Raw genomic sequence first — 57,671 nt, 5'->3', positions numbered from 1 at the left:
AGAACCTGAAAATGGAATGGACCATTTTCAGGTTCTTTTTCAAATTATTTCTCTGTGAAATAGTTTCCTGGGACTACGCTAATCGTTTTTGTTTGTGTATCCACATCTTCCACATATAATAGCGAAGTGTAGTCATCGATTGCACGACGGCCATTGAATTTTGACTCAGCAAAAACGGTAATGCCCACAAGTTCTGCTTCAAATTCTTCAATCATACTCTTCATACCATTGACGGTGCCGCCGCCTTTCATGAAGTCATCCACGACTAAAACTTTTGAGCCGCGTTTTAAGCTGCGTTTTGAAAGTTCCATTTTTTCGATACGTTCTGAAGACCCTGATACATAGTTCACGCTCACCGTTGAACCTTCAGTAATCTTAGAATCGCGACGAACAATCACAAACGGAACATTTAAGTAATAAGACACAGCTTGCGCAATTGGCACTCCTTTGGTCGCAACGGTCATTACCGCATCAATTTGTTTGCCTAAATATTTAGAAGCAATAATCCGGCCCACTTGTCTTAATAAATTCGGTTCCCCAAGTAAATCTGAAAGATAAACATAACCCCCAGGTAATAAGCGATCTTGTTCTGACAAACGATCACACAAATCCATAATCAACTGCTTCGCTTCCTCATAAGGAATTTCAGGGATAAAGCGGACACCGCCTGCAGCGCCTGGAATCGTTTCTAAAATACCTGTTCCACGTTCTTTAAATGTTTTTTTAACAATTGCTAAATCTTCACTAATGGAAGACTTGGCAGATTGGTATCGGTCAGCAAAATATGTCAAAGAAACCAATGTATGGGGATGATCTAAAAGATATTGGGTCATATCGATTAATCGTTCACTTCTCCGAATTTTCAAATTCGTCACTCCTTTTCATTCTATCGTTCCTTATTATAAGGGGTTTAACCGAAAAATTCGAGGATTTTTTTCAAATAACTGAAAATAGTTCGCCATTTCTTTTAAAAAAAAGAAATAAAGGAGAAAAACTTTCGTTTTTCTCCTTAGTTTCTTTGCATTTTTTGTTTTCGTTGGACCATAACAACCACTCGGCGATAAATATTGACTAATAAGAATAAACCAATAAAAATTAGGGTAATACTTGCACTCGGTGGTGTTTCCAAATAATACGAGCTAGTCAACCCTGTTAGCATGCCAATCAAGCCCATAAACACACTGATAATAATCACCGTGTTAAAGCCTTTACCAATTCGCATACCTATCGCAGCTGGTAAGACCATAATTGCTGAAATTAACAAGGCTCCCGCGATCGGAATCATCACAGCAATCGCCACACCAGTAATTACATTAAAAAGCATCGACATCCAATGAATAGGTAGCCCGTCAACATGAGCAGTATCTTCATCAAATGTTAAAACATACATCGGGCGTTTAAATAACATAAACAATAGAACTAAAACTACGAATAAAATTGCCAACATAACCACTTGATCCCACGTAATCGTGACGATGGAACCAAATAAATACGATTGAATACTAGCAGCTGAATTGCCTCCTGTTAAATTCATTAAAACTAACGCCAAAGCCAAACCGCCTGACATTAAAATAGCAATCGAAATTTCTGAATAGGTGCTATAAATCATTCGTAAATATTCTAGAATGATTGCAGCCACAATCACGACAATTAAGGTCATTAAATTAGGATTCCAATTAAAAAAGAAGCCTAGTGCCACACCGGCTAATGACACATGTGAAAGGGTATCTGCCATTAAAGATTGTCGGCGAATAACTAGAAAGACGCCGAGCATTGGGGCAATCACTGAGATAAACAGTGCTGCTAAAAAGGCCTTTTGCATAAATGCATAAGAAAGCATTTCTGCCATACGATTCACTCCTTACCGCTAAAATGAACACTACCATTGTAGCGACGTTTAAGCGAATTAATTTTTTAATTCCTGCTTATTTTTTAAATTTTTCCAACATTTCTTTAAGCTGTTCCTAGGCTTTCGTTATTATCGAGCCAGATAACGTTTTATTGGAAAATTTACGTATACGATTCTTCACTCATATGGAAGCAACGCCATTTCGAATCTTCTTTGCGGACAAGACGAATTTGACGATCTACATAGGTTTTGATATCTTCATGATCATGCGTAATCATCAAAATAGCTTTTCCATGTTCATGCGCACTGTGTTGCAACAATTGATAAAATTCGTTTCGCGATTGTTCATCCATACCTGTTGTTGGCTCATCTAAAATAAACAAATCTGGATCAGTCGCAAACACTCGTGCTAAACTAATTCGTTGTTTTTGCCCGCCAGAAAGCTCGCCAATTCGTTTGTGGCGCATTTCCCACATGTCCACTGATTTCAAAGCTTTTTCCACATGAAGATGATCTTTTTTCGACAACGGTTTGAACCAACGATTTCTGGGAAAACGACCTGAACGTACTAATTCAATGACGGTGCTAGGAAAGCCCGCGTTGAAAGAAGCGACTTGTTGTGGAATGTAGCCAATGCTGATTTTTTCACCAGCACTATTTTTTTTAGCGACCGTAATTTTGCCACTTGCTGGTTTTAATAACCCTAAGGTACTTTTGATCAGCGTTGACTTGGCAGCGCCATTTTCTCCTGTTAAAATAACGAATTCCCCTGGATCAACATAATAAGAAACATCTTCTAAAACAGGTTCATCATCATAATAGAAGGTTAAATTTTCGACTTCAATATAATGCATAAGTTGGCTCCTTTCTGTTGCCAGATTAATGAATGCTTTTTTGTAAAGCGGCGAGGTTTTCTTTCATGACAGACACATAGTTCTCGCCTGCTTCTTGTTCTTTTTGAGTTAAACTCTCTAAAGGATTCAATACGGCTAATTCGACGCCTGTCTCATCTGCCAATGTTTTGGCTACTTTTGTAGAAGCCGATGCTTCAAAATAGATCACAGAAACATTGTTTGTTTTAATATATTTTTTTAATTCGGCTAAACGACTTGGCGAAGGTTCTTGGTCTGGAGAAATCCCAGCAATCGGTTCTTGGGTCAAGTCATATTGTTTTGCCAAATAGCCAAATGCAGCATGTTGCGTCACAAAGGTCCGATTTTTAGCGCCTGCAAATGCAGCTTGGTATTCCTTATCTAGCGCAGTCAATTTTTCCAAATAAGCAGCGGTATTTTTTTCAAATACGGCTTTTTTCTCAGGATATTTTTTGATAAGCGCATCCCGAATCGCTATCACTTCTTTTTGCGCTAACACGGGATCTAACCAGACATGCGGATCCAGTTCGTGAGAATGGTTATGGCCTTCATGACCTTCTTCGCCAGATTCTTCCTCTTCTGTTCCTTGCATCAATTGAATGGATTGACTGGCTTCCACGATTGAAACTTTTTTCGTGTCCAAGTTTTCAATAACATTCGGAACCCAAGTTTCTAGCTCTTTACTATTATAAACAAAGACATCCGCATCAGTAATTTTCGCTAAGTCTTTTGCGCTTGGTTCATAATCGTGTGGTTCCGTTCCAGCTGGAATCAACAGCTCAACCTCTCCCTCATCACCAACGACTTGTTTTGCGAAGTCGTACATCGGATAAAAAGTAGTCATTACCGTGAGCTCTTTCTTCTCTTTTGGCGATTGTGTGGTTTGCCCACAACTAGCTAAAAGAAAAGCACTGATTGCTAAAGTAACGCCGATTATCAAACGGCGGTAGATTTTCGTCATGTTATGTCCTCTTTTCGATTTACCTATTATAAACCGTAATATTTACGATTTGCCAGGAATAATGTACCAAATGGATCACGGGACGTCAAGGAATAAATTTAAAAAAACAACAGAGCGTGGGACAAAAATCACTTTGGGTTTTTGCTCCACGCTCTGTCGTTTTTATTTATTTCAATGTCCGAACCAAATAAACTTCTTCGCAAAAGCCTTTGAGTCCATTATAAATCCGTTGTGCTCGTGTTTTCTTTTCACATAAAGCAAAGACTGTCGGTCCACTGCCGCTCATCAACGCTGCATCAGCGCCGTACTTCAGCATGCGATCCTTGATTTGTTGCACGATCGGATGTCTGGCAATCGTGACACTTTCCAACGCATTGCCGACCGTCTGGGTCATCCCAGTATAATCACCATTTTCAATAGCTATTCTTAGTCCAGCAATATCTGGATGGTGCAATTCATCTACCGCTAAATCATTAAAAACGGTACTAGTGGATACACTAATTCTTGGCTTTACTAACACAATCCAACATTGAGGCATGGTCGGTAATGTTTCAATTTTCTCCCCACGTCCGTTTGCAAAGGCTGTTCCGCCCCTTAAACAATAAGGAACATCCATACCAATTTGGCTACCAATTTCACAGAGTTCGTCCATCGTCAACCCCAGATTCCACAGTTTGTTCAAGCCTCGTAATGCTGCGGCACAGTCACTGCTCCCCCCTGCTAAACCAGCTGCCACGGGGATACGTTTTTCAATATATATTTTAATTCCTTTATGAATATTATAGGTACGCTTTAATAAGTCAACTGCTTGATAGACATGATTCCGTCGATCCACGGGTAAAAAAGAGCTGTCCGTTTCAATACGAATGATGTCTTCTTCTAGATTTTCAAAAGTTAAATGATCGGCTAAATCTACACTTGCAAAAATAGATTCAACTTCATGATAGCCATCCACACGTTTATGCAGAACATCTAACCCAAGATTAATTTTCGCAGGAGCTCGTTCGATTATTTCCATCGGTTCCCTGATTCACCTTCCTTAATCTTTTGTCTACCAACATTTTAATCTTTTAGATTCTATCATATGTCCATGAAGAAGTACACCGAAGATTGCTCTTTCTCTGACGACAGATGGCTGAAATTAAAAAGAGCTTAGGAACGAAGGGCTCTTCCTTCACTCCTAAGCGGACTTTCTAAATTATACGGCTTGACCGATGAATTCGATTTCAACGGTGCGTGTTAAAACATCTGAATAGCTATAAGATACACGTTCAAATGAGTTCTCGTCTGGATCCAAGTCAACAACAAAAACAGATGGATAAGTCTCCGTTAAGATTCCTTTACGTTCTGTTTGGCGCTTTCTTCCAGTCTGAGCAACTAACATAATTTCACTGCCGATACGGCCTTCCAAATCTTTCTTAATTGACGATAACGTTGTTGGCATTGCATTCACCTCGAGAAACATTATATCACTTTTTTTAAAAAATTTCAAGTTTATCATACTAGAAGTCTGTTTGCAACTACTTTTGCTCGACAAACCGGCTGTTTTGTCGAATTTTTATTCATTTTCTAATGTATATTTCATTTTTGCTTTGGCACGATCATAGGCACTTCGGACAGCTGAAAAAGTTCCCCCACGTACTTTAGCGATTTCTTCTAACGTGTAGCCTTTTAAGTATGCGTTTAAAATTTGTTGTTCCAACGAGGAAAGACGTGTCGGAAAAGCTGCCAATTTTTCTTGAATCATTAATTGACCTAATGGGTCGGTGGCCGTTGTCCCTAAATAGTCCACTAACTCTTCACCAGCGCTTTCTAATCGTTGTTCCAGAGAAATAGACAAGGTATCTGTTCGCCGCTTATAGGCGCATTGATGGCGAATTAAGCTATGTACGTGATTTTCAAAATTTCGTTTAAAAAACTTTCCTAATGATGCTTGTTTTCCTGAATCAAATCGTTCTAACGTCCGAAAGAAGACAATTCGCCCTTCTTGAAGCCAGTCCTCAGTATCATAATCTTTTAAATAGTATTTTTTCATGCACTTATAAATCACTGGCTGATATTGCCCATATAAGGCTTGAAATTGTTCTTGGTCTCCTGCTAATGCTTGTTGAATCTGTTCTAACATAAAAAGCCCTCCTTTTCGATAAACGTATCGAATGATTTAGGAGAGCATAGCATGTTAGAAATTTATGACTTAAGCGAACATTTGTTTAATCTTTTTTTTGAGACAATTCTTCTAGCTTCTCAGAAAGTTTTGATAACTGCTCCACGTTCCATGGAGAATTTCGACGAAATTGCTGAAAATGGATATCCGTTGCATGAATGGCAATCGTCTTTTCTGTTTTCTGGACAGCTTTGTAAAGTTCATTGGCCGAAGTCCGCAATGCACCTTGTGAAAAGACCACCCATTGTTCAGCCAAATCACTCGTTGCGACTGTTACTTGCGTTAAACGATCATTTTTTTCACCAGCTAGACGTTCAATATAACTATCTGCTGTTTCATCTTCTTTGGTGAAAACCACGGTCAAAAGGTACTTTTTGTACGTTTGCTGAATGCCTGGGACTAGTTGGGCATCAAAGACCACAATGATTTCCAACCCTTCATATTTGGCATAATTGGACAGACGACTAAGAAGCAGTTCACGCGCATCCTCTAAACGCTCTTGCTTTTTCAATTGGACCAATTCTGGCCAAGCACCAATCATGTTATAGCCATCAACGATTAACAATTGTTTTTTCATACAATCGCCTTCTTCTATAATGGGTTGCGGCCACGATAGACTTCATACATTAGCAAGCCTGCAGCCACACCAGCGTTTAAGCTTTGAACGTGTCCAGTCATCGGAATCGTTAATAATTCATCCACTTCTTTATGAAGACCTTGACTCATGCCACGACCTTCATTTCCGATGATTAAGGCAATTGCGCCTTGTGTATTCCAGCGACGATAATCCGTCCCAGACATATCTGTACCAAAAATCCAAAATTGATTCTCTTTTAGCGTTGCAATACTTTGCGCTAGATTCGTTACACGAGCCACTGGAATATGTTCCACGGCCCCTGTTGACGCTTTGGTTACGGTTGGTGTAATTCCCACTGCACGATGTTTCGGAATGATAATACCGTCCACGCCTGTCGCATCAGCTGTTCGCAAAATTGAGCCAAAGTTATGTGGGTCCTCTAGACTGTCTAAAATTAGAAAAAATGGTGTTTCTGTCTTTTCTTTTGTTTGTTCCAATAATTCTTCTAAAGTTAAATATTGATACGCTGTGATTGCTAAAACCATGCCTTGATGCACGCCGTGATCACTCATCGTATCTAATTTTGCTTTAGGCACCCATTTGACTGGAACCGCCTGTTCTTTCGCTGCTTGTTTTAATTGCTCAATTTTCTCGCCACGAGCATCTTCTTGTAAAAACAATTTATTCCCGCGTCCTTGCTGCAACGCCTCAACAGTGGCATGGAAACCAAAGACAAAGTTATCTGCTAGCTCTTCTGAGGTTCCATCAGCACCTGCTGTCGCTGGTCGTGGGTTCCGTTCTTTTGAACGCTTGTCTGAACGCTCTGGACGTTTCTTACCTTTTTTAAAAGGACGAGATTTTTCATTTTTCATTGGTTTCACCTACTTTCTTGATACACCAGTTAATTAATTCTTCTAAACGTTCTTTTTGTTGTGTTAAATGTAAATAACCCATCAAGGATTCGAAACCGGTCGCTACCCGATAGGTCGTCACATCAGCATTTTTAGCAAAGGTGTGACTTTTAGCATTCCGACCGCGTTTGTACATCACTTCTTCTTCCTCCGTTAGCATTTCTCCCGCTAACATCGCTTGCATTAAGCTTGCTTGGGCTTTTGCTGACACGTAGTGTGTCGCCATGCGATGCAAAACATTCGGTTTCGTTTGTCCCAAGGAAACTAAATAATCACGAATGTAAATTTCATAAATCGCATCGCCAACATAGGCCAAAGCTAAACCGTTTAATTGTTTGTAATCTCTCATTCACTTCTTCTCCATCTCGTTCCTTGCGGAGTATCTTCTAAAACAATGCCTTGTTCTTTTAATAAATCGCGGATTTCATCACTTCGGGCAAAATCACGGTCTTTCCGTGCTTGGTTCCGTTCTTCAATTAACGCATCGACTTGTGCATCCACTAATTCTTCGTTTTTAAAGAATAAACCAAAAATAGCTAACCAGCCACTGAAAAGCTTATCCATCGCCACTAGAACTGGTTCCGAAACTGTCGCTTGTTCACTATACTGATTCATCATCTTCGCTAATTCATAAACGACCGTAATCCCGTTAGCTGCATTGAAATCATCGTCCATTTCCGTAATAAAACGTTGTTCTAATTCGTTTAATTGAGCCAAATAGTGTTCATCCTCTGGCAAACTTGCGACCGCATCTGCTTGTCTAAAACGTAAATTTTCAAACGCATTTTTCAATTTTTGATAATTGGCTGCTGCCTCTTTTAGAGTGCTTTCGCTATAACGAATCGGGCGACGGTACTGGGTGGTGGACATAAAGAAACGTAAAATTTGCGGATCCACTTTTTGAATCATTTCATGAACAGTAATGAAGTTGCCTAGGGATTTACTCATTTTTTCATCGTCTTCACCAATTGTGACATAGCCGTTATGCATCCAGTAATTGGCAAAGGTATGGCCTGTTTTGGCTTCGCTCTGTGCAATTTCATTCTCATGATGTGGAAATTCTAAATCTTGTCCACCACCATGAATATCAATCGTCTCTCCCAAGTGTTTTGTCGCCATGACAGAGCATTCAATATGCCAGCCGGGACGTCCTTTCCCCCAAGGAGAATCCCAAGAAATTTCATCTTCTTTGGCACTTTTCCAAAGAGCAAAATCCAATGGGTCTTCTTTTAATTGTTGTTCAACGCCAGTTCGTTGACTTGCCCCCACTTCTAATTCATCAATCGATTGATGGCTTAATTTACCATAATTAGGGAATTTACGGGTGCGATAATACACATCACCTGCGACCTCATAAGCAAAACCTTTTTCAATTAAAACTTCGATGAAAGCTAAGATATCAGGCATGTGGTCCATCACCCGAGGATGTAACGTTGCTGGTTGGACATTCAATGCTTGCGTGTCTTCTTCAAAGGCTTTGATAAAACGCTCCGCCACTTCCGGCGCAGTAATTTTCAATTCTTTAGCTGCCTTGATAATTTTATCATCGACATCTGTAAAGTTCGAGACATAATTCACTTCATACCCACGATATTCAAAATAACGACGAATCGTATCAAAGGCGATCGCACTGCGCGCATTACCGATATGGATATAGTTATACACGGTTGGTCCGCAGACATACATCCGAACTTTATGCGCCTCAATTGGCGTAAATACTTCTTTTTCTCTGGTCAATGTATTATAAATTTTAATCATGCCCTTTTTCCACCTTTCTTCCATTTAGACGAACGACTTTCGCAGGCACACCCACAGCTGTAGCATCTGCTGGGATGTCTGAAATAACAACAGCACCCGCCCCAATTTTTGAACGTTCACCAATCACAACTGGCCCTAAAATTTGAGCTCGTGCCGAAATCATCGCTCCTTTTTTCACTGTTGGATGGCGTTTACCCGTATCACGACCGGTCCCACCTAACGTCACTCCGTGAAACAAAACAACATCTTCTTCTATTTCCGCGGTTTCCCCAATCACAATGCCCATGCCGTGATCGATAAAAACTCCCGCACCAATTGTGGCTCCGGGATGAATTTCTACGCCCGTTATGAAACGCCAAAATTGTGCATGAATCTTCGCCAACAAAAACAACTGATGCCTATATAAGAAATGAGACAAGCGATGCCAAAACAGGGCGTGCAAGCCAGGATACGTTAAAAGAACTTCTAGTGTGGTCCGCGCTGCAGGATCGTTTCTTTTAACAGCTGCAACGCTACGTTTCAACCAACTCATAGGGTGAACTCCTTTCTATTATACAAAAATAAAAAACGTCTTTTAAGCAACAAAAAAACGTTGCTTAAAAGACGCCCATGCGTGGTTCCACTTTTCTTCACAAGAACTAGCTCTTGCCTCGATACAGTTAACGCCTGCCGACGTCTTCGGTTACTTTTTTCACCGAAGCCACTCATAGATGCATTTCGACAAAAGATGCTCGCTGTTCTCACCACCCACAGCGTCTCTGAAATCCATCTGATTGTCTACTTCTTCTATTCTTTGTGTTTTTATAACACTTTATTTAAATGATCTAATGCTTTTTCTTTGCCTAATAATTCGATAGTTTCACCTAATTCAGGACCATGCATTTGTCCAGAAACAGCAATTCGAATTGGCATAAACAAGTTTTTTCCTTTAACGCCGGTTTCTTTTTGGACGGCTTTAATCGCTGCTTTAATACTTGGCACATCGAAAACGTCCAAGGCTTCTAATTGTTCTTTAAACGCATGTAACACAGTTGGCACTGTTTCTCCTTGCAAGAATTCTTTCGCAGCATCATCTAAAACTGGATGTTCATTAAAGAACAAGTTTGATAGTTCCACAATTTCAGCTGCATAACTCATTTGTGGTTGATACAAGCTAACTAATTGTTTTAACCATTCGATTTTTTCAGGAGATGGATTTTCTTCAACACGACCGTCAGCGACTAAATAAGGAATACACATATCTGTTAGTTCACTTAAGTCCATTTGTTTCATGTATTGATTGTTAATCCATTCTAATTTTTTCGCATCAAAGGCCGCTGGTGACTTGCTTAAGCGTTGTTCATCAAACAATTTAATCAAGTCTTCTTGTGAGAAGATTTCTTCTTCGCCAACAGGAGACCATCCTAGTAAAGCAATAAAGTTGAACATGGCTTCTGGTAAGTAACCTAATTCACGGTATTGTTCAATAAATTGTAAAATTGTTTCATCACGTTTGCTCAATTTTTTGCCAGTTTCTGAATTAATGATTAAGGTCATATGGCCAAAGACAGGTGGTGTCCATTCAAACGCTTCGTAAATCATTAATTGTTTTGGTGTGTTCGCAATATGATCATCGCCACGTAAAACGTGAGAAATTTTCATTAAGTGATCATCTACTGCAACGGCAAAGTTATACGTTGGCATCCCATCGCGTTTTTGGATGACAAAATCGCCACCAATGTTATCTGACTCAAAAGTAATTTCACCTTTTACGATGTCATCAAATTTGTATTCTGTGTTACGTGGCACACGGAAACGAATCACTGGTTCTAGACCAGCCGCTTCTTTGGCTGCTTGTTCAGAAGGTGTTAAATTCGCACAAGTGCCTGCGTAGTGAGGCATTTCCCCACGAGCTTGTTGTGCTTCACGTTCTGCTTCTAATTCTTCTGGCGTACAATAACACTTATACGCACGATTGCTACTTAATAATTGATCAATCAATGGTTGGTAAATTTCTTTACGTTCTGATTGACGATATGGACCATATTCTCCCGGATGAGCAGGTGATTCATCCCATTCCATCCCTAACCATGCTAAGTTTTCCAACTGACTTTTCTCGCCGTCTTCGATGTTCCGTTTTTGGTCGGTATCCTCGATACGAATGATAAATTCTCCGTCATTATGGCGGGCAAATAAGTAGTTAAATAATGCTGTTCTTGCATTCCCAATGTGCAAGTGTCCAGTTGGACTTGGTGCGTAACGCACACGAACTTTCGTCATGTTCATTCCTCTTTCCATTTTTTAAAAACAGACGGTTTAACGTCGTTTTCAGTTATTTTTCCAATAAAGCAACGGCAATTGCGCCGATTCCTTCTTTTTTACCAACAAAGCCCATCGTTTCCATGGTCGTTGCCTTAATGTTCACTTGTGTGACCGCTAAGTGGCAACTCGCGGCTAGATTCTTTTTCATCTCTGCCAAGTATGGGCTCATCTTTGGCTCTTCCGCTAAAATTGTACAATCAATATTGCCAATAGTAAAGCCCGACCGCCCAACTTTTTCATTTACTTTTTTTAATAAGTTTACAGAATTCGCATTTTTGAACTGCGGATCGGTTTCGGGAAACAGTTGCCCAATATCACCCAGACCAGCGGCACCAAGGATTGCATCAATAATTGCATGTGTTAAAACATCGGCATCTGAGTGCCCTAACAGACCTTTTTCATAAGGAAGAGTAACCCCACCAATAATTAAAGGTCGTTGCGGAACTAATTGATGAACATCAAAACCTTGACCGATTCGAATCATACTAAGTCCTCACTTTGCTTAATTTTTATCGTTTTTAGGATGGTTATCCTTGCGATCATTAATCCCGCGACCCGCGTGCGCCGGTTTGGCAAAAATCATACGCCCAGCTGCGGTTTGTAAAGCACTTGTAACAACCACTTCGATTTGCTCATTCATGTAATGCTGGCCATCTTCTACCACAACCATTGTGCCATCATCTAAGTAAGCGACCCCTTGTTGACGCTCTGTTCCGGCTTTTACAACCATCACATTCATCGTTTCACCTGGAATCACCACTGGTTTCACAGCATTAGCTAAAGCATTAATGTTTAAAACAGGCACATTTTGAAATTCAGAGACTTTATTTAAGTTGTAGTCATTGGTCACAACCACGCCATCTAATAATTTTGCTAATTTGATTAATTTACTGTCTACTTCAGAGATATCCTCGAAATCTCCGTCATACATCTCAACGGAGATACCTTCTTCTTTTTGTAAAGCATTTAAAATATCTAAGCCACGACGACCTCTCACCCGTTTTAAACTGTCTCCAGAATCAGCAATGTATTGTAATTCATATAAAACAAAGTTAGGGATGAGCAAAACACCTTCTAAAAAGCCTGTTTTCGCGATATCGTAGATTCTGCCATCAATGATGACACTGGTGTCTAAAATTTTGTATTTATGGAAGTTGTCTTCCACTTTACGTTCCAACATTTGTCCTTCGGTGTCTTCCGTATTTGCTTTCTTTTGGCGAGGTGTAAAAACTTTTTTCCACTCCTCAATCCGTGTTGTTCCCATTCGGAAACCTAAGTAACCCAGAATAATCATAACTAGAATTGGTAGTAAACTATTCACGACAGGAATTTGTAAGTTGTACATTGGAATGGAAATAATGACACCAATTGTTAAACCAATGATGGCACCAATACTTCCAAATAATAAATAGGTTAAACTCATTTCATTTAAAGCTGCTTCGATTTTTTTGACAGCGGAAACAATATACTTTGCTAACCCTAAAGATAAAATAAAGAAAATAATTGCACCGATTAATCCGTTCGTAAAGTTATTGTTTAACCAACTGTTATTGCCTTGCTTAGCCATTTCCCAAGCCATTGGGAAAAGAGAAATTCCTAAACTTGCACCAGCAATGATCATCAGCAACGTGATGATTCGTTTTTGCATATAGCCATCCTCCTCGTTTATTTAATAAAGACGTCTAGTGTTGTGGGGCGTACAAAAATCATACGCCACCAACAACCTAAACGGATTATTTCTACTTTTTTCATTATTTAAAAACTTTTCTTAACGTTTCACCAATTGTTGAAACGCCAATAATTTCAATCCCTTCAGGCGCTTCCCAGCCACCAAGGTTATTTTTAGGGACATAGACTTTTGTAAAGCCTAGTTTTTGCGCTTCACGCACTCGTTGTTCAATACTATTCACGCGGCGAATTTCACCAGTTAAACCAATCTCACCAATGAAACATTCCGAAGATGAGGTTCCTTTTTCTTTATAGCTAGAAGCAATACTGATTGCTAACGCTAAATCAATAGCTGGTTCATTAATTTTGACTCCACCAGCCGCTTTTAGATACGCATCCTGGTTTTGTAACAAAAGGCCTGCCCGTTTTTCTAAAACCGCCATGATTAAAGAAACGCGATTAAAGTCCAACCCGGTGGTCGTTCGCTTGGCATTGCCAAACATCGTTGGGGTAACTAACGCTTGGATTTCCACCAAAATGGGGCGTGAACCTTCCATTGCTACCACAATTGAAGATCCGGTGGCTCCTTCTAAACGTTCTTCTAAAAAGACCTGAGAAGGATTCATAACTTCAACCAATCCATGTGTCTGCATTTCAAAAATACCAATCTCATTCGTTGAGCCAAACCGATTTTTGACAGCCCGTAAGATTCTAAAGGTGTGATGCTTATCTCCTTCAAAATAAAGAACCGTGTCTACCATATGTTCCAACATCCGTGGCCCTGCGATAGACCCTTCCTTCGTTACGTGTCCGACAATAAAAATGGCAATCCCATTCGTTTTTGCCAGTTTCAATAATTCGGCAGTTGTTTCTCGGACTTGACTGACACTACCAGCAACGCTGGTAACATCTGGCTGCGTCATTGTTTGAATCGAGTCAATAATGACATAGTCTGGTTCTAATTTTTCAATGGCTCGTGATATTTCGTGCATATCTGTTTCTGCGTATAAGTAAAATGTCTCGTTGACGGTGCCTAAACGCTCCGCTCGTAATTTAATTTGCTCAGCACTTTCTTCACCAGAAACATATAAAACCGTGCCACCTGTGGCTGCTAATTGTTGCGATACTTGTAAGAGCAATGTTGACTTACCTATTCCGGGATCGCCACCGATTAAAACTAATGAACCTGGAACAACGCCACCACCTAAAACCCGATTCAGCTCCACTAATTCAGTTTTTACACGAGGCTCTTTTTTAGGTACGACTTCAGATAACCGTTGTGGTTGTGTCTTTTTACCAGTCAAACTTACTCTAGCACGACGATCAGAAGTATCTTGAATAACCTCTTCCACCATCGAATTCCATTGTCCGCAATTAGGACAGCGGCCGAGATATTTTGGAGACACATACCCACAGCTTTGACATTCAAATTGAACTTTTGCTTTTTTTGCCATGTAGAATCTCCTTATCTGTTGTTTATTTTAACATTTATTAAATGGTTTGAATAACGTTGCCTACTGAAAAAATGGGCTTTATTTTTGTCCAGACGAACCAAAACCGCCCGTTCTTTCTGCATCGACTTGGTCATCATCCGCTAATAAAAACGGCTTAAAAATCCCTTGGCCAATTCGTTCACCTTTTTCAATGACAACATCTTCATATCCAAAGTTTAAAAATTGGAACATGATATGTCCTTCGTTATTCTCGTTATTATAATAATCACTGTCAATGACTCCGACACCATTCGCTAAAAGTAGGAACCGTTTTAGCGGGTTCGAAGAACGACTTACCAATTCTAAATATTCAGAATCAGGCATATACGCCTTAATTCCTGTTTTAACTAAAATTGGTTTGGGATTTTCTCCAGCTTGTTGTAACTTCCAAAGACTTGGTACAACGACCGTTTCGGCTGCTTGAAAATCATACCCCGCGGCACCTTTTGTTGCTCGTTGTGGGACACTCAAGCCCTCTTCTTGATACTTAGAAATAATCTCAAAACCACGTTGTTTCATATTCATTCTCCCCTACTGTCTAAACTACTCCTATTTTACCATAATCTCTGATACTCTGGTTGTTTTTAGTAAGTTTCTCATTTCTAAAAGCCCAGTTAATCTAGACTACGCAAAAAAGAGGAGAATTTTTGTTTATTTTCCTTCTTTTAGTCTATCATCTTCTCTTAAAATAAACAGACCAAATCCCAAAAAGTCCCAAGATTCCCTCAAAAAGTTCACACTTTCATTAAACTTTCTTTACTATTCATTATTTAGCACTTTCTAGTAGCCGCTGATTTTGTTATAATGAGTGTCAAATTTTACTGTAAAAAGAAACGAGGCACTTATGAGAAACAAACTCCAACAGGCCAAACGAATTGTGATCAAAGTCGGAACCAGTTCTCTGATTTATCCCAATGGCAATATTAACTTAAAAGCAATTGATCAATTAGCCTTTACTTTGAGTGATTTAAGCAACCAAGGCAAAGAAATTATTTTAGTTTCTTCTGGCGCAATTGGTGTCGGACTGAATAAATTAAATCTATCTGTGCGTCCAACGACAATTCCAGAACAACAGGCAGTCGCTGCAGTCGGACAAGCAGAATTAATGAACATTTATAATCAGCGGTTTTCAACCTATAGCCAACAAATGGCACAAGTTTTATTAACACGTGATGTTATTGAATATCCTGAAAGTCGCAATAATGTTACCAATACTTTTGAACAACTGTTAAAAATGAATATTATTCCTATCGTCAATGAAAATGATACTGTCGCAATTGAAGAATTGGATCACTTAACCAAGTTCGGGGATAACGATCAATTATCTGCCATTGTCTGCCAAATTGTTCAAGCTGACTTGTTAGTTATGTTATCAGATATTGATGGTTTCTTTTCAGATAACCCTACTGTCAACAAAGAAGCCACGTTATTCTCTGAAATCAATGAAATTAATGAAGACTTGTTCCAATTAGCCGGTGGTAAGGGAAGCCGCTTTGGCACTGGTGGGATGTCTAGTAAATTAAAAGCTGCTGAACGTGTGTTAGCTAATCAACAGGCGATGATTTTAGCAAACGGAAAGCAGCCAAAAATCATTTTTGAAATTTTAGAAGGAAAAGATATCGGTACGTTATTTATTAAAGGAGGGCATGAAAGTGACTGATTTAAAGCAACTAGGGCAACAAGCTAAAGAAGCCTCTTATACGCTAGGCTTGATGAATACTCGTCAAAAAAATACTTTGTTAAACAAAATGGCCGCAGCCATTGAAGCCAATGCATCCCGCATTTTACAAGCAAATGCATTAGATTTAGAGCAAGCCGCTACCCACGGAATTTCTGAAACAATGCAAGACCGCTTACGTTTAACAGAAGAACGGATCACAGCGATGGCTGAGGGCATACGCCAAGTCGCTACTTTACCCGATCCAATTGGGGAAGTAGATAAAATGTGGCGCAATGAAGCGGGACTGTTAATTGGGCAACAACGCGTGCCTTTAGGTGTTATTGGAATCATTTATGAATCGCGGCCAAACGTGACAACAGATGCCGCTAGCCTTTGTTTCAAATCGGGAAATGCTGTTATTCTTCGAGGCGGAAAAGAAGCGTTTCACTCCAATCAGATATTGGTGACAATTTTACAAGAAGCGCTAATCCAAGAAGCCGTTTCTCCCCATCTCATTCAATTTGTTGATGATACTTCTAGAGAAACAGCCCAACAACTTATGCGCTTAAATGACTACTTGGATGTCCTCATTCCGCGTGGCGGCGCCAACTTAATCAAAACTGTTTTGACAACAGCCACTGTTCCTGTTATTGAAACGGGCACGGGCAATTGTCATATTTACGTGGACAAAGACGCCCAGTTAACAATGGCAACTGAAATTATTGTCAATGCTAAATGTCAACGTCCTTCTGTCTGTAACGCCGCCGAAACGTTATTAATTCATCAAGAGGTGGCTGAAGCCTTTTTACCAACAATTGAAAAAGCCTTGAAGGAGTTTCACGTGGAACTTCGGGCAGATGAACGTGCGTTAGCAATTTTTGAAGAAGCCATTCCAGCGACTGAACAAGATTGGGAAACGGAATTTCTCGACTTTATCTTAGCAGTGAAAGTCGTTGATTCTTTGGACGAAGCCATCCAGCATATTAATCGCTACAATACAAAACATTCTGAAAGTATTATTAGTGATAATTACTTTGCCACACAACAATTTTTACAACAAGTGGATGCAGCCGCTGTTTATGCGAATGCTTCAACTCGTTTCACGGACGGTTTTGAATTTGGATTTGGCGCCGAAATCGGCATTAGTACGCAAAAATTACATGCCCGTGGACCTATGGGCTTAGCAGAGCTTACTTCGACAAAATATGTTATTTATGGAAATGGGCAAGCACGTTCTTAGAAAGAAAAACCCTTGATTTAAAGATCAAGGGTTTTTCTTTCTCTTCTCCAATGTGCATTTTTACACATGAGATTGTTCACAGTTCCACAATCTATTCTTGATATTTTTTTTGAATCCTCATTATACTTTCTACATATGCTTGTTTCACTTGGACTGGCTCTAAAATTGTCACTTCTTCACCAAAGCCCATAAAATAGTTGGCTAAAAATTGTGTTTCTGTTGGATGAATCTGTCCAACTAAAAAACACTGCGTGGGCGTTTCTTCCAACTGAATATTGTCAAAGCGATGTTTATAAAAAAATTCTTTGCCCTTTTCTGTAATGATTGCTTTAAATGGAATCGTACGTGCCGTCGTTTGTTGATGGCGATACGATTCTTTCAGTTCTTCAGTCGTAAAATCCAGTGTTTGGTTTAACTGCTGAATAGCCTCCATAAAATCACAGCGGTAAGTACGCCAAGCCTTTTTAGTCACATCATAGCCTGAACAATACCAATACCCTTCTAAAATAGCTAACCGGGTTGGTAAGATTTTTTTCGTTGTTGCTTCATATCTGGTATAGTTAAACTGAATTACTTGTTGCGCCAAAATACAATGAAACAGCTGCTCTAAATTGCCTGGTGCTTCTACTTGTTCAATTCCTTCGTAATAGACGACCTTACTCATTTGACTGATTTTAAATTGGGTTGGTTCATCTAAAGAATGCAATAATTTTTGCTTAATTTGCTGATAGGAATGACCAAACGGTGACTCTGCAACTAATTTCAGTAATTGTAACGAAAAAAAGATCGCTAACACTTCGTTTTCATTAAAATAAATCGGCGGCAACAACGGTTTGTTTAAAACTCGATAGCCACCATAACGACCATTCTCCACATATAGCGGCACGCCTAAATTTTCCAAAGCTTCAATATCCCGCAAAGCTGTGCTTTTAGAAATCCCAAAAGTTTTCATTAACTGATTTAAATTAAACTGAGGATGGGTTCTCAAGAAAAAAAGTTCCTGATTTAAACGTTCTGATTTTTTCATTTTTCCCTCCATCGGTGTCACTTTTTGACACCTTTTATTGTTATGCTTATCTTATCAATCTTAGGAGGTTCAAACAATGAAAAACACACAATTTGCCCTTTTTATGGTCTTAAATGGACGAGCAACGGAAGCCTTGACGTTTTACCAAGAAGCCTTTGCTGGTGATATTCTTTTTAAAATTACTAATCAAGAATTTAAAGAGCGCTTAAATCCTTCTTTGACCATTCCCGCTGGCGAAGAACACTGGCTTTCTCACTCGATTTTACAAATGGACACTTTTCAATTACAACTAGCTGATAATCCTTTGTTTGCAGGAATGAATACCACGCCCACAGAACAATTGACCCTCAGCTTAACCGTCAATAGCCGTCACTCTGCCAAAACAATTTTTGAAAAACTCACGCGCCATCCCGAATCCTGTATTATCCAAGAACCAATTGAAAATGAATTTGCAACATTTTATGCGATTGTGAAAGATCCTTTTGGTTTAGTCACTCAAATTACTCAAGAAAAACAAGCAGATCCTACCAAGAAAGGACGTTAGCCGAAGAATGCGAACCTATGAATCAAAAGAAGCCTTGATTGAGGCCATTCAAATAGCTTCACAAAAATATTTAGCTGAATTTGCAGAAATTCCTGAAACACTTAAAGATCACCGAATTGAAACAGTAGCTAAAACACCTTCAGAGAACTTAGCCTATCAATTAGGCTGGCTCAACTTGCTGCTTTCTTGGGAAGAACAAGAACAACGTGGTCTGACCGTTCAAACGCCAGCTGAAGGCTATAAATGGAATCAACTGGGCGCTCTCTATCAATCATTTTATCAAACTTATGGACAAATGAGTTTAGAAAGTCAGCTGATTGCGTTGCAAGACATCTTAGAAAAATTACTTCATTGGATTGACTCGCTTTCCGAAGACGAATTATTTTTACCTCAACAACGGGCTTGGGCGACCACCAAAGCACAATGGCCTCTTTGGAAATGGATTCACATTAATAGCATTGCCCCTTTTACTAGTTTCCGAACGCAAATTCGCAAATGGAAAAAAGTGTGTCTTTAAAAAGTTATCCACATTTTTTCAAAAAAAGCTTGACAAGCATTTTTAAATTCTCCACAGAAAACTTTGTGGATGAAATTTCTTATTTTTTCCAAAAAACTTTTCCACAGTGCTTATTTGTTCGACATTAAATCTTTGTAAATTCTAGAGAAAAGAAGATGAAAACGTTGTTTTAATAACGTTTTCATCTTCTTTCAACTTTAGGGGCTCCTTTACTTTTAGCAAGCAGCCCTTCTGAACTTGCGTCTATTTTTTTTAGCAACTCGAAAACTTATCCTTGTGGATAAACCGAGATAAAAAGCTTTTTTGTGGTTTTCAACAGAGTTATGCACAAAGTTATCCACAGGGTGTTTTCAGCAATTTTTCGGAGAATATTCGTTGTTTGATGTGGTGATTGGAAAATCGACTTCATATAACCGTTTGAGAGTCTTTTAATCCCTCGCTAGAAGCTAGCTTGAGTGTAGGAAAATCGTTTCCCCCCACCCTTAGGATCCTAATAAAATTTTAAAGTTTTTCTTCTATTGGTACATCAAATAAAGAGTATGATAAACTATAGGTACTTTCGAAAAATCAGGTGAGGTTATTTATGAAAAATAAAAGTAGGCAGTTTTTAAAAAACAACTGGCCTTATATGTTAGCCAGTTTCTTCATTCCATTTTTAATTATGGCAATTATCTATTTGAGTATTGGGATTTATCCAGGAAGTAGTCGCAGTGTTTTAGCCAGCGATGCCTTTTCTCAATTTTCAAATTTTCACGCAAGCTTTAACAATGTTCTTCATGGAAAACAAAGTCTTTTCTATACGTGGAATGCTTCTTTGGGACTAAACTACTTGTCCTTAATTTCCTATTATCTTGGTGGCTTATTTACGCCGCTCGTCTTTTTCTTTAACAATCAAAACATGCCTGATGCGCTCTATTTCCTAACGTTGTTGAAAATTGGGAGTGCCGGCTTGAGTTTTTGGTTCTTGGCAAAACAAACCTTTAAGATTCCTAAATGGTCCCATGTGACTTTAAGTGTGTCTTATGCGCTAATGTCCTTCATTGTGGCCCATTCGGAATTAATTATGTGGCTGGATGCCTTTATTTATCTGCCACTCGTAATTTTAGGAATTCATCGTTTAATGGACCAACGAAAACCGACATTATTGTTTGTCAGTTATTTCTTGCTTTTCATTACAAATTATTATTTTGGCTTTATGATTGGGTTGTTTTCCTTCCTGTACTATTTTGCACGAACGTTTACAGACTGGCAACGATATAAATCTCGAATCGTTGCGTATTTTACTACTTCTCTTTTAGCTGGTGGAGCATCCATGATTATGGTCTTACCTGCTGTCTTAGATTTACGAACCAATGGTGAAACTCTTTCTGAAATTACAACCTTTAAAACAGAAGCGACTGCCTTTTTAGATATTATTATGAAAAATATGATTGGCGTTTACGATACAACCAAATATGGGTCCATTCCTTTTATTTACATTGGGTTGTTGCCTTTGATTTTTTGTCTCTTCTATTTCGTTACGAAAGAAGTTCCGTTGAAAAACAAACTACTTTTTGGCAGTTTGTTTGTCCTATTGATTGCTAGCTTTTACATCACGCCCTTAAATTTATTCTGGCACGGTATGCATGCGCCGAACATGTTTCTTTTCCGCTATAGTTTCCTCTTTTCATTCCTAGTTATTTTGCTTGCTGGTTATGGTTGGGAAAAATTTGAAAAGGATGATCTCGGCGTCTTAAGCGGCTTGATTTTGATTCTTTTAGCAATTTTTGCTCTTGCAATGGGCACAAAAGGTGCTACTAGTTATACGTATGTGACTTTAACCTCTTTCGTATTAACAGCAACTTTTTTGCTATTATACTTTTTCGGAATTGCTTTTTATCAATTGAAAAAAGCGCCTATGCAATACTTAGTGATTTTGTTATTGCTGCTCGTTTCTGGTGAAGCAATCATTAACACACGGGCGATGGTCACTGGTATTTTAGATGATTGGAACTACGCATCACGTAGTTTGTATTCTGAACCTTATCCTGACTTAAAAAATCTAGTCGATCAAACAAAAAAAGAAAATGATACCTTTTACCGCTTGGAAAATTTAAATGGTGTTTCGGCCAATGACGGCATTAACTATGGCTACAGTGGCATTAGCATGTTTTCTTCCGTGCGGAACCGACATTCTTCAACATACCTAAACGCCTTAGGTTTCCGCTCACGAGGCACGAATTTAAATATTCGTTACCAAAATAATACCTTGTTAATGGATGCTTTGATGGGCATTAAATACAATATTGCTGAAAACAATCCAATGAAATTCGGCTTTGAGCGACAAGCAGCTGCTGGTAAATATCAGCTTTATCGTAACGAAAATGCTTTGCCGTTAGGATTTTTAGCAGACAAAGAGATTTACAATGTCCGGCAACCTCTCAATGATAATTTAGGTAGTCAAACAAATTTACTAAATGCTTTAGCCAATACCAATGAACGGTATTTTACCTTTTATCAACCAACGATGACGCTTCAAAATAACGTGACAATTACGCAAAATACAGCTGGCGTAACTTTTACGGAGAAACAACATAACGTAGCCAAAGAGATTTCTTATACAGTCAATGTTCCCGCCAATACGCAAGCTTATTTGAGTTTATTCCCAACGGATTTTGCTCAATTGGAAAGTTCCACTGCGACGGTCACCGTGAACGGCTCGAGTCAGCAATCACAAATTGGCATTACTGGCCAATATTATAATTTAGGCTACTATCCCAAAGATACAACTGTTAACTTCAAAGTAAGTTTTTATGGAACCAAAGCAGTAAGTTTTGTTCAGCCGCAAGTAGTTGGCTTAAATACCAATGCATTTGAAAAAGCCATTTCCGCCGTGCAAGAAAAAGGCGTTGATTTAACCACTGGCAAACGCTCTGCTTCAGGTACCTTTACCGCCGACAAAGATCAAGTACTCGTCACTACAATTCCTTATGACAAAGGTTGGCGTGTCAAAATTGATGGCAAAAAAGTTACCCCAAAAGCCTTTAAAGATGCCTTTCTAAGCGTTCCTGTCAGCGCTGGAACCCATACTATTCAGTTCTCTTATTTACCAGAAGGATTGATTCCTGGCATCGTGTTATTCGTTCTATGTACTGGTGGTTTCGTTGCCTACGTAACCTTGATTCCAGCTAGACGAAACCGTAAAAAAGAAGACAAATAAAAAATCACGCGATGGCTAAGTCATCGCGTGATTTTTTTAAATTTCAGTCATTGCTTCTTCCACAAGCGAAACACTTTGATGTCTTCCTTTCGTAATCAACAAGGAAAGTTGCACAAAAGCAAAGAGGACACTGGTCCGCTTAGGATAAGCAAAATAACGTGGTTGCCAACTAGTGACATATTGTTCTTTGCGCTTGCGTGTATCTTGAAACGCATAAATTTGATAACTATACTTGTAAAAAATATTAACAAAGCGTTCTTTTAAGAAAGAGTACTTGCTCTCCCCTACGTTAGCCAACGGCGCCATCCCAATATCAATTAATTGATAGCCCTGCTGTTGATAGGTTTCAATAAAATGAGTGAACAAATATTCTCTAGTAAAAGCAGGTGCTTCTGAACGAATACGTAACAAATCATACGAAATACTTTTGCCTTTTTCCATTTCTTTTCCCGTAATGAAACCGATGACCGTTTGTTTCTGTCTCACCAAGCCCACGCTACTGCATTTCAAGTACTCGGGATCCAACCGTCCACCAATAAAGTAGCGCTCTTTTTGATTCCGTGACCAGTCCGCAGAAACTCGTTCTAACTCTTGATATAAGGCATCACTAATCGTTTCGGGATAAAATTCAAACTGAAAATCCGCTGCTTCCGCTGCTATTTTTTCAGTCACTGTTTCCGTCCAGGCTGTTTGATTCACTGTTGACGGCTCATCAAATTGAATCAAGCCTTCTTCCCCAACTTTCATAAATTCAAAGCCGCAATCGTGAAGATTCATAACATATTCTTCCGAGATACGATAAAAAACTAATTGATAACCTAACAAATCAGCTTGATCCATAAACGCCAGTGTCGCCGCTGTCCATTTCTCTCGTTGCCCAATTGGATCCGCCAAGACAAAGCATTTATTAAACTTCATTTGAAACCCAAAAAGTACTTGATCTTCGCCTTCTTCTTGGTAATAAAAATGACCATAATCCTTTAAATACAAAAATTGACTGCCTTCGTTGCCACCAAATTTTTCCAAAAAGCGTGTCAACCGCGCTTCCTCAAACCCCTCACCTAAAGTAACAGTTGTTTCGGCTAAATATTGATACAAAAAGAATAAACCAATCAAGGAAATACTTAAACCAATCAATCCGTTAAACCAAACATCATCTGACGGAAACAACAAAAAGTGATTGATAACTTGATTGCCACCAGCTGGTCGTGCGGCGTAATAGCCAGCAACCGCATAACCGATAAACAAGCAGCCAAACAAAATACTATCTACCGTTAAAGCGCCCCATGAATAAACAAACTTTTCACGATAAAATTCTTTACGAGCCAAAATAACCGCCAATAAAATAACAGCATAAACAGTAATCAACTGCCACGAAGTCGTTCGTGCCACCGTATTTACAATACAAAATCCTAGTAAAATAATTGTAGGCCAATAAGCTTTTTTCACTTTCATAGAAATGCCTCGAGCTAAACCTAATAACAAGAATCCTACAAATAAATTCAATGTCTGATCTAAAAAATTAAAAGAAAAGGGAAGTAACACTTGGAATAAACGACTGACATTCGACAAATTCGTCACAGTCGACAATAGAACCATCATAATTCCTGCAAAATATAACGCCGCCACCAAAATAAAATGCGCCACTTTTTGTGAAAATAACCGAGGTAAATTATCAAAAAATTGATTAACTTTCATGCCTGCTTGTTGCAAGAACAAAATAACTCCTGTCATAAAAGGCGTCACATAATAAAACAAACGATAATACAACAACCAGACGACCGCTTGTGATCGATCAATCCCTAATTGTGATAAGCCCAAAATCATTAAGACATCAAACGTTCCCATACCACCAGGAACCATGGTTAACATCCCGATTAACGTAGCGATAACAAACATTGGATAAACAGAAACCATCGAAACTGGTACCTGCATCAAACGACCTATCATTAAGAAAGCAAACATCCCACCTAGCCATTGACCTAATGAAGCGCCGAATAATAGGAGCACCGCTTTTGGAAAAAATGTTTTAAACAATGTTCGCCGTTTTAAATACGTGAAAAACCAGAGCGCTGGCGCAATCAGGCTGCCCAATAATAACCAAACCCAATATTCACGAAAAACATTTTGGGTTCGAATAAAAAATAAATCAACAAACGCCACAAAAGATAAAATAGATAACCCTGAAATCAAGAACAGAGCAACTTTTGAGACCGTTGCTACAACCTTGCCCCGTGGTACATCTTTTCCGTAAAAATTAATCCGTAGCGTTGCACCAACCACGCCGCCAAAACCCGCTAAGTTATTAATGGTATTGGTGACCCAAGCCGAAGTTAACCAATCCATTCGTTTCATTGGTGGCTTACCTTCTTTTTCCAATAATTTAACGACTACATAGTCATAAAGGAGCATCGGAATAACCCCTAATAGTCCTGCCAAGACCATACCAATTAAACGCCCCGTACTTTGTTGTTCCATCGTGGAAAAAATATCCGCCCAGGTCATGCCTTGAGCGATATGTGTCACTTGGTTAGCCACGAAAACTAATACAGAACCAAGAAAAATTAGTTTCAATAATAAACTGTGTTCTTTCAACCACTGCGTTAGTTGGCTAATATTTTTTTTCATCTTATAGCCTCTTTCATATCTCTTTTCTATTCATTTAACTTTCGTTTTATCGATTTTCTTCCATGGTAGCCTATTTGCTGAAAATTTTCCAGCACGGCTAGACATTTTGGCTGAATCGTATTGTTTTATTGAAAAAAAAGAGTGAGAAAAAAATCTAAGACGATTTTTTTCTCACTCTTTTAACTGTATTTTTTACGCCACTACTTCTGCGATAATCTCAATCTCCACCAACACATCCATCGGTAATTTAGAGATTTCAATCGTTGTGCGTGCAGGATATTCCGCACTAAAATACTCAGCATAGACTTCATTGAATGCCGTGAAATCCGCCATATTTTGTAAATAGCATGTCGTTTTGACTACATGAGCAAAATCACTACCAGCTTCTGTTAAAATCCCTTGAATATTTTTCAGTACTTGATTGGTTTGTTCTTTAATCGTTGTACCAACCACCTTGCCTGTTTCAGGATCCAGTGGAATCTGACCAGAAGTAATCAATAAACCATTCACAATTTTTGCTTGTGAATATGGCCCAATTGCTTGTGGTGCTTGCTTTGTTTTAATTGTTTTCATTTCTTTTCCCCCAGTAAATGACAAGTTGTTACTTTTTGTTATTTTATTTGTTTCTATTTTTCCATTGTACTGCAACCATTTTCGGAATGCTATCTTTTCTCAATTATTCCCAAGCGCTGATGCTGTGCCATCCTTTTGTAAAACAGCTTCAAAACCTTGGCGCATCCTTTCAAGTCCTTCGTGTAGTTTTGCTTGCGAACAGCCAATATTTAACCGTAAAAATCGTTGTCCATTACCGCCATAAATCGAGCCGTCCATAATGGCGACTTTCCCCACAGAAACTAAAGCCTCTTGTAAGCGGGCCACATCTGGAACTGCCGCTGATACGTCCAACCACATTAAGTAAGTGGCTTCCAGCTCCGTCACTTTAATTTTTGGCAAATATGTCTGTAAAAAATCTTTCACGTAACGTTGGTTCTCCGCTAAATAATCATTCAACTCGTCAACCCAAGTACCACATTTTTGATAGGCCGTCATGGTTGCTAGCATTCCCAAAATACTTGTTGATGATAAACCATCGGCATTTTTTAATTTGAGCTGAAAAGCGTCACGTAATTCGTTATCTGGAATTAGGGCGTAAGCAAAAATCAGCCCTGGAAAATTAAAGGTTTTCGTGCCACTGGTAATAATGGCAGATTTTTTATAACCAAATTGCGTAATTGGTCGATGAACTTGGCCTTTATTAACGATATCCATATGAATTTCATCAGAAAGTAAAAACACATCATACTGTTGGCACAATGAAACCATTCGCTCTAATTCCCATTGCTCCCAAACACGTCCTGTTGGATTATGCGGGGAACATAAAAGCAAACAGCGATTTTCTGGTTGCGCTAGTTTTTTTTCTAAATCAATAAAATCAATGCTGTAGCGCTTCTCTTGATAAAGCAGTTCATTTGCCACTACTTGCCGCTTATTTTCCTGAATAACTTTAAAAAATGCATCATACGCAGGTGTTTGTAAAATAATGCCCTCCCCTTCATTAGTTAATAATTGGATCAACGCAGAAATCCCATAGATAACGGTCGGGGTATACATAATCCAGTGTTCTTCAATCTTCGTCTGGAATCTTGTCTGGTACCACGTTTGAATTGCTTCTTTTAATTGTGGATGGTTCCACCTCGTATAGCCAAATACGGGATGTTTCAAACGCTCCTGTAATGTTGCCAGAACTGCCTCTGGCACAGCAAAATCCGTATCGGAAATAGTGAAGGGAAGCAAGTCCGCTTCCCCAAATCGATCTTCTACAAAATCCCACTGTGTACAATACGTTCCTCGTCGATCAATTGCTTTATCAAACGACACACTCTTCACCTTCTGTCTTTTTTCTAACCTAAAATCATCTCTAATTGATTACGGACCGTTGTCACTTTGGTTCCGATAATCACTTGCACATTCTGCGCATCTAAATGCACGACGCCTAAAGCCCCTAATTGCTTTAATTTGTCATCATCTACTTTATTAGCATCTGCTAACACTAAACGTAAACGCGTAATGCAATTATCAATAGCTTGAATATTCTCTTGCCCACCCAAAGCCGCTAAAATCCCAGGCGCATCATAGCCACCCGTTTTCTTATATTGAACTTCTTGATCGGTATATTCAGTCTCATCTAAGACCTTGTCTCGTCCAGGTGTTTTTAAATCAAAGGTTACAATGACTGTTTTAAAGACGAAATAATAAACAACAAACCAGATAGCGCCGACAATGAGAACCCACCACCATTTTGTATAAGTTCCTTGTAACAAGCCAAAAATAACAAAGTCCAGTAGCCCGCCATCAGTGTTTCCAATCACAACACCCAATAAAGCCATTACCATGAAACCTAGACCAGTCATAATGACATGAAACAGCCATAATAATGGACTAATAAATAAGAATAAAAATTCAATTGGTTCTGTAATGCCAGTGATAGCCGTAGCAATTACACCCGAAAGGAGTAAGCCTTTAATCTTATGTCGATTCGCCGGAGCTGCAGTATGATACATCGCAAGTGCCGCCGCTGGTAAGCCAAAAATAAAGGTCGGCATTTTCCCTTGTGACAAGAAAGCTGTTGCGCTTGGTGAAATCGGTAAATTATTTTGCAATTCTGCATAGAAAATATTTAACGCACCAAACACTTCTTTGCCAGCCACCACCGCTGAACCCCCTGCTTCAGTAAAACGAATCATGGAAACCAAAATATGATGCAACCCAAACGGTAACAGTAGACGTTCCCCTGAACCAAACAGAAAAGGCCCAAAAATACCAGAACGTTGGATAAGTTGGCCAATCGCCATAATCATTAGCGCGAAAAGTGGCCAAACTAACGGAATTACTAAGCCCACGAATGCCATTACTAATGAAGTAATAATTGGCACAAACCGTGCGCCAGAAAAGAAGGCAAAACTATCTGGTAGTTGCACCGTATAAAATCGATTATGCAACTTATAGACAATAAGCCCAGCGATAATTCCACCAAGAACACCCATTTCAATCGTTTGAATCCCAAAAACCATTCCTTGGCCGGCTTCCCGCAACTGCTCAGGATCCACGAGGCGATTCGTCTGCACTAAATAGAAATTAATCGCTAAATTCATCACCGTATAGCCTACGAAACCTGAAAACGCAGCAATTCCTTTTTCTTTCCGAACTAACCCCAACGGAATGGCCATTGCAAACATGACAGGTAAATAGGCAAACGCAAAACCACCAATTGTCGACATAAATTGGAAAATAATTTTCACTGCGGGCTTTCCTAAAAACGGGATCGTTTCAATCATGGATTCACTGGAAAAAGAACTTCCTAATCCCAACAAAATCCCCATAAAAGCTAATAAAGCCACTGGCAACATAAACGTTTTACCTAATCCTTGGAAAAACTCCCAGAAAGTCGCTTTCTTTTTCTTTACTGCCATTTCTTAACTCCTCCATTCATTCTTTACAAAACTAAAAATGATTGCGTTTACATTCATTGCCCTCATTATAACTAGCCCAAAACAAAGAAAAAAGAGGCTACACTCTTTCTGTATCCCCTTACATCATTTAGTATGGTGTTGCATAAAATTACCGCGGTTGCTTTGCCTCTGCGTACATTAATAAAACCGTATCGAACAAACAAATGACAGCAATTCTTGAACTTAAATCCACGCGCTGATGATAACGTGTCGTCCCTTTGGCAAATAACGTCGTCGTCGACAATTTTTCCAAGGTGCTTCCTTTAGTCGAAATCAAACTAATCATCGGCACTTGCTGTTCCTGCGCTACACGTGCATACGCTAAAATCCCCTTAGTTTCTCCTGTATAACTGACAAAAATGGCTAAATCCTGTCCATCCAGATTCTTAACTGCTGCCGCTTGTTCATCCCAATCAGATCGTGCATAGGCTTTTTTTCCTAAAAATGTTAGCTTTCGTGCAAAATCAGTACAAATAGGAAAACTGCCACCAACACCGAACACTTCAATCGTATTCGCACGCTCAATCATTTTAAGCATTTCCGCGACTTTGGCTTCATCCATTTGTTGAAAACTATCTTGCACATTGGCAATCAACTGTTGCGTAATAGCTTGAAAACTACGACTATCGCTTTCTGTGCTCTCGCTCTGCACCGATTGGACGATTGCGTATTTTAATTCTTGGAAGCCTCGATAACCTAAGTGTTTTGCTGTCCGAGAAATAGTGGCTGTTGAGACAAACAACGCCTGCGCCACCTCATAAATGGTTTGTGAACTAATTTCCGTCATATGCGTCAAAATATAATCCAGTACTTGATTTTCAATTTTACTTAAATGATTTCGTTTCTTTTCTAACAAAGCGATTAATCCCTCAGTCGACATCCAATCCCTCACTTTAAATCATTTTTTATAATTATACACCAGAATATTCTGATTATTTCAATAAGAAAGTCCAAAATAACCAACAGCGGCTCCATCATTCGCCAGAGAAAAAAATCAGCCTTCCGATGGAGGTGCTTGTTGCGCGTTCTTGCTATACTCTGTATATAGAAAACAGGAAAAATTTGGAGGTAGTACGTATGAATAATCAACGACCAATGTTTATAAATATTCTTTTAGTGGTCCTTTTATTTTTAGTTGTCGGTTCACTCTTTAGTGCCGTTGTCGGTATCGTGGGAAGCTTATTGTGGCTAGCAGTAAAAATTTTAGTTCCCGTAGCGATTATCGTGTGGCTTGTTCGAACAATTTCGGGAAATAATGGCAACTGCCACCGTCGTTATTAAAAAAAAACAGGTTTTCCTTTTCGGAAAACCTGTTTTTTTACTTCTTTTATCTAAAAGCATATACAATATTACTAATACCAAACATCATAAAGTAGAAGCCAACTAAGAAGCTTAAAGTTAGTGCTGAAAACAATGGATTAAATAATAACATTACACCTAAGATAATCCCTAAAACGTCAACAATTAATGTGAACCAGAAGTAACCTGTGCTTACTCGTTTAGCAAAATCTAAAGTAAATAAGCCGAAAATTGAGTCGAATAAAAACCAAATTGCAAAAACAAATGGTAACACAGCGACACCAATATTTAAGTTAAACAATAAGTAAACACCAATGAGGATATCAATAATCCCTAAGATGATTGGTGCATAAGCTTTGTAGCCTAGCAATTCTTTCATACGATTACGTACAAAAATTTCGAAAATCCCTTTAATAATAGCAAAAATCGCAAAAACCATCACAATGGCAATTAAATTACCGGCAGGATTTTGGAAAGAAATTAATGCAGTCAGAACAAATAGAATTCCTAATACTAATGAACCCCAGTCCATTCCATGATGTTGTCGTTGTTCCATGACACTCACTCCTCTATAAAATAATTTATTACACTTATTATGTTACTACTATTTTACAAGGTGTCAAATATTTTCATCGTGCTTTCTGAAAACCATTTCAATGATAACTCCATTAAAAACAACGTATCACTTGATTGTCTCTTTTTTGGTGCAAAATTGTGCCTTTTTTGTATAAATAAGTCCCTCGTTTTCCCACAAAAAAACCGCTACTTTTTCATCTAGTTTATAAAAAAGTAACAGTTATAAATTATTTTTTCTTTTTCCCAATCGAGAGAATCCCTCTTTTTATGACATCAAAGAAACTCAAAGATTGGACCATATGATCTGGGTCAACATATTCACGAATAGCTCGTAACACTCGCTTCGGCTCTTTTGAAGCAAACGTATACGTCCCATTTTTCTTGGTTTGAATCGCATAACGAGGAATCCATTTTCCTTTGAACATTACTGAAGCCAACACGTAATCGACTTCTTCCCACGGAATTTGGATAAACTTACGTGGATCTTTGGCATGGTAAAATTCAAACCCGCGGTCACCTATCATAATTTGTCCATAATCTGTTAATCCTGTAAATGCCGTCGCATCTATAACTAAATCAACTTTTGTGTTTAATGATTGTACCATGTTATCTGCTCCATTTCATTCGACTAATTCCTCTTTATTATACGTTTCTTTCCTGATCGAAACAAACAAAATTACATCTTTGTTTAAAAAAGCGGAAGAAAAGTTTCTCGACTTCTCTTCCGCTTTTTTTGATTAGAAGTAATAAACTTACCTCGTCATTCTTATAATAAGCCGATTAAGTGGCCGACTACGCCGACTACGAATAAACCAAGAATGATAACGATTGGGCTAACTTTTTTCTTCAATAACCACATACATAAGAATGTAAGTAGTAATGGTGCTAGACCTGGAATCAATTGATCTAAGTTATCTTGTAAAGTAGTAACTTTCGTTGGTGAAAGCGCCAAGCCTTGGTTCACTTGTTCAAAGGCTTTATGCATTCCTTCACCGCCAGCAGGAAGTTTATCCCACTCGATATAAGCACCTTTGTCTAACTTAACTTGTGAGACAATTGGTAAGAACTTAATCGATACCCAACGTTGAACTAATGCGGCCAGTACGAACATCCCTAAAATAGAAGCACCTTTTGTAATATCTTGTAGTAAACCACCTGAAAGGTCATCAGTAATTTTAGAACCTGCTTTGTAACCAAACTCTTGTGTATACCACATGAATGACCAACGAATTAAGTTCCAAGCAACGAAGAATAAGATTGGGCCTAAGATGTTACCACCCATTGCTAAGGAAGCACCTAAAGCTCCTAACATTGGACGAACAGTAAACCAGAAAACTGGGTCACCGACACCGGCTAAAGGACCCATCATCCCAACTTTAACCCCTTGAATCGCTACGTCATCAACTGGTGCGCCATTGGCACGTTCTTCTTCCAAAGCTAATGTTACACCAAGAATTGGTGAGGCAATGTATGGGTGTGTATTAAAGAATTCTAAGTGACGTTTTAACGCCGCTGAACGTTCTTCTTTCGTTTTATATAATTTTTTGATTGCTGGAATCATTGAGAATGCCCAGCCGCCGTTTTGCATACGTTCATAGTTCCAAGAACCTTGGATAAATGTTGAACGCCAAGCTACAGCTAAACGATCTTTTTTAGTTAATTGAATTTTTTCTGCCATTTTCTTTGCTCCTCCTTCAGAATTAGTAGTCGTTTAAAATATCGCCTAATGGGTCGCCAGAGTTGCCTCCGCCATTTGAGTTAGAAGAACCGCCCATTTTAGATAAGTTCAAGTAAATAAGAGCTAAAGCGACACCTAAAGCACCTAATGCGATTAATGTTAATTGAGAAATCGCTGCGACTACGAAACCGATAATGAAGAATGGCCATACTTCTTTTGTTGCCATCATGTTGATTACTAATGCATAACCTACGGCAACGACCATACCACCACCGATAGCCATACCATCAGTTAACCAAGCTGGCATTGATTCTAAGAAATTACGAACAGTGTCAGCAGGAATGAATAGTAACGCACCTGCTGGAATCGCAATACGAATACCTTGTAAACATACAGCGAAAATGTGTAACATTTCAACTTGTTTAATGTTGCCTTTTTCAGCAGCCGCGTCCATCATGTGAACGATTGGCACCGCAACTGTCCGAACGATCATTGTTAAGAACAAACCTGCAACCGCTAAAGGAACTGCGATAGCAATCGCTGAAGGAACACCTTTAACACCTTGGCCACCTAAAACTAAAATAATTGCTGAGGCAACAGATGCTAAAGCGGCATCCGGCGCAACGGCAGCCCCGATGTTCGCCCAACCTAACGCGATCATTTGTAAAGTACCACCTAAAACAATTCCGGCTTCTAAATTACCAGTAACTAATCCGATTAATGTACATGCTACTAACGGTTGGTGGAATTGGAACTCATCCAAAATCCCTTCCATACCAGCTAGAAAGGCAACGAGTAAAACTAAAATAATTGATATAACAGACATGATAAGCCTCCTATTTTGATTTGTATTTGGCGAGTTACGCGTTTGCTAACTCATTTTTTGCTTTTTTCAAAATTTCGTCCATATTCGCTTTTGAATCATTTGGCACTTTACGCACATCAAATTTGATGCCTTTGGCTTTTAATTCATCAAACGTATCAACGTCTTCTTGACCCATTGATAATACTTTGCTTACAACGACTTTTCCAACAGAGTGAGCCATTGAACCAACGTTTACTTCTGGGATTTCTACGCCGCCTTCAACCACTTTTAAGACGTCTTCAGGATTTTCAAATAATAATAATGCTTTTGTATTGCCAAAACGTGGATCTTTCGCTACTTCAATCATTTTACTGATTGGAATAACATTGGCTTTTACTCCTGGAGGAGCTGCTTGTTCGATTAATTTCTTACGTAAGTCATCTTTTGCAACGGCATCAGAAACAACAATAATTCTGTTTGGTTGTGTTGCTTTTGTCCAAGCTGTTGCTACTTGACCATGTAATAAACGTGAATCAATACGTGCTAGCACAAATTTAATTTTGCCATCGCCAACAACTGTACCTGGTGGTAACGAACCTTTTGGCTGTGCATCTTCTGTCGCAGCAGCTTTTGGTGCTTCTGCTGGTTGTAACTCTTCTGGTTTAACTTTGACACCATCTTTTGCTGTTTCAAGAATGTGTGTCGCAATTTCTTGTGCTGATTCCATAGAGAAACGAGAAGCATATGCTTCAATAACCATTGGTAAATTCATACCTGCAACGATTGCCCATTTGTCTTTATGATCTTCTAACAATGAGTTCGCTTGGTTAAATGGTGTTCCTCCCCATAGGTCAACTAAAAATAGTACTTCGTCTTGATTGTCAAACGATGCAATGGCTTCTTGCATTTTTGCTTTTACATCATCGGGACCTTCGCTAGGCATTAACGTAACTGCTTTTACATTTTCTTGTTCGCCAAAGATCATTGCACCAGATTGCAAGATCCCTTCAGCAAATTCACCGTGACTTGCTAGGATAATTCCTACCATTTTTATACCTCCTGTATAATTGATGTTTTTTTTCATGGTTGTACTGCTAAACGCTTTCACTTTTTGAAAAAAATCAGATAAATCAGATTCTGACAAAAATAAATGAAAAAATTTCAATAGTTCTTGATTTTTTTCAACATCAGCACTTGCCTTTATCAATACAGTTCATGAAGCAATGATGTTGGTCCTAGGCCACCACATCCTTTCAATGTCTTTCGTCTGTAAAAATGAACGTCAGCTGGCGTTATTTTCTTTGCTACGCTCTTTTTTCAGTAAATCCATCAAATTCACTTGGCTGTCTGCTGCGACTTTTCGAATTTCCAATTCAATACCTTGTTCATTTAAAAACAGAAATGCTTTTAAATCGTTGGCATCCACTGCGACTGCATTCGTAATCATTCGCTTGCCTGTACTGAAACTCATTCCGCCAATATTCACAGAAGTTAGTTGTACACCGCCTTCGACCACTCGTTTCACGTCCAAAGGATTAGTGAATAACAACATGGCTCGAAACGAATCAAAACGAGGATCAGGGTAAACATCAATCATTTTTTGAACAGTGATGACATTTACTTTGACACCAGGTGGAGCAGCTTGAACCAACAAGGCTTTTCTCAAATTGTCATGAGCAACGGAATCACTAACCACTAAAATGCGATTAATGTTCGTCAATTTTGCCCAAACAGTTGCTACTTGGCCATGAATTAATCGATCATCAATTCGAGCTAAACGAATATCCATTACCATCGGGAATGCTCCTTTAAATTCATTTTTAAAGGTTAGGACCTTTGTCTTTTTACTTAAAAATTTTAGATAAAAAGGGACACCTTATTATAAGCAAGTTTCGTGCCAACTTTAGTGTATCGGTTTGAAACCTAGAAAATTATAGGTTTTTTTAAGAAAATCAAAAAATCGATACACTATTAAATAGTGTATCGATTTTTCTGTATTAATCTAGTGTATCAATTTCGGTGATTTTATCTTCGATACACTGGGCATTTTTGACTAACTGTGCGATAAAATAAACTTCTTCTGCTGGAACATCCATATTAAGAGCTTCTTCCATAGTCTCAATTGAGGCCACAATCACTGGATAAATTGGCTCTTGAACCAATCGACCAAGTTCCTTTTCTGAAACCGTCAGTGTATCATTCCGTAAAATACGCTCCAACATGCCTGATGTGTGCATAATCAAATTGATGTAAAATGTGTACTCTTCTGGCATCGCTAATTGGGTTTGGATATTTTTAGCGAATGACCACAACAGATCAATGATTTTTTTTCCATTAATGAAAGTGAAACTTTGCTCCATATATTTGAGACAAATTTCTTTTGCTGCCGCTTCGTCCAACGGCTTATTCATTACTTCTTCTTTCCGCTCTGCTAGTAATTGCTGAATAATTTTTTCTGCTTCACCGGAAAAGAAATTTTCCATGGAAATATAAGGAACTCCAATTTTGGGATTGGTAATCCCAGTTGTCGCAATAATTTCATAGTCTTCTTGAATTTTAGGCAAGACTTCTTTCATATTTACAATGGACAAAGGAATCACTTCTAAATGCCAGTCTATTTGTGGCAAGACAGCTTCCTCAATCAGCTCTTTCATTCGGCGCGCAGTTCCTTCTCCAGAAGCGCAGATAGCAATAATTGCTCTTGTTTTCCAATTTTCAATGATTTGTTTCGTTTCACTTTGGCGAATATCGGCATAGCCATGAAAGTTTTTTAAGGACTCGTGAAGTGTTTCCAATTGCGTATCAATTAATGCGGTTTTGCGGGCCGCTTCAAGCACAATTGGCGTAGTCACCATGTCTACTGTCCGCACATCAATGCCTGTCTGGCGTACAATTTCTTCTGAAAACGTACTTAATGAACCCATGTCCACCAATAATAGTACGCCATTTTCTTCATTCACTTCACCAACTGCTTCAACGATTTTACGCAAAGCTTCTTTCGGTGGCATATCTAAAGGCATATCCACAGCCTTCAAATTATCAACATTTAACAATTGAGAAACCACTTGTACCATACTGCTAGCGGTACTATTTCCGTGCGCAGCCACGACAATGCCAATCCGGCCAGCCTCAGGATTTTCTCTTAAAGAAATGAGCAAAACAGCTAAATAGTAACTTTCAGATTCAGGAATCTCCATCTGATAACTACTTTCAATAATATTTTTAATTTCTTTTGCTGTTTCAAACTCTGTTGGATAATCTAAAACCATATTTCGAATACTTTCATTTAAAGGATGCTTAGGATCTTTGCCTAATTGGATGCGTTTCAAGAAAGAACTAATGTGTAAACTCATTGCATAGATAAAGTTGGGTTGAAACGAATACGATAACCGCTTCGCTGCAAAATTATAAATTTTCTTAGTGACATCAATAATTCGTTGGTCAACAATTTCAGCCAATTTATTTTCTGTATCAAAGGTGAATCCATAATCTTTGTAGAAAGATTTTAAATGAACATTGATATCCGTTGTAATAAAATTATTAATTAGTTCTTGGTCCAAGCCGTCTGCTTTTAAGAGAGCCGCTTTATCTCCAATAATCTCATATAGATTGTAAGGCAATTCATAGGCATCTGACTGAATAGCTACTAAAGATTCATTTGGTGATACCACTAATTGCGGTTCCAGATATTTCGATAACTCCGACAATACTTCTCGATTACTGGCAAGTTGCATAATGCCTTCTTTAATATTGTCCGTTAATTCGTCCATCGTAATCATTAATTCCTCTTGTTCCATCTGATTAAGGAACCCTCGCGCAGTCACAAGTTGCACATTCGATTTTAGCTGACCGACATTTCCATAAGAAACACTTCCGATTAACGCTTTGACCACATCTTCTGACAAAGAGATTCGCCGTTGAATCCGCGCTGCTTCCATTGAAACCATCACTTTTAGGAGGTCAATTTTTTCTTTCGCAGGACGGTCACTAAAGTTCGGTAATTGAATGATAATCGGAATGCGTCGCACAAAAGTATTCAATAAAGAAGAAGTAGGATTTTCCGTCGTAGCACAAATAATCCGAACATCCGCATGATGTGATTTCACTGTTTCACCTAAACGCGCGTACACGCCGTGATCCATAAAATAAAAAATCATTTCTTGTCCTTCGGGTGGTAACCGATGTACTTCATCTAAAAACAGAATGCTGCCATCTGCTTCATCAATAATCCCTTCTTTCGCTTTCGTAGCGCCTGTGAAGGCCCCTTCTACATACCCAAATAAATGCGACATCAAAAGTTCTGGATTATGCGCATAGTCTGCACAGTTAAACACCACAAACTCTTTTTCTTTGGCCACAATTTGGTTCAGCTTCGCAAATTGAAACATGGCATGAGCAAAATAAGTTTTCCCAGAACCTGTTGGTCCAGTAATTAAACAATTCAAGCCTTTTGGCGGATATAAAATCGCTGCTTTGGCTTGTTCAACCGGCGTTTTCATGCTCCCAGCTGAACCGATAATTTTTTTAAAAATATCTTCAACTTCTGGGGTTTTGCTGGTCGTGACTACTGGTTCAACCAATGGTTCGATAAAAGTTTTTGTGGAGTGATCCATTGATTTTTCCCGATAACTTTTAACTGGCTTGGTTAATGGTCGATGCTGAAACGCCACCTGCGCGACATATTTTACTGGTCGACCAGATAATTTTTTCAAGCGCCCTTCACGAACGAGTTGATTCAAATCTTTACTAGCATTGGTCCTCTGAATGTTTAAACGTTCTGAAATTTCTTGTGTCGTGACTCCCGCATCACTTGTTAAGGTCATTGGTGTTAAATTCTTCGTTTGCTCTTTAACATATTGATAGATTTTTTCAATCCGCTTCATTTTTGATGGCTCCTTTAATCGATACACTAATTAATTTACATGATACAGTGTATCATTAAAAAAATACACTAAAAACCCTTTCATGAAAAAAAATTCTGTTTCACATGAAACATTTTAAAAAAGCGCCTTTTTTCTATAAAAAACCCACCTTTTTATTCGTTTCTGTAAAAAGATTGAAACTCCTTGAAAAAAGGTTCTGTAGCCGATATAATGCAGAGAGGTTCAAGAATATATTAAAAGCGAGGAAAACAATTGATTACTGTTAATGATGTAAGTTTACAATTTCCAGATCGTAAACTTTTTGAAGAAGTTAATATTAAATTTACTCCTGGCAACTGTTACGGCTTAATCGGCGCAAACGGTGCAGGAAAATCAACGTTTCTTAAAATTTTATCAGGTGAGATTCAACCGACAACTGGCGTGGTTTCAATGGGTCCTAATGAGCGACTAGCGACGCTGAAACAAAATCACTTTGACTACGAAGACTACACTGTTTTAGAAACTGTAATTATGGGACATAAACGTCTTTACGAAGTAATGAAAGAAAAAGATGCTATCTATATGAAAGAAGATTTTTCAGATGAAGATGGGATTCGTGCCGCAGAACTAGAAGGCGAATTTGCTGAACTTGACGGTTGGGAAGCAGAACCTGAAGCAGCTGTTTTACTCCAAGGGCTAAACATTCCAGAAGAATTACATGATCAAAAAATGAGCGAATTAACAGCTGGTCAAAAAGTCAAAGTATTATTAGCTCAATCTCTTTTTGGTAAACCAGATGTCTTACTATTAGACGAGCCGACAAATGGTTTAGACACCCGCTCAATCAATTGGTTAGAAGAATTTTTAATCAACTTTGAAAATACCGTTATCGTGGTTTCCCATGACCGTCATTTCCTAAACAAAGTCTGCACCCACATGGCAGATTTAGACTTTAGTAAAATCAAACTTTACGTTGGTAACTATGATTTCTGGTTGGAATCAAGCCAACTAGCGACAAAATTGCAAGCACAGTCTAATGCCAAAAAAGAAGAACAAATCAAAGAATTACAAGACTTTATCGCTCGTTTTAGCGCCAATGCCTCAAAATCAAAACAAGCAACGTCACGTAAAAAAATGTTAGATAAAATTACCTTAGATGACATTCAACCTTCCTCTCGTCGTTATCCATTCGTTGGTTTTACACCAGAACGTGAAATCGGCAATGACTTATTACAAGTTGAAAATGTCTCTGTAACGATTGATGGCAAAAAAATCTTAGATAATATCTCGTTCAACTTAACAAAAGATGATAAAGTGGCATTCATCGCTGACTCAGATATTACAACGACTACGTTATTCAAAGTGATTATGGGCGAAATTACTCCCGATACAGGTTCTGTTCGTTGGGGCGTTACAACTAGCCAAGCTTATTTACCAAAAGACAACAGCAAAGACTTTGAAGAGCCATTAACTATTTTAGATTGGTTACGTCAATTTGCTGGTAAAGAAGAAGATGACAATACGTTCTTACGTAGTTTCTTAGGTCGGATGTTATTCTCTGGTGAAGAGGTACTAAAACCAGTCAATGTTCTTTCCGGAGGCGAAAAAGTGCGTGTCATGCTTTCAAAATTAATGCTTTCCAAAGCCAATGTCTTAGTTTTAGATGATCCAACGAACCACTTAGACTTAGAATCAATCACTGCATTAAATGATGGGTTGATGGCTTTCACTGGTTCAATTCTTTTTGCTTCACATGACCACCAATTTATCCAAACATTAGCGAACCGAATTATTGCTGTTTCTGATAAAGGTGTCATTGATCGAGCAGAAACAACCTATGATGAATTCTTGGAAAACCCAGAAATTCAAAAACAAATGGACGTTTTATTCAGTTCAGATTATTAAAAAATGAGGTCGGGACAGAAGCGTTTAACTCCGAGAACCAAGTAGGTACTGTTCAACATCTATTTACTTTGCAAATAGTGTTTCTCAGCAATAAGAAGGAATTTCCGAAAATTGTCATAAAACACAACGAGGAACGAGTTGATGTTGCATGATACCTACCCGGTGTTCTATAATTTTTGGAGACCAAGTAGGTATTGTTCATCATCGAATCACTACGTTCTTCGTGATTCTCAACAATTTCGGCTTATTTCCGAAGGACCTTCAACTCTTAGAGCTTTAGCTCTTAGAAGTTGTTGAGATCGGAGCAACGCGTAGTGTTGCTTCTGTTCCCGCCGTTTATCAATTTTTAAGCCTGGGACAAAAATCCAAAGTGATTTTTGTCCCAGGCTCATTTTTTATTTTCTTTTTTCACCAAAAGAAAACACAGCAATACAACCTATTCCGGTATGACTAGTAATGGTGGGTCCTAGAGGATAAATCAGTATCTCATTAACCTCTATTTCTTTTTCAATTAATTCTTTGACTTTTTCCGCGTCATCTTTCGTTCCCGCATATGCAATCAACAGTGTTTGTTTCATTGGCTCTACAATGCCTTGAATCGTTTCTTGCGCAATCTTTTGCAAGGACTTGTTTCGTCCACGAGTTTTACCAACGGATGCTAGTTTGCCTGCCGCATCCACGCGAATAATTGGTTTAATGTTCATTAAGCCACCAAGTGCAGCCGCTGTTTTAGAAATCCGTCCGCCACGTTCTAAATGTTTTAAATCATCTACCGTTACCCACGAGTGAAGTTTCATTTTTTGCTCTTCAAGATAGGCAACAACTTCTCCTAATGAATGACCATCTGTTTGTAATCGAATGGCTTCTCGGACTAACATCCCTTGACCTAAGCTAGCTGCTTTTGTATCAATAATATGAATTTCTACATTATCGTACTCTTCTTTTAACATCTCTACTGATTGCAACGCACTTTGATAAGAGCCACTTAACCCAGATGAAAAAGCTAAATAAATCACCGGTAACCCTTGCTCCACAAAAGGACGGAAAAATTCATTGTAGCGTCCCACATTAACTTGAGAGGTAGTGGGCATACTTCCATTTTTAATAGCCGTTAAGAAGTTCTGATAATCAAACGTTTCACCTAAATCATCGCGATATTCTTTCCCGTCAATTTGAATATTCATGCTAATAAAAGGTACTTGGTTTTCTTTTAAGTATGTATACGGCAAGTCACAACAAGAATCTGTCACTAATTGATAATTCACGGACAATTGCCCCCTTCATGTTTTCTTTTATTTTACCATAGTTTTTCATTTTTATATAAAATTAAAAAAGAACGTAAAGGCTGAACTGGCATAAGCCATCCTTTACGTTCCCTTAAAAATCTGCTTAAATTTGTGCCCAAACGCTTTCTAAAACGTTCGTTTGGTTACGGTCTGGACCTACAGAGAATGTTGAAATGCGCACACCAACTAATTCTGAAATCCGATGCACGTAGTTACGAGCATTAGCTGGTAAATCAGCTAAAGTTTTGCAACCAGTGATATCTTCAGACCAACCTGGTAATTCTTCATAAACTGGTTTACAGCGGCTTAATTCTTTCAAGCTTGCTGGGTAATGATAAATTAATTCACCATCAAGTTCATAAGCTGTACAAATTTTCACCGTTTCTAAACCACTTAACACGTCAATCGAGTTTAATGACAAGTTCGTAATCCCTGATACACGTTTTGAATGACGCATAACTACTGAATCAAACCAACCGACACGACGCGGACGTCCTGTTGTTGTTCCGTATTCTTTACCGACACGACGAATGGTTTCTCCTGTTTCATCAAATAATTCTGTTGGGAATGGGCCGTCACCGACACGTGAAGTGTACGCTTTGCAGACACCAACCACTTTATTAATTTTTGATGGACCAACGCCACTACCGATAGTTACGCCACCAGCTACTGGATTAGAGGAAGTAACAAATGGATAGGTTCCTTGATCGATATCCAACATGACACCTTGTGCCCCTTCAAATAAAACCCGTTTTCCAGCATCTAATGCATCATTTAAAATAACCGAAGTATCTGTAACATATTGTTTAATTTGTTGTCCGTATTCATAGTATTCTTCAAAAATATCATCAAATTCAATGGCTTCGCTATCAAACATTTTAACGAATTGACGATTTTTTTCTTCTAAGTTAATTTTCAAACGTTCCGCAAAAATTTCTTTATCCAATAAATCAGCGATACGGATTCCCACCCGTGCTGCTTTATCCATGTAGGCTGGGCCAATTCCTTTAATCGTTGTCCCAATCTTGTTTTCACCTTTCGCATCTTCTTGCAATTGATCCAATTTAATATGATACGGCAAGATGACATGGGCACGATCTGAAATACGTAAATTATCAGTGGCAACATTATTTTCTTTTAAATAAGCTAATTCTTTTACTAAAGATTTTGGATTCACAACTACGCCGTTACCAATTACACTAATTTTTTCTTTATAGAAAATCCCTGAAGGAATTAAATGTAATTTATACGTTACGCCGTCGAATTTAATGGTATGTCCGGCGTTATCTCCGCCTTGGTAACGAGCGATCACTTCTGCGTTTTCACTTAGAAAGTCTGTAATTTTTCCTTTACCTTCGTCGCCCCATTGCGTTCCAACAACTACTACTGATGACATTCGAACACCTCGTTCATAATTTTTTTGTCCTGAATCATTGTACCAGTAAAACCAGTCCCTTTCAAGGGTAAAAATCGAATATTCTTTCACAATCAAAAGCGTTTCTGTCAAAAATACGAACATTTTTAGCTATGTTTTTGTAAAATAATAAAATATACGAATATTGTTCGTGTTTTACTCTCTGATTTTAATCCCTTAATAAGCAAAAAAACGAACTCAAAAAATGAGTTCGTTTTTTAAAATTCTGTCCTCGGCGAAAGCGAAGAAAATTTATTATATTCTTTAATGAAAAGTAATTCGACCGTTCCACGCGCACCACTACGGTTTTTCTCAATGATGACTTCTACAACATTGTCAACTTCTGGTGGCTCATGATCGCCGTCTTCTCCTTCACCACGATCATAGTAATCATCACGATAAAGAAAGGCAACGATATCGGCATCTTGCTCAATGGAACCTGACTCACGAATATCACTTAACACAGGACGTTTATCTTGACGTTGTTCCACGCCACGAGAAAGCTGTGACAAAGCGATAACCGGGACTTTTAATTCTTTCGCTAATTTTTTTAATTGACGTGAAATATCAGAAACCTCCTGTTGGCGGTTCTCTTTTCCAGTTCCTTCAATCAATTGTAGGTAGTCGATCAAAATTAGACCTAAGTTGCCCTTTTCTTGTGCTAATTTACGACATTTCGCACGAATTTCGGTAATTTTAATCCCTGGTGTGTCATCAATATAGATATTCGCACGGGACAAACTACCCATCGCAATAATTAAGTTTTGCCATTCTTCTTCAGATAATTGCCCTGTTCTTAAATGGCTGGCCTCAATGGATCCTTCTGCACAAAGCATCCGGTTCACTAATGATTCTGCCCCCATTTCTAAACTAAAAATAGCGACAGCTTTATCTGTTTTGGTGCCGACATTTTGGGCAATATTTAATGCAAAAGCGGTTTTCCCTACCGCTGGACGGGCCGCTAAAATAATTAGCTCTTCCGCTTGCAAGCCGGCAGTCATTTTATCCAATGCTTGATAGCCTGTAGGTAAACCAGTAATCTCTTCATCATTTTGGTATAATTGGTCAATATTCGCAATAGTTGTATTTAGAACATCTGAAATTGATAAAAAGCCACTACGATTCCGCTTTTCGGAGACTTCTAAAATGCTTCGTTCTGCATCATCCAAAATAGATTCAACATCTTCACCTTGCTCAAAGCCTTTAGTTACAATCTCTGTAGCGGTTTGGATTAAGTTGCGCAGCAACGATTTTTGTTCAACAATTTTTGCATAATAAATGACATTGGCAGCTGTCGGTACAGCTAAAGCTAAATCTGACAGATAACTTAGTCCACCAACATCTTCTAACAAATTCTCTTGTTCTAGGCGATCTTTGATTGTTACCACATCAATCGCTTCATTTCGGTCGCTTAAGGTCATCATCGTTTGGAAAATCAACTGATGACTACGACGATAGAAATCTTTAGGTTCCACATATTCCATCGCTTCTATTAGCACATCTGCATCTAAGAAAATAGAACCTAAAACGGCTTGTTCCGCTTCAATATTTTGTGGCGGTACCCTATCTTGCAATAATTCATTCATTTTGTTCTCTCCCACGATGTCTTACTTTCTGGTTCATTTAGTCTATCCATTTTAACACAATTTCATTAAAAAAAGTACATTTTTTCTCTGCTGATTTCTCTATTTTTAGTTCACTTTCCAATTTTAAAAAATATACAATTAATAAAAATATAATTTTTTTATTAATTTGAAATGTTGTGCATTTGATTTCTAAACTTCATAAAAATAATTACAGTAATTTATTTTGTATAAAAAAGAAGCCGGAGAAATCGGCTTCTTTTTTATCAATTGTATTATTCCGCTACGACATGAACCTTAATTTTCGCTGTAACTTCATGATGTAGTTTGACTGGTACGTTAGTGTAACCTAGAGAACGAATTGGGTTGGCTAATTCGATTTTGCGTTTATCCAATTTTACATTGTATTGTTTATTTAAGGCTTCTGCAATTTGTTTTGAAGGAATTGAGCCAAATAACCGGCTGTCTTCTCCAGCTTTTGCCTTGATCTCTACAACAGTCTTTTCATCTTCTAAAAAGGCTTGCATTTCTTTTGCTTGTGCTAAAACTTCTGCTTCATGTTTTTCTTGGGCTTTCTTTTGACCCGCTAACGCACTCATGCTCCCTTTATTGGCTTCTTTCGCATAACCATTTTTAATTAAAAAGTTTTGGGCGTAACCAGTTGGCACTTCTTTTACGTCCCCTTTTTTTCCTTTTCCTTTAACGTCTTGTAAAAAAATGACTTTCATTTCCTTCACTCCTGTTCATACATTTCATTAATATTTTGACGAATTACATCAAGTAGTTGCTCTTTTACTTCTGCTACTGTTACGTTTGATAATTGTACTGCCGCATTAGTAAAGTGACCGCCGCCACCTAAATTTTCCATAATAATTTGGACATTAATTGAACCGTTACTCCGAGCACTAATGCCAATCTGTTGATCCGTCCGCTTGGTAATGACAAATGCTGCATTAATCCCTGCCATAGAAAGTAATGTGTCCGCTGTTTTGGCAGCTGTGACACTATCATATTCTTTGTCTTCACTCCCGGCAACAACGACGGTATCTTTTGTGACATATTCGCTTTTAGAGATTAAATTGTTCATTTCCAGATAGCTTGTAAGATCAGAACTTAATAGATATTGTACTAAAGATGAGTCTGCTCCACAAGTTCGTAAATAACTAGCCACATCAAATGTTCGCGCCGTCGTTCGTGTATTGAAACTTTTCGTATCAACCACAATTCCCGCCAACATCATGGTTGCTTCAAAGGCCTGCAGTTTATTTGCGCTATTACTTTGGTATTCGATCAATTCTGTGACTAATTCTGAAGCAGAAGAGGCAGAAGATTCAATATAAGAAAGCAAGGGTTTTGCTGGAAATTCGTCTCCTCGTCGATGGTGATCAATGATTACCACTTTATCAAAACGCTCATAGAGCTCTTGTGAGATCGATAGAGACGGTTTATGGTAATCTACCATAACTAATAAGCTACTTTCTTTCTTGCGCTTCATGGCCTCTTTAGGACTAATAATGCGCTCTTCTAATTCTGGGTACTCTTTAATCGCCTCTAACACTCTTTTGACATCGGGAATGATTTCATTTTCATCTAAAACAATCCACGCTTTTCGATTATTAAACGAGGCTAAACGAGCAACACCAAATGCTGAACCTAACGCATCCATATCTGGATAACGATGGCCCATAATATAGATGTCAGCAGATTCCGCAATAATTCCCTTAATTGCCATGCTCATTGCGCGAGAACGTACTTGGGAACGTTTCGTCGTTACTGCCGTTTTTCCACCAAAAAATAACGGCTTCGCTTCATCTTTGGCTTCTTTTACAACCACTTGATCGCCGCCACGTACTAAAGCTGTATCTAGGTTTGTTTGAGCCGTGGTCCCGGTTTGATCTAAGGTTGGCCCCCCATAAGCAATCCCCATGCTTAACGTAATGGCTACTTCATGGTTAGCTGATTCCTTACGGATCGTATCCAAAATAGAAAATTTTTCGTCCATCATTTTTTGAATATCTTCCCATTGGGCAATGAAAAAATAACGTTCTGCGTTGATTCGCTTATAAAAAACTTTGTATTGGTCCATCCAATCAGAAACCATCGTCGTAATGAAACTATTCAAATAAGAAATTTCTTTCTCATCCATTGTATCGGTGACATCATCATAATTATCGACAGACACAATGCCAATAGCCGTTTGCATTTCGACTTTTTCTTGATACAAATTACTTTCTTTAGTGATATCTTCAAAAGTAATTGTATGTTGTTCTTTATTGACGCTAAAGCGATAGGTATTTTCGTCAATCGTAAAAATATCTTGGTTTCGTTCTGCTAATTCTAAATAAGACGTAACTTGGCTAGCGGTTAACGTTAGCTGATTGTCTTTATTAAAAATAGAAGCAGCATAAGGATTAAGCCATTCTACCGCGCGTGTTTCCCCGTTATACGTAATAATTCCCACAGGTACTTCATTTACAACATAATCCAACGATTGTTCAGCAATGGAACTTGCTTCTTGAATCTTTTCTACGTTTGTAATTTCTACATCTCTAATCAACAGCCGAATAACCACTAAGAGAAAGATATCTAATGCGATAATTACCGCCAATAGCAGCCATTTATTTGTTAGTAAGAAATAGAGGAGAAATTCTACTAAGAGAAGACCCACAACAATTAAGAAACCGTTTTTTTGAATTCTCTTCTTTTGCATTTTTTTGCCTCCAATCTTTCTGCAGACCTTTGAGGCGACTTGTTCCAACGAGCATATTGCTCTGGTGATTCACTAGTTATTTCATCCTTTATTTTATCACAAAACACTTCATTCTGCGAACCTTGTTATGTTTCACGTGAAACACTAGTCAAGATAAAAAAGAACCAAAGAGCAAGCTCTTTGGTTCTGGAAATTGTCATAAAATTATTGTTCGTCACTAACGAATGGTAATAATCCCATGATACGTGCGCGTTTAATAGCAATCGTTAATTTACGTTGGTTTTTAGCGCCAGTACCTGTAACACGACGTGGTAAAATTTTGCCACGTTCTGAAATGAATCGTTTTAACAATTCAGTATCTTTATAATCGATGTATTCGATGTGGTTTGCTGCGATATAGTCGACTTTCCGACGTTTACGTCCGCCTCTTCTTTGTTGTGCCATTCTTGTTCCCTCCTATCAAATTCGTTTAGAATGGTAAATCATCATCTGAAATGTCGATAGATGAACCTGAGCCACCAAATGGATCAGAATCTTTATCGAAATCAGGCATACCGTTATTGTTTTGCGACTGAGAAGATGATGGATTGAAACTATTGTTGTTGTTATTAAATCCAGAACCGGCATTGTTATTACCAAAGCTACGATTTTGTGATTGATAACCATTTTCGTTGTTATTAAAGCTACCGCCGCCAGTTCCTCTTTGTTCTGAAGCAGAACGAGATTCTAACAATTGGAAGTTTTCACAAACCACTTCAGTTACGTAGACACGTTGACCTTGTTGGTTCTCGTAGTTACGAGTTTGAATTCTTCCGACAACACCTAATAATGTACCTTTACGGGCATAATTAGCCATTGTTTCTGCGGGTTTACGCCAAATCACACAGTTGATAAAGTCTGCTTCACGGTCACCATTTTGATTCGTAAAGTTACGGTTTACAGCAAGTGTAAAGGTCGCAACAGCTGAACCACTAGCGGTGTAACGTAAGTCAGGATCTTTTGTCAATCTTCCGACTAATACAACGTTATTAATCATTCAAAACATCTCCTTTCGTCAATAAATGTTTCATGTGAAACAAATTATGCTTCTACCTTCACGATCATATGACGGATAATATCGTCATTGATTTTTGCTAAACGATCAAACTCGTTGATTGCGCCAGCTGTTGATGGAGAAGTAACGTTAACGATATGATAGATGCCTTCACGGAATCCGTTCATTTCATATGCTAAGCGGCGTTTTTCCCAATCTTTAGATTCGATAACTTCTGCTCCGTTATCTTTTAAGATTGTGTCGAAACGTTCTACTAAAGCAGTTTTTGCTTCTTCATCAATGTTCGGACGAATAATGTACATGATTTCGTACTTCGTATCTTGACTCATTGATTTTCACCTCCCTATGGACTTCAAGGCTCTTAGTTGGCTAAGAGCAAGGAGAACATACCTAAAAAGGTAGTTCACAATCTCTAATTATATGCTAATTGATGGACAAAAGCAAGAAATAGTTTTGAAAAGCCCCAATAAAAAAGTTTCGCCAACTGGCGAAACTTTTTTATGTTATTCTTCTGTTTCTGATGTTGTTTCGTTTTCTGTTGTTTCTACAACTTCAACAATTTCTTCTTCCACTTCTTCTGGTTCTACAACGGCCATTGTTACCACTTTGGCACCATCTTCCATTCTCATTAAACGAACCCCTAATGTTGCGCGTCCTGTTTGAGAAACAGAATCAACGTTAAAGCGGATAATGACGCCTTTGTTCGTAATCAATAAGATATCTTCATCCCCATTGACTGTGGTTAAACCAGCTAATGGACCATTTTTCTCAGTGATATTTGCTGTCTTAATCCCTTTACCGCCACGTCCTTTAACTGGATATTCAGAAGCTTTTGTACGCTTACCATAACCATTTTCAGTAATGACTAGGACTTCTTTATTTTCATCCAGAATCGCTGCGCCGACCACATAATCATTTTCGCGGAGACGGATTCCCCGAACGCCTGATGCTGTCCGGCCCATATCACGTACAGTATTTTCATCAAATGTGACAGAGTATCCCGCATGTGTTCCGATAATCATCTTCTGATTGCCATTAGTCGTTACTACGTTAACTAACTCATCATCTTCTTTTAAGCTAATGGCGATTAATCCATTACTACGGATATTAGAAAAGGCTGTTACGGCTGTCCGTTTGACAGTTCCTTTTAAGGTTGTGAAGAACAAGTATTTACCTGCTTCCGCTTTGCCCTCAACAGAAATAATCGCTTGAATTTTTTCTGCAGAATCAATTCCCAGTAAGTTAATCACTGGAATTCCTTTTGCTGTTCTACCGTATTCAGGGATTTCGTAACCTTTTGCTCGGTAAACTTTCCCAGTGTTCGTAAAGAATAATAATGTGTCGTGTGTTGAACAAGAAACTAGGTTTTTCACGAAATCATCATCATGAACGCCCATGCCTTGGACACCACGTCCGCCGCGGCGTTGCGCCCGGAATTCGGAGTTTGCCATCCGCTTAATGTAGCCGTTATTGGTTAATGTAATCACGACTTCTTCTTCTTCGATTAAATCTTCATCTTCAAGACTTAGGACTTCACCTACTAATAGTTCTGTGCGTCGTGCATCACCAAATTTTGTGCGAACGTCATTTAACTCTGTTTTAATGATTTCAATGACGCGTTCTGGGCGGGCTAAAATGTCCTCTAAGTCCGCAATGAATTTCAATAGCTCTTGATATTCATTTTCAATTTTGTCGCGTTCTAAGCCTGTTAAACGGCGTAAACGCATATCTAAAATCGCTTGCGCTTGACGATCTGAAAATTCAAAGCGTTCAATTAACGTTGCTTTTGCTTCGTCATCTGATTGTGATCCACGGATAATGGCAATGATTTCATCGATATGATCTAAGGCAATTCGTAGACCTTCTAAAATATGCGCCCGTGCTTCTGCTTTGTTTTTGTCAAAAATCGTCCGGCGAGTAATGACTTCTTTTTGGTGCTCGACGTAATTTTCTAAAATACGTTTCAAGCTTAAAATTTTCGGTACGCCTTTTTCAATGGCTAACATGTTAAAACCAAAAGATGTTTGTAAGGCAGTCATTTTGTACAAGTTGTTTAACACAACAGAGGCACTCACATCTCGACGAACATCGATGACGATCCGCATGCCTTCACGAGAAGATTCATCCCGCAAATCAGTAATTCCTTCAATTCGTTTATCTCTGTGTAATTCAGAAATTCGTTCGATTAATTTGGCTTTATTCACCATATAAGGCAATTCAGTTACTAAAATACGTTCTTTTCCATTCGGCATTTCAGTCAATTCAACTTTTGCACGAACAGTAATCGAACCTTTCCCTGTTTCATATGCTCGGCGAATCCCTGATTTCCCCATCACTAAACCGCCTGTTGGAAAATCTGGTCCAGGTAACACTTCCATCAATTCATTCGTCGTTACATCAGGATTGTCCATCAATAAACTTGTTGCATCAATCACTTCACTTAAATTGTGTGGTGGAATATTTGTTGCCATCCCCACCGCAATCCCCGTTGTTCCGTTAACTAGTAAGTTTGGAAAACGAGCAGGTAAAACTACTGGTTCTTGTTCTGAATCATCATAGTTTCCTTGGAAATCGACTGTATTTTTGTTAATATCTCGTAGCATTTCTAAAGCAATTTTACTCATACGTGCTTCGGTATAACGCATAGCGGCAGCGCCGTCACCATCGACAGAACCGAAGTTTCCGTGGCCGTCAACTAACATAGCCCGATAACTAAAAGGTTGTGCCATCCGCACCATTGATTCGTAAATCGCACTGTCCCCATGGGGGTGATATTTACCCATAACATCCCCAACAATCCGGGCTGATTTTTTGTGTGGTTTATCAGGGGTTACCCCTAATTCGTTCATTCCATATAAGATTCGGCGATGAACAGGTTTTAAACCGTCACGAACGTCAGGTAACGCGCGGGCTACGATAACACTCATTGCGTAGTCAATGAAAGATTCTTTCATTTCGCTGGTCAGATTGACGTCTTGAATGTTTTCTTTAATTTCTTCACTCATGAATTTTTTCCCCTCTAAATATATGTTCTAGCGTCTCTTACAACGTTGCGACACATTAAATATCCAAGTTTTTCACGTAATGGGCATTTTCTTCGATAAACGCACGACGTGGTTCCACACGATCGCCCATTAGCATTTCAAAAATTTGGTCAGCTTCAATGGCATCATCGACACTCACTCGCGCCATTAATCGTTTTTCTGGGTCCATTGTTGTTTCCCAAAGTTGGTGATCATCCATTTCACCCAACCCTTTGTAACGTTGAACACTTGGTTTTGGTGAAGCAGGTAATTCTTCTAACACTTTTGCTAGTTCCTCTTCAGCATGTTTGCCCGGTTGGACGTAGGTGATGTTTTTCCCTTGTTTCACACCATATAGTGGTGGTTGGGCAATATACACATAACCAGCTTCAACAATTGGCCGCATGAAGCGATAGAACAAGGTTAATAACAACGTTCGAATATGCGCACCATCGACATCGGCATCGGTCATAATCACTAGTTTGTGATAACGTGCTTTAGAAACATCGAAATCTTCGCCGAAGCCTGTTCCCATAGCTGTAAATAATGACCGAATTTCTTCATTGGCTAAAATTTTATCCATGCTGGCTTTCTCGACATTCAAGATTTTCCCACGAATTGGTAAAATGGCTTGGAATTCACGGCTACGGCCTTGTTTTGCTGAACCGCCGGCCGAGTCTCCTTCGACGATAAATAATTCGCATTTTTCCGGATCTTTACTTGAGCAATCAGCCAGCTTCCCTGGCAAGTTGCTAATTTCTAAAGCGCCTTTACGACGGGTGACTTCACGGGCTCTTTTAGCGGCTAAACGAGCTTTTGAGGCCAACATGCCTTTTTCGACAATTTGTTTGCCGACTGTTGGATTTTCCATCAAGAATTTTGTAAAGTATTCTGAGAATAAACGATCCGTGACGGTCCGTACTTCTGAGTTTCCTAATTTCGTTTTGGTTTGTCCTTCAAATTGAGGATCTGGGTGTTTGATGGAAACCACTGCGGTTAAGCCTTCACGAACATCTTCTCCAGTTAATTTTTCATCGTTTTCTTTCATCAATTTTTGTTTACGTGCATAGTCATTAATCACACGTGTTAAAGAAGTTTTAAAACCAGATTCATGCGTTCCGCCTTCATAAGTATGAATATTGTTGGCAAAACTTAAAATATTTGAGTGGTAGCCATCTGTATACTGCATTGACACTTCCACTGTAATATCTTGTTGCTCTCCTTCAATGAAGATTGGCTCTGGGAAAATAACGTCTTTATTGGCATTTAAATGCTCAACATAACTCTTAATCCCGCCTTCATAGTGATACTCTTTTTTATCTTCTTGTCCTTCACGACGGTCTTCAATTGAAATGTGTAAGCCTCGATTTAAAAAGGCTAATTCACGAACCCGTGTTGCTAATTTATCAAAATCATAAACGGTTGTTTCTGTAAAAATTTCAGGATCTGGAATAAAGTGAACAGTGGTTCCGTGACGATCCGTTTCTTCGATAACTTTTAGGTCATCAACAACCGCACCACGACGATATTCTTGGTAGTACACTTTGCCATCTTTATAAACACGAACATCTAAACTGGTCGATAAAGCATTAACAACAGAGGAACCAACACCGTGCAAGCCACCTGATACTTTATAGCCGCCACCGCCAAATTTCCCGCCGGCATGTAGCACTGTAAACACTGTTTCCACAGCTGGGCGACCTGTTTTGGCTTGAATCCCGACTGGAATTCCACGACCATCATCGATAACAGTAATACTATCGTCTGGTTCGATAATTACTTGAATTGATTTAGCAAATCCTGCTAAGGCTTCGTCGATAGAGTTGTCAACGATTTCCCATACTAAGTGGTGTAACCCTTCGCCACTAGTAGAACCTATGTACATACCAGGACGTTTCCGGACAGCTTCTAAGCCCTCCAAAACTTGAATCTGACTAGCGTCATATTCTTGCGCACGTTCTCTCATGTTTTTTTCTTCTTCTGTCATGTCGCTGAATTCCTTTCTATCTTGCCTTGTTGAACATAAAAAATATCTGGTTCAACTGTTAGCTTGTCTTTTATGTGATCTAAACTAGTTGTCGTTAAGAACGTTTGAACTTTGCCTTCAATCGTTTCTAACAAGTGAATTTGACGTTCATTATCTAATTCACTCATGACATCATCTAGTAATAACACAGGATATTCTCCTGTTTCTGAATGCATCAAATCAATCTCTGCCAATTTAATACTTAAAGCTGTCGTTCGCTGTTGGCCTTGTGAGCCATACGTTTGAACATTTTGACCATTGACAATAAACAGCAAATCGTCACGATGAGGGCCTAAAAAAGTATTCGCTTTAAACAATTCACGCTTACGATTGTTCATTAATTGTTGGAGCAATTGATTTTGAAGTGCTTCTAAGGAAAGATCCGTGTTGTCAATTGGGATGCTTGATGCGTAGTCAATGGTGAGCGTTTCGCGTCCATGACTAATTTTTTGATGGAGTAAGTTTGCCCAGTGTTCTAATTTTTTAAGAAAACCTAACCGAGCGTATAGAACTTTCCCGCCAAATTCAGCTAGCTGCTCTGTCAAAATATCCAGATAAACAGTATCTGTTTGTTTTTTTTCAGCTAGTTGTTTTAGGTATTGGTTCCGTTGCTTTAAAACAGACTGATATTGGACAAGATCATAAAGATAAATAGGACTCACTTGTCCGAGTTCCATGTCAATAAATTTCCGGCGGACTTGAGGTGAGCCTTTCACCAAAGATAAATCTTCTGGGGCAAATAAAATAACATTCAGTTGCCCAATGTACGCACTGAGCCTTTTTTGCTCAATGTGGTTAACCTTGGTTTTACGTCCTTTGTTGGAAATTAAAATTTCCAACGGCACGGTGCCTGTCTTTTTTTCAACCACACCGCTAATTTTAGCTGCTGCTTGTTCCCAGCCAATTAATTCTTTTTCATTGCTGGTTCGATGACTTCGTGTCATTGCTAGAACATAAATGCTTTCTAACAAGTTGGTTTTTCCTTGGGCGTTTTCGCCTAAAAAAAGATTTAACGTTTTTGGAAAATCTAAGCTGACTGTTTCATAATTACGATAATGCTGAAGTGTCAGCTCATTCAGCCGCATCGTCGGACTCGTTTCCGTTTTTCACCATAAAAAAAGTACCTTCTTCAGGTATCTCAATCATCATGCCCGCATAAAGTTTCCGTCCGCGACGATTTTCCAACTCGCCATCAACAAACACGCTATTATCTGCCAAATACCATTTGGCTTGGCCGCCACTACCAATGACGTTGATTTCTTTAAGAAACTGACCAAGCGTTATATACTCAGTTGCTAAAACAAACGTTTTTTTCAATGTGCATCCCTCTTTTTTCTAATACGTTCTCATATATATTATACCCTTTTTCATAAGAGAAAACAAATTTATCTGTCTAATTTTCATTCTAAGCAATTTTAATTCTAAATGACCGAAAATATTATTAGGATAAAAAAACTCTTAAAAAGCATTTTAAAACGGAAATTGATATTTTCTTGAGAAAAAAGGGGCCTGATTTGGCAGAAATGACGAGTAGCGTTTAACTAAAAAACAATTAGGGGTAACTCAAAGACAAACGAAGAGGGCGCGCAATGAAGAAAAGTAGCTTGTAGAGGTCTGAGCGTCGTTTTAAGCAACGTAAACTTCTTTCACTAGGAAATATTCATAAAAAAATGAACAGCCCTTAAACGAAAAATTAAAGGGCTTTTTTCTTTATCCACGAAAAAAAAGGCAGAATTTATTCGTCAAACGATAGTTCAAATATTCACAATCATATTAGCGTAAAAGCTATTCTAGTTTTAAAAAGCTTATCTAGCAGCGTTTATCGGCTTTAAACAGACGACAAAAAAGAACCTTCGGCGATCATAGTGATTTTCCGAAGGTCTTTTTTAAACATGATTAATTTGTACGAACCGGTGTAATTAGTTGAATGAAATCTAGTTCTGTTTCGGTTGGCTCCAATGTAAACGGACGAATTGGAGAAAGGAATTTCACGGTAATATTCATATCGCCAAACGCTCGCAATGCATCTTTCATATAATCTGGGTTGAAAGAAATATCCAACGCTTCACCAGAAACATTTTCATAGTTTAACGCTTCTTCGACTTTTCCAATTTCAGGTGAATTTCCATATAAAACAACAGAATCTGGTGAAATTGAAAGGCGAACAATATTGTTACGTCCTTCATGAGAAAGTAAAGAGGCACGTTCGATTGCTGAAAGCAATTCTGGTACATAAAATTCAATTTGCGTGTTATGGCTAGTTGGAATTAAACGGTTGGTATCAGGATAATTTCCTTCTAACAAACGAGAATAGAAGTACATTGTTTCTGTTTTAAATAGCACTTGATTTTCCATAATGCTGATTTCAACCATTTCTTCTTCATTGGTTAATGAACGAGAAAGTTCAGTTAAACTTTTTCCTGGAATTACAATGTTAAAGTCTTCTACTGCTTGTTCTGTCGGGATCACACGTTGACTTAAACGATGTGAATCTGTCGCAACGGCAAGTAATTTTTGATTTTCTAAAATAAAGTGAACCCCAGTTAAAATTGGACGACTTTCGTGCATCGATACAGCAAAACCTGTTTCACTAATAATTTTTGTCAATAAATGAACAGGTAATTTCATTTGGTTTTGAGTATCAATTACTGGTAAGTGCGGATAATTATCCGCATCTAATCCATTAACCGTAAAATCAGCTTTTCCTGAAGTAATTGCAACTTGATTGTTATCTAGAACTTCCATTGTGAACATATCTTCTGGTAATTTACGAATAATTTCGCCAAAGAAACGAGATTGTAAAACGATGCTACCTGTGCGTTCAATGGTCATTTGAGCTTTTTCATCGTCTTTACTTAAAAAACTTTCAATTGAAATATCCGCGTTACTCCCAGTAAGTGATAAGCCATCTTCTGATAACACAATTTTAACACCTGTTAAGATTGGAATCGTTGTTTTAGAAGAAATTGCTCGTTGAACAGTTTGTAATTCTTGTAAAAAGACACTTCGTTTGACCGTTAATTTCATAATGTAAACTCCTTTTTAAGTATTTTCAATACGTTCTAATTTTGTACGCCACTGTTTTGTATATTATATATAAATAAATAATAAAAGTAATAGGGCATGTTGATTCTGTGGAAAAGTCAAAAAGGCATTGATTTTACTAAGTTATCCACTTGTGTATAAGTTGTGGATAACTTTGTTCTTTTTTGTTTAGTTTTCCACATCCTAAGAGTTCAATAAATTTTTAATTTCACTGACTTCTTTTTGAATCGCTGGATCTTTTTCCAATAATTGCTGAATCTTTTCGTGCGCATGAATCACCGTTGTATGATCTTTGCCGCCAAATTCGGCACCAATTTTTGGCAAGGAATTGTCGGTCATTTCTCTAGCAAGATACATTGAGATTTGACGAGGAACCACAATTGTTTTCACGCGTTTTTTCCCTTTTAAATCTTTAAGAGGCACATGATAATATTTGGATACTTCTTCTTGAATTTGTAAAATGGACAATTGATTTTTACTACCAACTGATTTTAGAGATTTCAAGGCGTCCGCCGCTAAACTAGTGGTAATATCTTCTCCATTAATAGTTGCAAAGGCTTGAACGCGGACCAAAGCACCCTCTAATTCACGGATGTTGGAATCAATTTGACCAGCGATATAACTTAGTGTATCATCCGGAATTTCTAAACGCTCGGCATCTGCTTTTTTGCGCAAAATTGCAATCCGTGTTTCTAAATCAGGCGGGGTGATATCGACAGACAAACCCCAAGCAAAGCGAGAAACTAATCGTTCAGGTAATTTTGGAATATCATTCGGCGGGCGATCACTTGTTAAAACAATTTGTTTATTTTCATTGTAAAGATCGTTGAAGGTATGGAAAAATTCTTCCAATGTTGCTTCTTTTTCCGCCAAAAATTGAATATCATCGACTAATAATAAGTCAACATTGCGATATTCTTTCCGAAATTGTTCGGATGTCTTTGTTTGAATTGAGTTGATAAATTCATTCGTAAACGTTTCGCTACTAACATATTTGACTTTGGCATCTGGTTGATTCACTAACATTTGATGACCAATAGCATGCATCAAATGGGTTTTCCCTAACCCTACACCACCATAGAAGAAAAGGGGATTGTAAATCGAACCCGGATCCTCGGCAACAACAAGCGCTGCAGCGTGCGCCATTTGGTTTCCTTTACCAATAACGAAGGTGTCGAAAGTGTACTTAGGATTAAGCATCGCTTTTTTACTTTGTTCACTAAAAACAATTTCTTCTTCGGCAGGTTCTTCGAGTTCTTGTGCCAGTGCTGCGTCTTTTTCATCGGCAACAACAAAATGGGGCATCACTTCTGCACCGGTCAATTTAAATCCAGTTTCGACAATTTTTGCCGAAAGATTTTTTTCCCAGTAATCACGATGAACTGCAGAAGGGACTTCTAGCCACAATTGATTGTTGTCTAATTTCAAAGGGCGTGTGGTTTTAATCCAAGCATCAAAACTTGGCGCCGACAAAATCGCTTGATAGGCTTCTTCAAGGCTATGCCAAAAACTTTCCACGTCGGGCAT

Annotated in this window: 51 protein-coding genes and 1 other annotated feature; of the genes, 7 read left to right on the top strand and 44 right to left on the bottom strand. The window is 38.5% G+C overall.

The features are described 5' to 3' along the window. Nucleotides 1–44: 44 nt before the first annotated feature. The 17 genes from purR to IGK70_RS00175 form a co-directional block, all read right to left on the bottom strand. Complete coding sequence (purR, locus tag IGK70_RS00255; protein ID WP_010816234.1) at nt 45–866, bottom strand: pur operon repressor; 822 nt, start codon at nt 864–866, stop codon at nt 45–47. 143 nt (nt 867–1,009) lie between these two features. Next, nucleotides 1,010–1,849, bottom strand: coding sequence for a metal ABC transporter permease (locus IGK70_RS00250; protein WP_002383493.1), 840 nt, complete (start codon nt 1,847–1,849; stop codon nt 1,010–1,012). Between the two features lie 161 nt (nt 1,850–2,010). Then, nucleotides 2,011–2,703, bottom strand: a complete 693-nt coding sequence (locus IGK70_RS00245) for a metal ABC transporter ATP-binding protein (RefSeq protein WP_104855840.1) — start codon at nt 2,701–2,703, stop codon at nt 2,011–2,013. A gap of 25 nt (nt 2,704–2,728) precedes the next feature. Continuing rightward, entirely contained in the window at nt 2,729–3,682 is a 954-nt protein-coding gene (locus IGK70_RS00240; protein WP_002383496.1) for a metal ABC transporter substrate-binding protein, read from the bottom strand. A 166-nt stretch (nt 3,683–3,848) separates the two neighbouring features. Then, complete coding sequence (gene ispE, locus IGK70_RS00235; RefSeq protein ID WP_002379846.1) at nt 3,849–4,700, bottom strand: 4-(cytidine 5'-diphospho)-2-C-methyl-D-erythritol kinase; 852 nt, start codon at nt 4,698–4,700, stop codon at nt 3,849–3,851. Nucleotides 4,701–4,880: 180 nt separating this feature from the next. After that, nucleotides 4,881–5,183 carry a Veg family protein gene (locus IGK70_RS00230; protein WP_002383497.1) on the bottom strand — a complete coding sequence of 101 codons (303 nt, stop codon included), beginning with the start codon at nt 5,181–5,183 and terminating at the stop codon, nt 4,881–4,883. 57 nt (nt 5,184–5,240) lie between these two features. Next, nucleotides 5,241–5,807: a sigma-70 family RNA polymerase sigma factor gene (locus IGK70_RS00225; RefSeq protein WP_104855841.1), complete on the bottom strand. Its 567-nt coding sequence runs from the start codon at nt 5,805–5,807 to the stop codon at nt 5,241–5,243. 85 nt (nt 5,808–5,892) lie between these two features. After that, nucleotides 5,893–6,423 (bottom strand): NYN domain-containing protein, encoded by a 531-nt coding sequence (locus IGK70_RS00220; protein WP_002356058.1) that lies wholly within the window; start codon nt 6,421–6,423, stop codon nt 5,893–5,895. Between the two features lie 14 nt (nt 6,424–6,437). Then, a complete protein-coding gene (gene rlmB / locus IGK70_RS00215) occupies nt 6,438–7,295 on the bottom strand; it encodes a 23S rRNA (guanosine(2251)-2'-O)-methyltransferase RlmB (RefSeq protein ID WP_002356057.1) in 858 nt (285 codons plus the stop codon). Then, nucleotides 7,285–7,683: a Mini-ribonuclease 3 gene (locus IGK70_RS00210; RefSeq protein WP_002356056.1), complete on the bottom strand. Its 399-nt coding sequence runs from the start codon at nt 7,681–7,683 to the stop codon at nt 7,285–7,287. The genes rlmB and IGK70_RS00210 overlap by 11 nt, the downstream gene beginning before the upstream one ends. Beyond that, complete coding sequence (gene cysS, locus IGK70_RS00205) at nt 7,680–9,092, bottom strand: cysteine--tRNA ligase (RefSeq protein ID WP_002359235.1); 1,413 nt, start codon at nt 9,090–9,092, stop codon at nt 7,680–7,682. The genes IGK70_RS00210 and cysS overlap by 4 nt, the downstream gene beginning before the upstream one ends. Continuing rightward, nucleotides 9,085–9,624: a serine O-acetyltransferase EpsC gene (gene epsC, locus IGK70_RS00200; protein ID WP_002356054.1), complete on the bottom strand. Its 540-nt coding sequence runs from the start codon at nt 9,622–9,624 to the stop codon at nt 9,085–9,087. Before epsC ends, cysS begins: the two co-directional genes overlap by 8 nt. 64 nt (nt 9,625–9,688) lie before the next feature. Continuing rightward, nucleotides 9,689–9,895 (bottom strand) — a binding site (T-box leader). Then, nucleotides 9,894–11,351 (bottom strand): glutamate--tRNA ligase, encoded by a 1,458-nt coding sequence (gene gltX, locus IGK70_RS00195; protein ID WP_010706819.1) that lies wholly within the window; start codon nt 11,349–11,351, stop codon nt 9,894–9,896. (Overlaps the previous feature by 2 nt.) Nucleotides 11,352–11,403: 52 nt before the next feature. Further along, nucleotides 11,404–11,877 carry a 2-C-methyl-D-erythritol 2,4-cyclodiphosphate synthase gene (gene ispF, locus IGK70_RS00190; protein WP_002367570.1) on the bottom strand — a complete coding sequence of 158 codons (474 nt, stop codon included), beginning with the start codon at nt 11,875–11,877 and terminating at the stop codon, nt 11,404–11,406. Between the two features lie 18 nt (nt 11,878–11,895). Further along, entirely contained in the window at nt 11,896–13,041 is a 1,146-nt protein-coding gene (locus IGK70_RS00185; protein WP_002368622.1) for a PIN/TRAM domain-containing protein, read from the bottom strand. Nucleotides 13,042–13,144: 103 nt separating this feature from the next. Further along, nucleotides 13,145–14,515 carry a DNA repair protein RadA gene (gene radA, locus IGK70_RS00180; RefSeq protein WP_002356050.1) on the bottom strand — a complete coding sequence of 457 codons (1,371 nt, stop codon included), beginning with the start codon at nt 14,513–14,515 and terminating at the stop codon, nt 13,145–13,147. Nucleotides 14,516–14,593: 78 nt separating this feature from the next. Next, a complete protein-coding gene (locus IGK70_RS00175; protein WP_002367569.1) occupies nt 14,594–15,079 on the bottom strand; it encodes a dUTP diphosphatase in 486 nt (161 codons plus the stop codon). 319 nt (nt 15,080–15,398) lie between these two features. Between IGK70_RS00175 and proB the strand changes: the two genes are divergently transcribed. Both proB and IGK70_RS00165 read left to right on the top strand, forming a co-directional pair. After that, nucleotides 15,399–16,214: a glutamate 5-kinase gene (gene proB / locus IGK70_RS00170; RefSeq protein ID WP_002389550.1), complete on the top strand. Its 816-nt coding sequence runs from the start codon at nt 15,399–15,401 to the stop codon at nt 16,212–16,214. Then, on the top strand, nt 16,201–17,454 hold the full coding sequence (locus IGK70_RS00165) for a glutamate-5-semialdehyde dehydrogenase (protein ID WP_104855842.1): 1,254 nt from the start codon (nt 16,201–16,203) through the stop codon (nt 17,452–17,454). Before proB ends, IGK70_RS00165 begins: the two co-directional genes overlap by 14 nt. Before the next feature lie 91 nt (nt 17,455–17,545). On the opposite strand, the gene IGK70_RS00160 is transcribed toward IGK70_RS00165, so the two are convergent. Then, the gene (locus tag IGK70_RS00160; RefSeq protein WP_162783093.1) at nt 17,546–18,493 is read right to left on the bottom strand and encodes a helix-turn-helix transcriptional regulator; all 948 of its coding nucleotides are present in this window, start codon (nt 18,491–18,493) and stop codon (nt 17,546–17,548) included. A gap of 64 nt (nt 18,494–18,557) precedes the next feature. Here IGK70_RS00160 and IGK70_RS00155 point away from each other — a divergent pair, with 64 nt between their 5' ends. The 3 genes from IGK70_RS00155 to IGK70_RS00145 all read left to right on the top strand — a co-directional run bounded on the left by IGK70_RS00155 (nt 18,558) and on the right by IGK70_RS00145 (nt 22,741). Next, nucleotides 18,558–19,025, top strand: a complete 468-nt coding sequence (locus IGK70_RS00155) for a VOC family protein (protein WP_002364587.1) — start codon at nt 18,558–18,560, stop codon at nt 19,023–19,025. A 7-nt stretch (nt 19,026–19,032) separates the two neighbouring features. Then, a complete protein-coding gene (locus tag IGK70_RS00150) occupies nt 19,033–19,542 on the top strand; it encodes a ClbS/DfsB family four-helix bundle protein (RefSeq protein WP_104855844.1) in 510 nt (169 codons plus the stop codon). Nucleotides 19,543–20,125: 583 nt separating this feature from the next. Continuing rightward, a complete protein-coding gene (locus tag IGK70_RS00145; protein WP_002361467.1) occupies nt 20,126–22,741 on the top strand; it encodes a YfhO family protein in 2,616 nt (871 codons plus the stop codon). Between the two features lie 36 nt (nt 22,742–22,777). On the opposite strand, the gene mprF is transcribed toward IGK70_RS00145, so the two are convergent. The 5 genes from mprF to IGK70_RS00120 all read right to left on the bottom strand — a co-directional run bounded on the left by mprF (nt 22,778) and on the right by IGK70_RS00120 (nt 29,758). After that, nucleotides 22,778–25,369 (bottom strand): bifunctional lysylphosphatidylglycerol flippase/synthetase MprF, encoded by a 2,592-nt coding sequence (gene mprF, locus IGK70_RS00140; RefSeq protein WP_002407592.1) that lies wholly within the window; start codon nt 25,367–25,369, stop codon nt 22,778–22,780. Nucleotides 25,370–25,561: 192 nt separating this feature from the next. Then, entirely contained in the window at nt 25,562–25,942 is a 381-nt protein-coding gene (locus IGK70_RS00135; RefSeq protein ID WP_002356039.1) for a RidA family protein, read from the bottom strand. Between the two features lie 99 nt (nt 25,943–26,041). Further along, entirely contained in the window at nt 26,042–27,256 is a 1,215-nt protein-coding gene (locus tag IGK70_RS00130; protein ID WP_016618494.1) for a MalY/PatB family protein, read from the bottom strand. A 14-nt stretch (nt 27,257–27,270) separates the two neighbouring features. Beyond that, entirely contained in the window at nt 27,271–28,839 is a 1,569-nt protein-coding gene (gene malX / locus IGK70_RS00125; RefSeq protein ID WP_002378674.1) for a maltose/glucose-specific PTS transporter subunit IIBC, read from the bottom strand. A 148-nt stretch (nt 28,840–28,987) separates the two neighbouring features. Then, on the bottom strand, nt 28,988–29,758 hold the full coding sequence (locus IGK70_RS00120; protein ID WP_002387434.1) for a MurR/RpiR family transcriptional regulator: 771 nt from the start codon (nt 29,756–29,758) through the stop codon (nt 28,988–28,990). 197 nt (nt 29,759–29,955) lie between these two features. On the opposite strand from IGK70_RS00120, the gene IGK70_RS00115 reads away from it, so the two are divergent. Then, entirely contained in the window at nt 29,956–30,159 is a 204-nt protein-coding gene (locus IGK70_RS00115; RefSeq protein ID WP_002383512.1) for a hypothetical protein, read from the top strand. A 46-nt stretch (nt 30,160–30,205) separates the two neighbouring features. On the opposite strand, the gene IGK70_RS00110 is transcribed toward IGK70_RS00115, so the two are convergent. The 7 genes from IGK70_RS00110 to IGK70_RS00080 form a co-directional block, all read right to left on the bottom strand. Beyond that, entirely contained in the window at nt 30,206–30,733 is a 528-nt protein-coding gene (locus tag IGK70_RS00110) for an HdeD family acid-resistance protein (RefSeq protein ID WP_220421771.1), read from the bottom strand. Nucleotides 30,734–30,980: 247 nt separating this feature from the next. After that, nucleotides 30,981–31,358 (bottom strand): DUF956 family protein, encoded by a 378-nt coding sequence (locus IGK70_RS00105; RefSeq protein ID WP_002356033.1) that lies wholly within the window; start codon nt 31,356–31,358, stop codon nt 30,981–30,983. 161 nt (nt 31,359–31,519) lie between these two features. Further along, on the bottom strand, nt 31,520–32,431 hold the full coding sequence (locus tag IGK70_RS00100; protein WP_002356032.1) for a PTS system mannose/fructose/sorbose family transporter subunit IID: 912 nt from the start codon (nt 32,429–32,431) through the stop codon (nt 31,520–31,522). A 22-nt stretch (nt 32,432–32,453) separates the two neighbouring features. Then, the gene (locus IGK70_RS00095) at nt 32,454–33,257 is read right to left on the bottom strand and encodes a PTS mannose/fructose/sorbose transporter subunit IIC (RefSeq protein WP_002356031.1); all 804 of its coding nucleotides are present in this window, start codon (nt 33,255–33,257) and stop codon (nt 32,454–32,456) included. Nucleotides 33,258–33,291: 34 nt separating this feature from the next. Next, a complete protein-coding gene (locus IGK70_RS00090) occupies nt 33,292–34,284 on the bottom strand; it encodes a mannose/fructose/sorbose PTS transporter subunit IIA (RefSeq protein ID WP_002356030.1) in 993 nt (330 codons plus the stop codon). Between the two features lie 234 nt (nt 34,285–34,518). After that, nucleotides 34,519–35,031, bottom strand: a complete 513-nt coding sequence (locus IGK70_RS00085) for a mannose/fructose/sorbose PTS transporter subunit IIB (RefSeq protein WP_002385473.1) — start codon at nt 35,029–35,031, stop codon at nt 34,519–34,521. Between the two features lie 202 nt (nt 35,032–35,233). After that, complete coding sequence (locus IGK70_RS00080; protein ID WP_002356028.1) at nt 35,234–38,119, bottom strand: sigma 54-interacting transcriptional regulator; 2,886 nt, start codon at nt 38,117–38,119, stop codon at nt 35,234–35,236. 252 nt (nt 38,120–38,371) lie between these two features. Here IGK70_RS00080 and IGK70_RS00075 point away from each other — a divergent pair, with 252 nt between their 5' ends. Then, nucleotides 38,372–40,003, top strand: a complete 1,632-nt coding sequence (locus IGK70_RS00075; RefSeq protein WP_002359215.1) for an ABC-F family ATP-binding cassette domain-containing protein — start codon at nt 38,372–38,374, stop codon at nt 40,001–40,003. Nucleotides 40,004–40,398: 395 nt separating this feature from the next. Here the strand turns inward: IGK70_RS00075 and IGK70_RS00070 are convergent, their stop codons facing one another. The 14 genes from IGK70_RS00070 to dnaA form a co-directional block, all read right to left on the bottom strand. Beyond that, nucleotides 40,399–41,268 (bottom strand): DegV family protein, encoded by an 870-nt coding sequence (locus tag IGK70_RS00070; protein ID WP_002359214.1) that lies wholly within the window; start codon nt 41,266–41,268, stop codon nt 40,399–40,401. Nucleotides 41,269–41,392: 124 nt separating this feature from the next. Further along, on the bottom strand, nt 41,393–42,685 hold the full coding sequence (locus tag IGK70_RS00065; protein WP_002376293.1) for an adenylosuccinate synthase: 1,293 nt from the start codon (nt 42,683–42,685) through the stop codon (nt 41,393–41,395). A gap of 236 nt (nt 42,686–42,921) precedes the next feature. Beyond that, the gene (gene dnaB / locus IGK70_RS00060) at nt 42,922–44,289 is read right to left on the bottom strand and encodes a replicative DNA helicase (RefSeq protein WP_002381331.1); all 1,368 of its coding nucleotides are present in this window, start codon (nt 44,287–44,289) and stop codon (nt 42,922–42,924) included. Nucleotides 44,290–44,561: 272 nt separating this feature from the next. Continuing rightward, on the bottom strand, nt 44,562–45,014 hold the full coding sequence (rplI, locus tag IGK70_RS00055) for a 50S ribosomal protein L9 (protein ID WP_002356023.1): 453 nt from the start codon (nt 45,012–45,014) through the stop codon (nt 44,562–44,564). Nucleotides 45,015–45,019: 5 nt separating this feature from the next. Continuing rightward, a complete protein-coding gene (locus IGK70_RS00050; protein ID WP_002363542.1) occupies nt 45,020–47,044 on the bottom strand; it encodes a DHH family phosphoesterase in 2,025 nt (674 codons plus the stop codon). Between the two features lie 156 nt (nt 47,045–47,200). After that, complete coding sequence (gene rpsR / locus IGK70_RS00045) at nt 47,201–47,440, bottom strand: 30S ribosomal protein S18 (protein ID WP_002356021.1); 240 nt, start codon at nt 47,438–47,440, stop codon at nt 47,201–47,203. Nucleotides 47,441–47,465: 25 nt separating this feature from the next. Beyond that, nucleotides 47,466–48,032, bottom strand: a complete 567-nt coding sequence (gene ssb, locus IGK70_RS00040; RefSeq protein WP_002364599.1) for a single-stranded DNA-binding protein — start codon at nt 48,030–48,032, stop codon at nt 47,466–47,468. Nucleotides 48,033–48,076: 44 nt separating this feature from the next. Then, complete coding sequence (rpsF, locus tag IGK70_RS00035; protein WP_002356019.1) at nt 48,077–48,379, bottom strand: 30S ribosomal protein S6; 303 nt, start codon at nt 48,377–48,379, stop codon at nt 48,077–48,079. A gap of 174 nt (nt 48,380–48,553) precedes the next feature. Next, the gene (gene gyrA / locus IGK70_RS00030; RefSeq protein ID WP_002361457.1) at nt 48,554–51,055 is read right to left on the bottom strand and encodes a DNA gyrase subunit A; all 2,502 of its coding nucleotides are present in this window, start codon (nt 51,053–51,055) and stop codon (nt 48,554–48,556) included. Between the two features lie 55 nt (nt 51,056–51,110). After that, nucleotides 51,111–53,060, bottom strand: a complete 1,950-nt coding sequence (gene gyrB, locus IGK70_RS00025; RefSeq protein WP_002359210.1) for a DNA topoisomerase (ATP-hydrolyzing) subunit B — start codon at nt 53,058–53,060, stop codon at nt 51,111–51,113. Further along, nucleotides 53,057–54,184 carry a DNA replication/repair protein RecF gene (recF, locus tag IGK70_RS00020; protein ID WP_002356016.1) on the bottom strand — a complete coding sequence of 376 codons (1,128 nt, stop codon included), beginning with the start codon at nt 54,182–54,184 and terminating at the stop codon, nt 53,057–53,059. The genes gyrB and recF overlap by 4 nt, the downstream gene beginning before the upstream one ends. Continuing rightward, the gene (gene yaaA, locus IGK70_RS00015) at nt 54,171–54,416 is read right to left on the bottom strand and encodes a S4 domain-containing protein YaaA (protein ID WP_002356015.1); all 246 of its coding nucleotides are present in this window, start codon (nt 54,414–54,416) and stop codon (nt 54,171–54,173) included. The genes recF and yaaA overlap by 14 nt, the downstream gene beginning before the upstream one ends. A 579-nt stretch (nt 54,417–54,995) precedes the next feature. Continuing rightward, entirely contained in the window at nt 54,996–56,126 is a 1,131-nt protein-coding gene (dnaN, locus tag IGK70_RS00010) for a DNA polymerase III subunit beta (protein ID WP_002356014.1), read from the bottom strand. A 201-nt stretch (nt 56,127–56,327) separates the two neighbouring features. Further along, nucleotides 56,328–57,671 (bottom strand): chromosomal replication initiator protein DnaA, encoded by a 1,344-nt coding sequence (dnaA, locus tag IGK70_RS00005; protein ID WP_010707915.1) that lies wholly within the window; start codon nt 57,669–57,671, stop codon nt 56,328–56,330.

The organism is Enterococcus sp. DIV0358 (assembly GCF_051713465.1).
Classification (GTDB): domain Bacteria; phylum Bacillota; class Bacilli; order Lactobacillales; family Enterococcaceae; genus Enterococcus; species Enterococcus faecalis.
Note: the sequence above shows the minus strand (reverse complement) of the source record. Positions and strands in the feature narration are given on the sequence as shown.

What these genes read in the sequence shown, in the direction of transcription:
- IGK70_RS00250 (WP_002383493.1), bottom strand. Translation starts at nt 1,849, where the DNA reads ATGGCAGAAATGCTTTCTTATGCATTTATGCAAAAGGCCTTTTTAGCA.
- IGK70_RS00245 (WP_104855840.1), bottom strand. Translation starts at nt 2,703, where the DNA reads ATGCATTATATTGAAGTCGAAAATTTAACCTTCTATTATGATGATGAA.
- IGK70_RS00240 (WP_002383496.1), bottom strand. Translation starts at nt 3,682, where the DNA reads ATGACGAAAATCTACCGCCGTTTGATAATCGGCGTTACTTTAGCAATC.
- ispE (WP_002379846.1), bottom strand. Translation starts at nt 4,700, where the DNA reads ATGGAAATAATCGAACGAGCTCCTGCGAAAATTAATCTTGGGTTAGAT.
- IGK70_RS00230 (WP_002383497.1), bottom strand. Translation starts at nt 5,183, where the DNA reads ATGATAAACTTGAAATTTTTTAAAAAAAGTGATATAATGTTTCTCGAG.
- IGK70_RS00225 (WP_104855841.1), bottom strand. Translation starts at nt 5,807, where the DNA reads ATGTTAGAACAGATTCAACAAGCATTAGCAGGAGACCAAGAACAATTT.
- IGK70_RS00220 (WP_002356058.1), bottom strand. Translation starts at nt 6,423, where the DNA reads ATGAAAAAACAATTGTTAATCGTTGATGGCTATAACATGATTGGTGCT.
- rlmB (WP_002356057.1), bottom strand. Translation starts at nt 7,295, where the DNA reads ATGAAAAATGAAAAATCTCGTCCTTTTAAAAAAGGTAAGAAACGTCCA.
- IGK70_RS00210 (WP_002356056.1), bottom strand. Translation starts at nt 7,683, where the DNA reads ATGAGAGATTACAAACAATTAAACGGTTTAGCTTTGGCCTATGTTGGC.
- cysS (WP_002359235.1), bottom strand. Translation starts at nt 9,092, where the DNA reads ATGATTAAAATTTATAATACATTGACCAGAGAAAAAGAAGTATTTACG.
- epsC (WP_002356054.1), bottom strand. Translation starts at nt 9,624, where the DNA reads ATGAGTTGGTTGAAACGTAGCGTTGCAGCTGTTAAAAGAAACGATCCT.
- gltX (WP_010706819.1), bottom strand. Translation starts at nt 11,351, where the DNA reads ATGACGAAAGTTCGTGTGCGTTACGCACCAAGTCCAACTGGACACTTG.
- ispF (WP_002367570.1), bottom strand. Translation starts at nt 11,877, where the DNA reads ATGATTCGAATCGGTCAAGGTTTTGATGTTCATCAATTAGTTCCGCAA.
- IGK70_RS00185 (WP_002368622.1), bottom strand. Translation starts at nt 13,041, where the DNA reads ATGCAAAAACGAATCATCACGTTGCTGATGATCATTGCTGGTGCAAGT.
- radA (WP_002356050.1), bottom strand. Translation starts at nt 14,515, where the DNA reads ATGGCAAAAAAAGCAAAAGTTCAATTTGAATGTCAAAGCTGTGGGTAT.
- IGK70_RS00175 (WP_002367569.1), bottom strand. Translation starts at nt 15,079, where the DNA reads ATGAATATGAAACAACGTGGTTTTGAGATTATTTCTAAGTATCAAGAA.
- proB (WP_002389550.1), top strand. Translation starts at nt 15,399, where the DNA reads ATGAGAAACAAACTCCAACAGGCCAAACGAATTGTGATCAAAGTCGGA.
- IGK70_RS00165 (WP_104855842.1), top strand. Translation starts at nt 16,201, where the DNA reads ATGAAAGTGACTGATTTAAAGCAACTAGGGCAACAAGCTAAAGAAGCC.
- IGK70_RS00160 (WP_162783093.1), bottom strand. Translation starts at nt 18,493, where the DNA reads ATGGAGGGAAAAATGAAAAAATCAGAACGTTTAAATCAGGAACTTTTT.
- IGK70_RS00155 (WP_002364587.1), top strand. Translation starts at nt 18,558, where the DNA reads ATGAAAAACACACAATTTGCCCTTTTTATGGTCTTAAATGGACGAGCA.
- IGK70_RS00150 (WP_104855844.1), top strand. Translation starts at nt 19,033, where the DNA reads ATGCGAACCTATGAATCAAAAGAAGCCTTGATTGAGGCCATTCAAATA.
- IGK70_RS00145 (WP_002361467.1), top strand. Translation starts at nt 20,126, where the DNA reads ATGAAAAATAAAAGTAGGCAGTTTTTAAAAAACAACTGGCCTTATATG.
- mprF (WP_002407592.1), bottom strand. Translation starts at nt 25,369, where the DNA reads ATGAAAAAAAATATTAGCCAACTAACGCAGTGGTTGAAAGAACACAGT.
- IGK70_RS00135 (WP_002356039.1), bottom strand. Translation starts at nt 25,942, where the DNA reads ATGAAAACAATTAAAACAAAGCAAGCACCACAAGCAATTGGGCCATAT.
- malX (WP_002378674.1), bottom strand. Translation starts at nt 28,839, where the DNA reads ATGGCAGTAAAGAAAAAGAAAGCGACTTTCTGGGAGTTTTTCCAAGGA.
- IGK70_RS00120 (WP_002387434.1), bottom strand. Translation starts at nt 29,758, where the DNA reads ATGTCGACTGAGGGATTAATCGCTTTGTTAGAAAAGAAACGAAATCAT.
- IGK70_RS00115 (WP_002383512.1), top strand. Translation starts at nt 29,956, where the DNA reads ATGAATAATCAACGACCAATGTTTATAAATATTCTTTTAGTGGTCCTT.
- IGK70_RS00110 (WP_220421771.1), bottom strand. Translation starts at nt 30,733, where the DNA reads ATGGAACAACGACAACATCATGGAATGGACTGGGGTTCATTAGTATTA.
- IGK70_RS00105 (WP_002356033.1), bottom strand. Translation starts at nt 31,358, where the DNA reads ATGGTACAATCATTAAACACAAAAGTTGATTTAGTTATAGATGCGACG.
- IGK70_RS00100 (WP_002356032.1), bottom strand. Translation starts at nt 32,431, where the DNA reads ATGGCAGAAAAAATTCAATTAACTAAAAAAGATCGTTTAGCTGTAGCT.
- IGK70_RS00095 (WP_002356031.1), bottom strand. Translation starts at nt 33,257, where the DNA reads ATGTCTGTTATATCAATTATTTTAGTTTTACTCGTTGCCTTTCTAGCT.
- IGK70_RS00090 (WP_002356030.1), bottom strand. Translation starts at nt 34,284, where the DNA reads ATGGTAGGAATTATCCTAGCAAGTCACGGTGAATTTGCTGAAGGGATC.
- IGK70_RS00085 (WP_002385473.1), bottom strand. Translation starts at nt 35,031, where the DNA reads ATGGTAATGGATATTCGTTTAGCTCGAATTGATGATCGATTAATTCAT.
- IGK70_RS00080 (WP_002356028.1), bottom strand. Translation starts at nt 38,119, where the DNA reads ATGAAGCGGATTGAAAAAATCTATCAATATGTTAAAGAGCAAACGAAG.
- IGK70_RS00065 (WP_002376293.1), bottom strand. Translation starts at nt 42,685, where the DNA reads ATGTCATCAGTAGTAGTTGTTGGAACGCAATGGGGCGACGAAGGTAAA.
- dnaB (WP_002381331.1), bottom strand. Translation starts at nt 44,289, where the DNA reads ATGAATGAATTATTGCAAGATAGGGTACCGCCACAAAATATTGAAGCG.
- rplI (WP_002356023.1), bottom strand. Translation starts at nt 45,014, where the DNA reads ATGAAAGTCATTTTTTTACAAGACGTTAAAGGAAAAGGAAAAAAAGGG.
- rpsR (WP_002356021.1), bottom strand. Translation starts at nt 47,440, where the DNA reads ATGGCACAACAAAGAAGAGGCGGACGTAAACGTCGGAAAGTCGACTAT.
- ssb (WP_002364599.1), bottom strand. Translation starts at nt 48,032, where the DNA reads ATGATTAATAACGTTGTATTAGTCGGAAGATTGACAAAAGATCCTGAC.
- rpsF (WP_002356019.1), bottom strand. Translation starts at nt 48,379, where the DNA reads ATGAGTCAAGATACGAAGTACGAAATCATGTACATTATTCGTCCGAAC.
- gyrA (WP_002361457.1), bottom strand. Translation starts at nt 51,055, where the DNA reads ATGAGTGAAGAAATTAAAGAAAACATTCAAGACGTCAATCTGACCAGC.
- gyrB (WP_002359210.1), bottom strand. Translation starts at nt 53,060, where the DNA reads ATGACAGAAGAAGAAAAAAACATGAGAGAACGTGCGCAAGAATATGAC.
- recF (WP_002356016.1), bottom strand. Translation starts at nt 54,184, where the DNA reads ATGCGGCTGAATGAGCTGACACTTCAGCATTATCGTAATTATGAAACA.
- dnaN (WP_002356014.1), bottom strand. Translation starts at nt 56,126, where the DNA reads ATGAAATTAACGGTCAAACGAAGTGTCTTTTTACAAGAATTACAAACT.
- dnaA (WP_010707915.1), bottom strand. Translation starts at nt 57,671, where the DNA reads ATGCCCGACGTGGAAAGTTTTTGGCATAGCCTTGAAGAAGCCTATCAA.